We start from the raw sequence: 55623 nt of genomic DNA on the forward strand, positions 1-55623 counted from the left end.
CGTCACGCAGCGAACGCAACATGCCGTGCTGGGCACGGTCGTCGGGGATGTCCTCGGTGGCCAACCACCCGCCGTTGACATGACCGAAGAGGTCGTCCTGGGCACGCGTGGCGGAATCGACCCAACGCAGGTCCAACCCCGAGCGGACACCGTCGGCCGACGCGCTCACAGCATCGACCCATCGCACGTCCCGATACCTACGTCCCGCAAGATGACCGCCAATCGCCGCGGCCCAGCCAGGACCGGTCGAGAACCCCGACACCGGTCACGTACCCCGGACGTCGGGATCGAAGCGCGAATCACGTCGGCGTTTCCCGAGTGCGTCGAGGACGCGAGCGTCAGGGGGTGTCCCTCTCACGCCAGGATCGACGTGAGGTCGATGTCCGTGACTCGGACCGTGACCGTGGTGACGGTCAGCCCGGTAGCGGCGGCGACGGCGGCCGGGACCGCTCGCTGGACCGCGTCGGCGACCGCGGTGGCCTGGTAGCCGCCGTGCAGGACCAGCGCGATCTCCACCGCCACGGTGTCGCCGTCCACGGTGGCGTCGACGCCCGCCGTGTCCGGGTAGGCCTTGCCCGTGGCGCGCTCCCACATCTGCTGGCTCAGCTGGTGGACCAACCCCCAGATGCGAGGCTGAAGGCGCACCACACCCGCGGTCGCCCGGACGGCGGTCGCGGCCGCCGCGGCCGCCGCGACCTCCGAGTTGTCGTGCGCGGTCGCTGCTGTGAACTCGTTCGCGTCGTCGGGCCTCGGCGGGTGCGAGAGGTCGGGAGATTCGTCGCTCATGCCGATCACCTGTGCCAGAGATCGACCACGTCGATGTCGACGACACCGGCGCGGAGCCCGATGTTGGCGGACATGACCGCCATGACGCGGGTGCGGACCTCGGCGACGAGCGCCTCCATCGCACTGCCGTAGCGCAGCGACACCGACATCTCGACGCGGACCGTGCCCACCCGGTCGGTCGACACGATGCCGCAGTGCCGTGCGCGCACTCCTGGCACAGCGTCCGCCGCGAAGCGCAGCAGGCTCGCCACCGCGCGCGTCGAGATCTCCGCGTTCCCCAGTTCGGTCGGCAGTGCCACCACCTCGCCACGGCGCGCCTCGGCGCGTACGGCGGTCATGATCCGATCGAGCAGTCCGACCGGTGGTTCCTCGGGATCGGCGAGCAGTGTCCGAGTTGCGTCGTGGAGCGCCTGGATGCCCCGCAGGGCCGTGGTGCAATGCGGACAGTCCCGCGTATGTGAGCTCGGCACACCGGTGTCGAGCTCGTCGAGGAGCTCCTCGATGTCACGTGTGCACGGAAGCCGGTGACGCGCGCGGGTGTGCTCTAGTGCCATGGGGACATCAACTCCGCTAGCTGGATGCGCGCTCGGGACAGTCTGCCTCGGACCGAAGCCGGGGTGGTGTCGACGATGCGGGCGATCTCCTCATAGGACCGACCGTGGGCTTCGCGCAGCAACCACACAACTCGCTGTTGAGCGGTCAGCCGTCCCAACGCCTCGGACAACGCCGCGAGCTGAGCCATGTTCTGTGCCGAGCTCTGCGGATCCCGCCCCGCCACCGTCATCCACGCGGGTTCTCCTCGCGACTGCTCCTCGTCCAGTGCCTCGGTCGGGCGACGCTTGCGCAGCACAGTCAGACACCGGTTCGTGGCGGTGGTGTAGAGCCAACCGGAGAACGCCGCTTCCCGGTGAATCTCCGGGAGCCGCCGCCACGCGGTCAGAAAGACCTCCTGGGTGATGTCTTCCGCATCACCGCGATCGCGGGTCATCCGCAACGCCAGCTGGTAGATCCGCTTCTGGTAGCGCGTCACCAGCGCCTCGAACGCGGTCAGATCACCTTCGCGGGCGCGCACCACCAAGGTCTCGTCGTCGATCGCCGTCGCCGTCAGCACCATGGTGCTGCCCGACCCGGCGTCTGGCTGAGACACCCATCGCCTCCTAGAGGAATCGCTTTCCGCCATCGGGTCAGACGCCGGCGACGGAGAATTCGTCACGGGCCGAACAGGGCAGGACGCACGTGGGCTCCATCACTCACCGGCCGCGTGACGTTTCCCGTCCAGGTCGCGTCTGACCCGGTGAGCACCCACAACGGTGGGCTGCCGGACACACGAAAGGCGACACATCATGGGACTCGGGGACAAGATTTCCAACAAGACCGAAGAGCTCAAAGGCAAGACCAAGGAGACCACCGGAAAGGCCACCGGTAACGAGGAGCTCGAAGCCGAAGGCAAGGTCGATCAAGGCAAGTCCGGTATCAAGCAGGCCGGTGAAAACGTCAAGGACGCTGCCAAGGACCTCAAGAACACATTCAAGAAATAAGTAGCCGGCCACGTTCGAGGTGGCGTTGTCATACCGCGCGGTGCAGCATGACAACGCCACCTCTCGGGCCTCATCCGGACGCCGGGAACACGTAGCTTCCGGGCGTCGCAAGTCTTGGCCTCAAGGAGAAATGATGATCGTCCTCGGAGTTGTCCTGCTCCTGATCGGCTGGCTCACCGGAATCTCGATCCTGTACACGGTCGGAGCAATCCTGCTCGTCGTAGGCCTCGTCCTGTTGCTGCTCGGTTCGGTCGGGCGCGGTGTCGGTGGCCGTCGCTGGTACTTCTAGCTCCTGACCCGACCCACCCTGACCAGCTCTGTGTCGGGTACCTCGCGTGCCCGACACAGAGCACGTCCTCGCGTCGACGCCTAGGTGCCTGATGCGGTCGTGGCGATGCCGCCGTCGACCGGGATGACGGTGCCGGTGAGGTAGGACGCGGCCCGGCTGGCGAGGAACACGGCGATACCGGCCATGTCGTCGTCGCGGCCGAGCCGGCGCAGTGGCGCCTTCGCCGCGATCGTGTCGCCGATGGCATCGAGGGTGGAGGCCATCATCTGCGACGGGAACGGTCCTGGGGCTACCGCGTTCACGGTGACGTGTTGTGGGCCCAGTTCTCTGGCGAGCACTCTGGTGAGTTGATGGAGTGCCGCTTTGCTGCTGGCGTAGGAGTAGTTGGGCGACTGGGCGACGTGGATGGCGGCGATACTGCCGATGTTGATGATCCGCGCGGGATCGTCGGCGGTGCCCGCCGAGCGGAGTGCGGGCAGCAGCGCCTGCACCAGCCAGAACGGCGACTTGAGGTTGAGGTCGATCACCGTGTCCCAGGCCTCGTCGGGGAACGTCTCCAGCGGCTCGCGCCACATCACCCCGGCGTTGTTGACGAGGATGTCCAGGCGTTCCGAGCCGCTCGTGACCAGATCGGCGAGACGCCGGCATTCGTCGTGCCTGGACAGGTCGGCGGGGATCGCCTGCACGTCGCCGAACCCGGACAGCAGATGCTGTGCCTCCGCGCACGTGTCTGCCTTGCGTGAGCTGATGACGACGCGGGCACCCGCCCGCAGAAGGCCGCGCGCGATCATCAACCCGATTCCCCTGGTGCCGCCGGTGACAAGTGCGTACTTCCCACTCAGATCGAAAAGATCCGCGTGAGTGGTGAACTCGGTGTCCGTCATTGGTCTTCGATCCTTCTCTCCCGGAGGCATGCGGTGACTCGGTCACGCGTCCGGTGCGGCTGAATTGAGCTGATTACCGGAGGGCTCCAACAGGTTGACCGGCGTTGTGGGCGTGTGGGAGACCCTGGTGAGAGAGGTACCGACAGAACCTCCCTCCGTGTGCGGACACGGCCTACGGTGATGAGGTGGCCACGATCGATCCGCGCGCTGAGATCAAGGAATTCCTGAGTTCACGTCGCGCGCGGATCACGCCCGAGCGAGCCGGACTGCCCGCCTACGGCGGCAACCGCCGGGTCACAGGCCTGCGTCGGGAAGAGGTGGCTCTCCTGGCGGGGGTGTCGGTCGACTACTACGTGCGTATGGAACGCGGCAGCCTCACCGGCGCCTCGGACGGGGTGCTCGACGCGGTCGCCTCCGCCTTGCAGCTCGACGAGGCCGAGCGCGATCACCTGTTCCACCTCGCGCGGCAGTCCAGGACCCCCAGCGGGCCGCGCCGCCGTCGACCCTCGGTGACGGTGCGTCCGGCGCTTCAGCAGGTGCTCGATGCCATCACCGATGCACCGGCCTGGATCTGCAACGGGCGTTACGACGTGCTGGCCCTGAACCGGCTCGCTGGCGCGCTGTATTCACCGGTGCTCGCCGAGACGCGACGGCCGGCGAACACCGCACGGTTCGTGTATCTGCACTCCGAAGCGGCACGAACGTTCTTCGTCGACTATGACCAGATCGCCTGTGACGTGGCCGCGAAGCTACGCATGGAAGCCGGCCGAAATCCGCACGACAAGGGCCTGATCGCCCTGGTCGGTGAACTGTCGACGAGCAGTGAGCTGTTTCGGCGGCGGTGGGCCTCACAGGACGTTCGGCTCCACCGGTCCGGACGCAAGCGTCTGCACCATCCGGTGGTGGGCCGGCTCGACCTGGACGTCGAGTCGATGGAGCTGCCTGCCGAACCCGGCCTGCTCCTGAACGTCTACACCGCGCCTGCCGGCACGGCGACCGCGGACGGTCTCGCCCTCTTGGCGTCGTGGGCGGCCAGCCAGGACGAGCCGGCGACCGACACTCGAGATCTCAGCTGATCTGCCGAACTTTTCGGTAGGTGTCAGGTCCTCACCGTCAGCTGATCGCACTGTGAGCAGAACTCGGCAGGTCGGGTTCCGGCACACAGTCCGGGACCAGGTTGACAGCGGCCAGCTGGCGGGCGGTCTGGACAAACGCACGCACCAGTGGCGAGTTCATGTCCCGACGCCAGGCGATGGACACCGTCGATCCGGGCAACGACGGTGCCGGGATGAAGGTCAGCCCGGGCCGGTCGTAGAAACGTTTGGTCGAGGACTGGGTGAACGCCATGCCGCGCCCGGCAAGGATCGCCTCGAAACACTCGTCGACGCCACCGACCTCGGCGCCGATCCGCACCGGGTACCCGTCCCGCTGGTCGGTCGCCAGCCAGAAGTCCCGCCAGTGCTCGGGCGCCTTGCGAGCCACGAACGGCTGGTCCGCGAGCTGGTCAACGCTGACGGAGGGAAACACCGCCACCGGGGAGTCCTGGGACACCACCAGCATCCGGGTCTCGGTGAACAGGGTCGCCAGACCGAGCCAGTCCTGCATCAGCAACGGCAACCGGACAAAGGCGACGTCCACCTCGCCCTCCGCCAGACCGAGGTAGGGGTCCGCGAAGTCGTGCGCGCGCATCTCGACCTGAGCGGCCGGGAACTGTGCGCGGAAGGCGGCGAGGATCCTCGGGGTGAGCTCGGCGGCGGCGTTGGCCTGGAAACCGACGATCAGCCCACCTCGCGTACCCCGCCCGGCCTCCCGGGTGCGGATCGCGACCTGTTCCGCGTCGGCAAGCAGCCTGCGGGCCTCCCCCAGGAGCACCGAACCGGCCGCGGTGAGCTCGACGTGCCGGCTGGTGCGCAGCAGCAATGTGGTGCCGAGCGTGTGCTCGAGCTTGCGAATCTGCACGCTCAGTGACGGCTGCGCGATGTGCAGCCGGGCCGCCGCCCGGCCGAAATGCAGCTCCTCGGCCACCGCTACGAAATAGCGCATCACGCGCAGATCCAACGTTGGCGGCACGTGCGTGATGTTAGTCGTCAGCTATTCGGCCGCACCAATGCTTGCTTCCTATCGATCGGTGGCCAACGGGTATTGGACCCATTCCCCACGCGAGCGGTCAAATGTCTGGCGATCCACAACGTCACACCGCTCGAGGAGGAGCCGCTGTCATGACAGTGACCAGCCCGACACTCTCCGCCGCCGACTGGGCGCGCGCGTTCACCGACGCGACGAACAATGACCGGGAGATTCAAGCGCACGGGAAGTACTTCACCTGCTCGTACCTGCTCGACATGGCTGACCACACGTTTGTCGTGCGCCTGGTGTCCGGCCAGGTCACCGACCTCGCGGTCGACCCGGGCCCGCTGGACGTGCCGTACCAGTTCGCCATCCGGGCCAGCGCGGACACCTGGCGCAACTTCGGCACGCCAGTACCGGCACCGATGTACCACGGCATCTGGGCGGCCAGCTTCCAGCGGGACATGAAGCTCGAGGGCGACGTACTGGTGCTCATGCAGAACCTGCGCTGCCTCACTCGGCAGATCGAGCTGCTGCGCAGCGTCGGCGTCCCGGTCTGAACCGACGAACCCCGTATCCGCAACAGACGAGGAGACACATCATGGCCAGGGTTTCACCGGTCACCGGCCGGTACGTCTACGTCGAGGTGGATGGCCTCGAGTACAAGGTGTTCTACCTGGAGAACGGCACCGGGCAACCGTTGGTGTGCCAGCACACCGCCGGCTGCCACAACCACCAGTGGCGCGGGCTCCTCGAAGACGAGGACATCACCGCCAACCATCGGGTCATCGCCTACGACCTGCCCCGGCACGGCAAATCCGATCCGCCGGAGAACAGTGAGTGGTGGACCGAGGAGTACAAGCTCACCGCCGATCACTACGCCAACTTCATCGTCGCGTTGTGTGATGCACTGGAGCTGGAGGAGCCGATCTTCATGGGCTCCTCGTTCGGCGGCAACATCGCGTTGCAGCTGGCCTACCGATTCCCCGAGCGCTTCGCCGGAGTCATTCCGGTCGAGGGTGCGGACTACTCCCCCGGTTTCTACCTGGACTGGTGGCACCATCCGCACGCCAACGCCGCGCAGGTGTGCGGGAGCGGGGTATGGGACCTGATGGCCCCGCAGTCCCCCGATGCGGACCGTTGGAAGACCTGGTTCTACTACACCCAGGGGTCCGAGGCGTTCAAGGGTGACCTGCACTTCTACTCGGTCGACCACGATCTGCGCGGCAAGCTCGGCGAGATCGACGGCGAGAGCTGCCCGGTCGTCATGCTCACGGGCGAGTACGACTACCTCACCACTCCGGAGGACGGCCGGCGGACCGCGGCCGCGATCAAGAACGCCGCGTTCATCGAGATGAAGGAGATCGGTCACTTCCCGATGAGCGAGAACTACCCGGCGTTCCGAACCTACCTGCGCCAAGCCCTCGACACGCTCTCCAACGCCGGCCGGTAACGCCCGCGGTGTTCGCAATGACCTGGAACGCTCCGCTGACCTGGCGGCAGGGTCAGCGGAGCGTTCCAGGTCATCGCACGGTCCGGCACTCCGACGACCGGGAGCCTCAGGCGAGGTTCAGTAGCCGGTCGACGCCGTAGTCGAAGCGGGCGTCGAAGGTGTCCGCGACCATCAGTTCCTCGCCGACCTCGGCGAGTGCCGGATACGCCCCGGACCGGAAGAGCTCGTGCACGTGGTCGCCGGGCTTGTCGGAGGGAGTTTGCTGCTCCTGGGTGAGGCCGAGGGTGAGGTACACGAGCGACCAGCACAGCCGTGCCGCGTCGCTCTCCGGGTAGCCCGCCGCGAGCAGGGCGGCGACGATCGCGTTCGCGACGCGGAGGGTCTTGCCCGTGCCGGTGAAGGTGCCGGCGACGAGCCTGCCGCCGTCACGGTGGTGCAGCAACGCGGCCCGGTAGCGACCGGCAATGGTGCGGACCTGCTGGATCGGGTCGGCCGGCAGGTCGTCGACGTCGACGGTGCCGATGATGGTGTCCGCCATCGTCTCGATCAGCGACTGCTTCGTCTTGACGTGCCAGCTCACCGAGTTGAGGTGGGCGCCGAGGGTCCGAGCGACCCCGCGCAGGGACAGCCGCTCGAGCCCCTCGGCCTCGAGAGTGGCGAACGCGGCCTCGATCACGTCGTCCTGCGTCCACCGCATCCCGTTGCACCCCAGTCCTATCGCTCCAGAAACTTGGTCATCGTACAAGTCGTCGATGCGTGACCGGGTCAGGCCCCGAAGGCCGCCTGCGAGACCTCGTCCCAGCGCTCCCACTCCTCGATCCGCGCCGCGTACTCCTTCCTCATCAACGGCAACGGGCCCTGACCGAAGAAGATCCGCAACGGCGGCTCGTCGGCGTCGACCAGGGTCAGGATCGCCTCGCGGGTCGCGGACGGGTCGCCACGCTTCGCCGAGGGCCGGGCCATGGCGGCGCGGAACTCGTCATAGGCGTCGCCGCGCTGAGCGTGCACGGCCGAGGGACCTGCCCAGTCGGTGGCGTATCCGGCCGGCTCGACCAGGGTGACCTTGATACCGAAGGCCTTCACCTCGGCGGCGAGGCTGGCGGTGAACCCCTCCAACCCGAACTTGGACGCGTGGTACACCCCGAGCCCCGGCAGGGAGAACACCCCGGCGATGGAGGACACCTGAACGATGTGGCCGCCGCCCTGGGCACGCATCAACGGGAGTGCGGCCTGGGTGACCCACAGCGGACCGAACAGGTTGACCTCGACCTGGTCGCGGGCCTGCTGCTCGGTCACCTCCTCGACCATGCCGAACAGGCCGTAGCCTGCGTTGTTGACCACCACGTCGAGCCGGCCGAAGTGCTGCGCGGCCCGCCGCACGGCAACGGTGACGGCGACGCGGTCGGTGACGTTCGCCTGGATCGGCAGGATGGCGTCGCCGTGCACCGCCACCAGGTCGTCGAATGCACCGGCGGTACGACTGAGCGCGGCGACGCGGTCGCCTCGGCCGAGGGCGGCCTCGGTCCACTCGCGGCCGAAGCCCTTCGACGCTCCGGTGATGAGCCAGGTCTTGCTGGACATGTCTGATCTCCTCAGGTGTGTTGCGGGATGACGGCGATTCCGTCGATCTCGATGAGCCATTCCGGTCGGCCGAGGGCCTGCACGCCGAGCAACGTGCTGGCGGTGCGGGGCCAGTCGCCGTTGAACGCGCGGCGGCCGGCGGCGAAGATCGGCCCGACCAGGCCGGGGTGGTGGCCGACCACGTGGACGGTGTTCTTGAGCAGGTCGCCCGGCCCGCAGCCGGCCGCCGCCAGGGCGCGGGCCAGGTTGCGAAACGCCTGCTCGGCCTGGGTTTCGTGGTCACCGGGACCGACCAGCACTCCGTCGGCGTCGACAGCGATCTGCCCGGCGATGGCCACGATGCCCGAGGCACGGTCGATCGCTACGTGGTGATAGACGTCGCTGACCGGGGGTGACAGTCCCGGCGGGTCGAGGCGCTCGATGGTCACGGCCGCTCCCCGGACCGGGCGACCTCGAACGCCGAGTAGCCGGGCAGCGGGAACCCGTTCGACATCCGGACCTGGTCGCGCAGCAGCAGCGAGCCACCCGGCAGAAGTCCCATCGCCTGCACCGCGCGGCGGCGGAACTCGATACCGAGGGCGGTCCTCGGCGTCATCATCGCGCCGTTTCCCTGCCCGAAACCCTGGATCCGGGTGATCCACGGCCGGAGCCTGTGCTCGTAGGCCCTCAGCCCGGCGACGACATCCCCGCCGGCGCGGGCCAGTTCCCCGGCCAGCACGTAGGCGCCGACCAGGGCGATGCTGGTGCCGTGCCCGGACAGCGGCGACGCGCAGAACGCGGCGTCCCCGACCAGCCCGACCCGGCCCACCGACCAGTGCGGCAGCTGTACCTGGCTGCACGAGTCGAAGTAGAAGTCGGGTGCGTCGTCCAGCTGCGCGACCAGCCGCTCGGCGTGCCAGCCCATGCCCGCCGCGCGGGAGCGCACGACGGCCTTCAGCGCGCCGAGGTCGCGGTGGTCGAAGACGAACGGCGCGGATCGGAAGGAGAAGAACGCCATGACCGCGCTGTTGTCCCGGATCGCCCGCGCGCCGAGGGTGCGGCCCGGTTCGGAGTACACCTCGGTCCAGTCCCGCAGTCCCGGTGTGTTGTCCGCGGTCCAGAAGGACAGATAGGTGTCGAGGTGACGCAACCGCGTCTGCTCCGGCGCGAACACCAGGCTGCGCACCCCCGAGTGCAGCCCGTCAGCGCCGACGACCAGGTCGAACGACTGACCGGGCCGGTGCGCGAAGTCGACGCACACGCCGTCGGGCCGTTGCCGGATGCCGGAGATGTGGTCTCCGAACACATAGTCGGCCACATCGCGGGTCGCCTCGTGGAAGATTTCCGACAGCACCCCCCGCAGGATCTCGATCTCGGTCACCGGCCCGTCGCCGCCGAAGCCCGCCACACCCATCGAGGCCAGCCGCCGCCCGGCGGAGTCGACGAAGGACAGCCCGTCCGCCCCGGTCCGCGCCGCGCGAATCGGCTCCGTGAGCCCGGCCTCGGCGATCACCTGGCGGGCGACGCCCCGGATGTCCACGAGCTGGCCACCGGTGCGTAGCGCCGGCGCGGACTCCACGACCGTCACGTCCGCGCCGTAGCGCGCCAACCAGTACGCCAGCGCGGGACCGGCTATGCCCGCCCCGGAAACCAACACCTTTGTGCCCAGCATGCACCCCTCCTTCCGACTGACTTGGTCGGCGACCAAGTTCGACGCCCAGTTAACTTGGTCAGCGACCAAGTTTCAACCGAAGCCTCTGTGAGCGCCGTCATACTGGAAGTGCCGCACCACACTCGCGCAGACAAGAACTGAGAAGCGTGCTTATGGCACGCATCTACTGATAGAGTCGCGGCGTGGCTGGGTACGGGCTTCGACTGGCACTGGTACTGGAGCGACTGTTCCTGCGGAGCACGACACTGGGAATGCACGGCTCGGACGACCTCGACGAGCGGTCACATCAGGTGCTCGCCGGGCTGGCCCGCCTCGGCGCGCGGTCGACATCGGCACTCGGCGCCGATCTGGGCATCGACCGCTCCCGGGTCAGCCGATTGGCCTCGAGGCTCGTCGCCGCCGGGCTCGTCGCGCGTCAGGACGACGAGACCGATGGCCGCGCCGCGCTGCTCGTCCTCACCTCGGCCGGGGAAATCCTCGTCGAACAGCGTCGCCAGACGCTCGCCCGTCGCCTCGACGTGCTGACCGCACCCTGGCCCGAGGGACTCGACGCCGCGTTCGCCGACGCCGCCGGCCGCCTGGTCGCCGACCTCACACCGAGTCCCGCCACCCCACCCGAGCAACGACCCGGCGCGGACGAGCCGAGGCTCGACCCGACGGAACGCCAGGTCTTCCGCAGCGTGCTGGCGATCACCGACACCCTTCGCGGCCGGGTGGGCGCCGAGGTCCGCCCGGTCACCGGGCTCAGCGTCGCGGAGTTCCTCGTACTGAGCAGGGTGGACGAGTTCCCCGGCCACAGCTACTCCGGACTCAAGGCGCTGGCCACCAAGCTGGACTGGAGCGCGAGCCGGCTGTCCCACCAGCTCGCCCGCATGGAGTCGCGCGGGCTCGTCACCCGGGAACACGACAGCGATACCGGACACGTCCGCGTCACCGTGACCCCGGACGCGCGTGAGCTGCTGGAGAAGCACACCGCACTGCATGCCAGGGCTGTCCGACGGCACCTGCTCGCCCATCTCACCGAGGACGAGTCGGCCGTGTTCGTCCGGGTCGCCGCGCGTCTCGCCCGGTCGACCTAACCAGAAGCGTGCTAAAAGCACGCAAATCGCCCTCATTGGGCGGCAGCCAACTACTGCTCGCCAGGGTTACCTGCAAGAACGACTCTATGAGCGCGCTGTGAACCAGTTGCCACGTCAATGGCATCTGTGCATCATGGCGTCCATGACGTGTCAACCCCCGCCACGCCCCGGCCTCCCGCCATCGACATGGGAGGCCACGCGGCGGACCGTGCTCAAGGCCATGGGTACCGCCGCGGCAGCGATCGGCGTCGCCCCCATGGTCACGGCATGCTCCGACCACCGCACCCGGGCGGTGGCCACCACCGTGGACCTCACGCTCAAGATCAACGGCACCGAGCACGAGCTCACCGTCGAACCCCGCGTGACGTTGCTCGACGCACTGCGCGAGCGGCTGGGACTCACCGGCACCAAGAAGGGCTGCGATCGCGGTGAGTGCGGCGCGTGCACCGTGCTCGCGGACGACCGACGCATCAAGTCCTGCCTCACGCTGGCCGTGATGCAGGAGAACACCGCGATCACCACCGTCGAGGGCCTCGCCTCCGGCCCGGACCTGCATCCCGTCCAGGCCGCGTTCATTCGCCGCGACGCGTTCCAGTGCGGCGGGTGCACCCCAGGGCAGGTCGTCTCGGCCGTCGCCTGTATCGAGGAGAGCCACACCGGCTCGGCCGACGAGATCCGGGAGTGGATGAGCGGCAACCTGTGTCGCTGCGCGTGCTACGCCAACATCGTCGCGGCGGTCCAGGACGCCGCACAGGAGATGCGGCGGTGAAGGCCTTCGACTACGCCCGGCCGGCGACCGCCGAGGAGGCCGTCCGGCTCGTCGCGGAGCGGCCGGGCGCCTGCTTCATCGCCGGCGGCACCGACCTGCTGAACCTCATGAAGGACGGTGCCGGCACCCACGACCGCGTCGTCGACATCAACGCACTGCCGTTGGCCGACGTGGTCTCCTCGGACGGGGTGATCCGGATCGGGGCGCTGGCCAGGATGCGCGAGGTGGCCGAGCACCCCGCCGTCCGGCGTGCACTCCCGGTGGTGGCGCAGGCGCTGCTCGCCTCGGCGTCACCACAGGTCCGGAACATGGCCGCGGTCGGAGGAAACATCCTGCAACGCACCCGGTGCGGCTACTTCCGCGACGCCGGCTCGCCGTGCAACAAGCGCACACCGGGCAGCGGCTGCCCCGCGCTGGACGGCCAGAACCGCGCGCACGCCATCCTCGGCGGCAGCGACCAGTGCATCGCGGTGCACCCGTCCGACCTCGCGGTTGCCCTGCTCGCCGTCGATGCCACCATCGTGACCCAGAGTCCCACGGGTGCCCGCCGCATCCCGATGGGCGAGTTCCACCGGCTTCCCGGCAGCACACCGGAACGCGACACCGCGCTCACCCACGGGGAGCTGATCGTCGGCATCGAGGTGCCTGTCACCGCGATGGCGGCGACATCGGGCTACCTGAAGCTGCGCGACCGGACCACGTTCGAGTTCGCCGTGGTGGCCGTCGCGGCGGCGTTGGACGTACGCGGCGGCATCGTGCGCGACGCCCGGCTCACCTTCGGCGGCATCGCGACGACACCATGGCGCTCCCCCGAGGCCGAAGCGGCACTGCGCGGCCATCCCCTGTCCGACACGACGATCGCCGCCGCCGGGCGGGCCCTGGTCCGCGACGCGAGAACCCGCGAGTCGAACGCGTTCAAGGCGGACCTGGTCCAGCGGGCCCTCGACGGGCACCTGCGAGAGCTCGGAGGCATGCGATGACACACCCGGTCGGCAGGGCGATCCCCCGGGTGGACGGCGTCGCGAAGGTCACCGGCGCCGCCCGCTACGCGGCGGACCGGACGATGCCCCGCATGCTGCACGGCGCACTCGTGCTGAGCACCGTCGCGCGCGGCGTGATCACGGCGATGGACCTCTCCGCCGCGGCCGCCGCCCCGGGGGTCGTCGCCGTCTACAACCACACCAACTCGCCCCGGCTCGTACCGGGGTTCGGCGGCCCGGCACCGATGCAGGACGCCACGATCACCACCAACGGCCAGATCATCGGCTACGTCGTCGCCGAGACGCTCGAGCAGGCGCAGGACGCGGCCACCCTGGTCACGACCACCTACGGTGCCGTGCAGACGCCGAGCACGTTCATCGTGGACGCGCCCGCCGGCACCGCCCAGGTGCCCGACGACCAGGACCTCGTCGTCGGTGACCCGCAAGCCGGGCTGGCCAAGGCGGACGTCACGGTCACCGGCCGCTACACCACCCCGCCACACCACCACAACGCGATCGAGCCCCACGCGATCGTCGCGTACTGGGACGACGACCGGCTGACCGCGCACCTCAGCACGCAGGGCGTCGGCGCCAGCCAGCGCACCTTGAGCAGCGCCGTGCGGATACCGGCCGCCGACGCCCAGGTGCGCTCCGAGTACGTCGGCGGGGGCTTCGGTGGCAAGACGTCCGCGGCCGCCGGACCGTACGCGCAGTACACCGTCGCGATCTCCCGAGCGCTGCGCCGGCCGGTCAAGCTGGTGGTGCCCCGGGCGCAGCTGTACTCCATCATCGGCCAGCGGGCCGAGTACCAGGCCGACGTCACCCTCGGGGCCACCCGCGACGGCACGCTGACCTCCCTGATCCACATCGGCACCCAGCAGCAGGCCCGAGGCGCCCGCATGCTCTTCAACCCGAACCGCTCGGTCCAGCGGCTCTACCGCGTACCCAACCTGCACACCCGCGCCCAAGCGGTACCTCTCGACCTGCCGACCGCACAGTTCATGCGCGCACCCGAGCTGCCCGCGCATTTCGCGCTGGAAACCGCGCTCGACGAGCTCAGCTACGAGCTCGGCATGGACCCGGTGGACCTGCGGATCCACAACTACACCGACATCAGCCCGGACACCGGCCTGCGCTTCAGCAGCAAGTACCTGCGCGAGGCCTACGCACTCGGGCGACACGCGTTCGGCTGGGACCGCCGCAACCCACGGATCGGCGCCATGCGTGACGGCACCGACTACATCGGCTGGGGCATGGCCACGGAGATGCACGCGCACGACGGCGGTTCGGCGTCGGCGCGCGTCCGGGTCGGGACCGACGGAAACGCCGTCGCCGAGTGCGGTACCCAGGACATCGGCACCGGCACCTACACGGTCATGACACAGGTGGCGAGCGAGGCGCTGGGGATCCCTCTGCACCGGGTCGAGTTCCGGCTCGGGGACACCACCTATCCCGCCGCGCAGACCTCCGCATCCTCTGCGACGGTCCCCAGCGTCACCGGAGCCGTCGACAAAGCCGCGCGGGCCGTCCGCGACTCCGTCGTGCGGCTCGCGGTCTCCGACCCCGCCTCGCCCCTGCACGGCCTCGCCCCCGACCAGGTCGGCACCGAGCACGGCGACCTGTTCTCCCTGACCGACCGATCCCGCCAGGACAACTACCGCGACGTCGTCGCCCGGCACGGCGCCCCGGTGGAGAACACCGCGACCAGCACGAACGAGCCGGGCAACAGCTGCGGAGCCGTGTTCGTCGAGGTGCGGGTCGACCCCCGCTACGGCCGGGTCCGGGTCAGCCGCGTGGTCGGCGCCTACGACTGCGGCCGGGTGCTCAACCAACAGACGGCCCGCAGCCAGGTCATCGGCGGAATGACCTGGGGCATCGGGATCGCGTTGATGGAACACACCCTCTACGACCGGCGCACGGCACGGGTCACCAACCCGAACCTGTCCACCTACCTCATCGCGGTCAATGCCGACGTCCCCGACCTCGAGGTCCTGTTCGTCGACCGCCCCGACCCGGCGAGCACCGCGCTCGGCGCCCGAGGCTTCGGCGAATGCCCCATCACCGGGGTCCCCTCCGCCATCGGCAACGCCATCTACCACGCCACCGGACGCCGCATCCGCGACCTGCCGATCACCCAGGACAAACTGCTCTGACCACGCTCGGATTCGCGGATGAGCTGGTGTGGCTGGTTTCATGATCAGGGTCGTCAGCGAGGGACGCGGCGTGAAAGTGCCGAGAGCGCCGGAACGGGGGCTTCCCGGGAGCGCAGTGATCGAACGGCGGCGCCGAACCGGCAATCCACGCTGCTCGCCGGTGTCATCGTGGCCACGTGCGTCATCGTCGCGTTCTTCTCCGCGACTCGCCCCGGCGAATGGCTCGAATACAGTCCGTTACTCACCCTGGTCGTGGTCGCACTCACCGGCAGCTGGGCCGTTCAACAGTTCGCCGACCAGGACCCGATCGTCGCCATCTCCGGTCTCAACACCGACAACCTGCTGTTCCTCACACTCGGCTTGCTACTGCACTGGCGCCCCCGCCACTTCCTGGCCGCCGTCACCCAGGCAGTGCCCGCCATCGATGGTGTGTTGATCCAGTTCCCGTTCTACGCGGGCATTGCGGCCATCATGACCAAAGCCGTCAACCACGACGGTCACTCCCTGGCGAACTATCTCGCCTCCGCTTTCACCAGCATCAGCTCCCCGGACTGTTCCCGCTGCTCATCGGTGGTTATTCGATCATCTTGGGCTTCCTCATTCCCTCCGGCGACGGAAAATGGATCATCGAGGCACCCTATGTCATGCAATCCGCCACCGACATAGGCGTCAACCTCGGCTGGTCAGTGCAGATCTACAACGCCGCCGAGGCTCTCCCCAACCTGATCAACCCTTTCTGGATGCTGCCCCTCCCGGGCGTGCTCTCGCTCAAAGCCCGCGACATCGTCGGCTACACATTCCTCTACCTGCTGATCCTCCTACCCGTCGTCCTCGGCCTGCTCACCCTGCTCGCACCGACCATGCCCTTCCACCCGCCCACCTACCGATAGGAGACCAACGTGCGGCGAGCCAGGACAGCGGACACGACACGACCACCCATAAACTCACGCAAAGCTGGTTTCGCTTCCTCGATGGCCCGGTGTGGGGGTCGAGATTTCTGGAGAACACAGGTGACAGGCCCGTTCCGCGAACACCCGTCCGATACACCGCACTCCGCGGGCACCATTGAGTCAGACCGCTCACCTGAGCGAATAGTCTTCTTCACCGATGCGGCCGTGGCGATTGCCCTGACCTTGCTGGTGCTCCCCTTGTCCGAGCTCGTACCCGAGCTGGTCACCGAGCAGCGCCCCGCGATCGAGGCGATCACGCACAACCAGTGGAAGATTTTCAGCTTCCTGTTGAGCTTCATCGTGATCGCCAAGCTGTGGTTCGAGCATCACCGGTTGTTCGAGCAGGTCCGGGCATACAACGGCCCGCTCGTCGTGATGAATTTCTGCTGGGTTCTGACGATCGTCATCCTGCCTTTTCCGACGGAGATCGCCGGCGCCTACAGTAACGACCGATTCTCCGTGCTGTTCTATGTGGGAACGATCCTCGCCAGCACCGCATGCCAATGCGCTCTCACCATGATCGTGCGTCTGAATCCTGAAACAGCGTCCAGTTCTTCCGCCATCTCGGATCGATGGATGATCAACTCGTTGGCCAGCACTTCCGTGCTCGCGATCGCTTTCGTCGTAGCCGTCCTGTGGCCCAATCTCGGATACTATGCATTGCTACTACTGATGATTCCATCGCACTTTGCTCGATGGGTGACCAAGTGACCAGGGATCCCACACACCTGGGCCGTCGTTCAGCTGCCACTCTCGATGAGTCTTCCGGCGTGGTCGACCAGCGCTTCGACGATCTTCGGCTCCGCCACCGTCTCGACGACTTCGCCCTTGACGACGATCTGTCCCTCGCCGTTGCCGGAGGGCACACCGAGGTGTACTTCCCCTCGCCTCTCCCGGACCGTTGACCATGCAGCTCATCACCGCGATTCGCGGCAGGTGAGCGGGTCGTGATGTTCGACCGAAATCTCGAGGTCGGCGAAGCCGTGTTCCTCGGACAGCCCGCACCCCCACAATGCTGACTCGACCAGTGCGCGCGGCGTGACGCCGCCGCAGTTCGCCGGTAGCCGTGTGTCCACACCGAGCGAACGGCGGCGGCACGTCGGATCGTCGGGTCCCGCCCTCACCGGGTCGGATCGCATGATCGCCACCGCCACCGGAATCTCGGTGGGCATCGTCGCCAAGGTACGCGCGCGTTCAGGTGTCCACAGTGAGCAGCCGGCGACCAGAATCGGCACGGGCGGTCGGCACCGCCCTGTGGCGAACTCGGCGCGTCACGAGCGGGTGCGGCAGCTGGTGCAGGGAGAACCCCACGGCCTCGATCCGCGCCATCGCCCGGAAGGCGGGAGTCTCGCCGTCGACGACACACGCCGTACGGCAAGTCCTGCAGGCCCCGGTGCCGCCACGATCCGGAGAAGCCGAGCCGGCTCCGGCACCACCCGCCCACTCATCCGTTACCCGTGTCCCACCGAATACGACAAAGGCCTCGACGCCGATCATCGGCGTCGAGGCCGCCACCATTCTCGCCGATCTCAGCGGACCCTCACTTCGGCTCAGGCAGCCCGGCCGGACACTGCTGCGCCACACGAACAGATCGCTACGCGACTGGAAAGCCGTTGGAACCGACAATCCTGGAAAGACGATGAATCAGCGGTCGGGTGATCCTGAGCGGGAGACCCGGCGACTACCCGCTGAGCGTGACTCCCGCTCCGGGCCGCAGGTCGGCCGCCGGGAAGGGCGGACGTGCGTCGAAACGCAACGACAGTCTCCCCGCGGCCCGCCAGGCGCGGGCGACGAGATCGGTGTCGGCTTCGGTGACGAGGTTGCCCATGAGCCGCAGAGCCACTGTCATCAGGGCGTGCGAGCGCATACCGATCGGTCCGGCCAGCGGCAGCAGATGAGGCAGGGTGAACAGCCCGGCGATCCTGCGCGCGATGGAGAACGCCTGGCCGTAATGGGTGCGCAGGGTCGCGGGCCAGGCCACGGCGAGGTCACGCTCCTGCACGATCAGCTCGGCGACCAGACGGCCGGTCTCCAGCCCGTAGTCGATGCCTTCGCCGTTGAGCGGGTTCACACAGCCGGCGGCGTCACCGATGAGGGCCCAGTTGGCGCCCGCGACACCGGACACCGCCCCGCCCATCGGCAGCAGAGCCGACGCATGGGAACTCACCGGACCCTCGAGCTGCCAGTCGTCGCGGCGGGCGTTGGCGTAGTGCTCGATGAGCCCGCGCAGGCGGACACCGGCGGGCCGCTTCTCGGTGGCGAGCGTGCCGACCCCGATGTTGACCTCGCCGTTGTTGAGCGGGAAGACCCAGCCGTACCCCGCGAGCACCTCGTCCTCGGGACCGCGCAGCTCGAGATGGGAGCTGATCCACGGGTCGTCGCTGCGGCCGGAACGGATGTAGCCGCGCGCCGCGACACCGAACGCGGTGTCGCGGTGCCACTCACGTCCGAGCACCCGCCCGAGCGTGGAGCGGGCACCGTCGGCGACGACCAGGCGCGAGCACCGGACCGTGGTGGTCGTGCCGGCGTCCCCGTCACCCACCCGGAAGACCACACCGGTGACCCGCTCCCCGTCGCGCACGACGTCCACCGCGCGGGCGCCCTCGAACGGGACGGCGCCGGCTTCGAGCGCCACCTCGCGGATACGCGCATCGAGCTCCAACCGCGCTACGGCACCGCCGTTCCCCGGCAACGAGCCACCCGGCCAGGGCAGCAGAAGCTCCTGCCCGAAGCCGGCCGCGCGAAGACCCTGGTTCGTGCCCTGCTTGCGCACCCAGTCGGCGAGCCCGAGCCGGTCGAGCTCGGCGATCGCACGGGGAGTGAGACCGTCACCGCAGGCCTTGTCGCGGGGGAACGTCGCCGCGTCGGCCATCAGTACGTCGAGCCCGGCCCGGGCGGCCCAGGCCGCCGCCGCTGAACCAGCCGGCCCGGCACCGACCACGAGGACATCGGTCGACTCAGGAATGGTCGACTCGGCACTGCGGGCGGGGACCAACTCGGACGTCATGCCACCAGTGTCGCGAGTGCACCGAGCGGTGAGCCGTCGGGCTGGTGTGATCGCAGCCTCACCGGCTGGTCCGTTCGGGTTTCCGGTTTTGTCGGTGGTCGAATGTATGTTCTAGTCATGAGGTTATCGGTGCAGGTCACGGAGCTGGCGGAGTGTCCGCCCGGTCCCGGGCTTGCTGCCGCGCTGGCGTCGATCCAGCCCGCCGAAGTGTGCGGCGAGCAGCTGGTTGTGGTGTTGCGGGCGGAGTACCGGCAACGCTGCCATCAGGAAGCTCGTCATCTGGCGCTGCTGGTGGAGACCGCGCGTGCCCAGCCGGGCTGGGTGAGGTCGGCGCAGGTCAATGAATGGGCGGCCAGCGAGATCGCCGCCGCGTTGAGGTTGACCTCCTCGAGCGCTGTTCGTGAGTTGAACTTCGCTCTGGTGGTGGTGTGCGATCTGCCGTGGGTCCATGCGGCGATGTACGACGGTGCCGTGGACCGGGCCAAAGCGTGGGTGTTCGCCGATGTCCTCGCCGGTCTGACCGAACCTCAGCGTGCCGCGATCTGCGCGCAGACCGTCGAGCCCGCCGCGGACTGGACCACCGGGCAGCTGCGCGCCCGGTTACAGCGGCTGGCGATCGAGATCGACCCCGACTGGGCCGCCCGCCGGCATCAGCAGGCGTTACGGGACCGGCGGGTCGTGGCCTACCTGGCCGAGGACGGCACCGTCACCCTCACCGGCAGCGGCCTACCGACCTGTGAGGCCGCCGCGGCCGATCGCAGGCTGTCTCGTCTGGCTGACCGTATCCGCCGGGCCGGGCACCCCTCACCGAAAGCCCGGCTCAAGGCCGACCTCTACCTGGGTTTGCTCGACGGATCGTTGCAGCCCTACACCGACCAGCAGATCTTCGAACTGTTCCTCGCGGGCTCGACCGCCGCCGGGGAAGGCACGCGGACCGGGATCGAGCTACGGGTAGGCCTGACCATGCTCCTGGGCCTGGACGAACGACCCGGCGAGACCCCCGGCCTCGGCCCGGTACTCGCCGCTGACGCGAGGACACAGGTGGCTCGCCAGCAACGTGGCGGGGAGTGGCGTTTCGCGGTCACGGACACCGAAGGCCGCCTGATCTACGGCGGGTTGACCCGCCGCCGCCCCACCAGCCCCGGCGGCACCAGCCGGGGCGGAATCATCGAGCTACACATCTCGGCCGATCGTCTGGCCACCCTTGCCGCCGACCCGGCCACCTGCGGTCAGTGGGCAGGGGTGATCGCCGACATCGCCGCCCAGTTCGGGCCCCGCACACAGTCCCTGGCGCGGCTCAACCGCCAGCGTGATCGGCGCTACGCGCCCACCGGACTCAACCGTCACCTGCAGTTACGCGACCGGTACTGCGTCGGGGTGGGATGCCGACGAGCCGCGGCCGACTGCGACATCGACCACACTCACGACCACGCCGCCGGCGGCGACACCACCGACAGCAACACCGGCCCGGTGTGCTCGCAGCACCACGGCTACAAGACGCGAGGCTGGTGGAAGCTCAGGCAACCCCGACCAGGACAGTTCATCTGGACCAGCCCACTACGCCAGACCTACCGCACCCAAGGCGAGCCCATCGACCCACCCACCATCGCACCCCGCCCACGAACCGATCCCGACTCGCCACCACCACCCCGACCTCCACCGGACGACCCTGAACGCTGACACCGCCGGGACCGTCAGCCCGGCAGGTGTCTCGACCGCGCAACCAGCGGAAACCGGGATCTCCCTCCCATCCCGTTCTCCTCGCGCGATCTTCGGTGAGGAACGCGATCTCCATGGAGCTGTGGCCAACATCCCCCGGACGGGTCGCGTGAGATCGCCGCCCCGGGGTAGCCCGTGCACGGGAACTTGTCCAACAGACATGCGTCCAGCAGACATGCGTGCAACAGACATGCGTGCAACAGACATGCGTGCAACAGGCAGGGAGAGACGTGGTGGAGGCCCCAGGTGCGCTGCACGGCATTCGAGTGATCGACATGGCGGCGGTGGTGATGGGCCCGTACGCCGCACAGATCCTCGGCGACCTGGGTGCCGACGTGGTCAAGGTCGAGCCGCCCACCGGCGACATGACACGCCACTCCCAGCCACAACGGCATCAGGGTATGGGCGCGCTGGCGCTCAACGTGAACCGCAACAAGCGCAGCGTCGCGTTGGACCTCAAGTCCGAGGATGGTCGGGACGCGTTCCTGAAGCTGGTGGACGGCGCCGACGTCCTGATCACCAACACCCGTCCCGGCGGGCTGCGACGGCTGGGCCTCGACTACGAGTCGCTGTCCGCCCGCAATCCCCGTCTCGTCTACTGCAGCGCGCAAGGGTTCCGTGGCGACTCCGACCGCGCCGATCGGGCCGCCTACGACGAGATCGTGCAGTCCGGGTCAGGGCTGGCGGACCTGATGCGCCGGGCCACCGGGCAGCCCACCTACGTTCCCACGATCCTGGCGGACAAGGTGTGCGCGCTGACGATCGTGTACTCCGTGCTCGCCGCGGTGATCCACCAGCGTGCCACCGGCACCGGGCAGCACGTCGAGGTTCCGATGACCGACACGATGCTGGCGTTCAACTTGGTCGAGCACCTGGCCGGTCAGACCTTCGAGCCGCCGAGAGGGCCGATCGGCTTCCCCCGTTCGTTGGCCGCGGGCCACCGCGCCGTGCGCACCGCGGACGGCTGGGCGTGCATCCTGCCGTACAACCCGCGCAACATCCGCGACTTCTTCACCGCCGTCGGCAAACCTGAACTGGCGCGGGACGAGCGCTTCGCCGACCCCGCGCAGCTTTCACGGCACCACCGCGACCTCTACGACCTCATCGAGCAGCTCTCCCCCACCCGCACCACCGAGGAGTGGGGCACGATCTGCGCCGAGCACAGCATCCCGTTCGCGCCCGTACTCGACCTCGACCACGTCGCGGAGGACCCCTACTTCACCGAGAGCGGTCTGCTGTCGATTGCCGAGCACCCGACCGAAGGGTCCTACCGGGTCGTTGCCAACCCGCTGCGCTTCTCCGCCACACCACCGACCGTTCGCAGCCACACCCCGACGCTGGGCCAGCACACGGCCGAGCTGTTGCGCGAGCTCGGATACGACGACGACACCATCACCAGGATGACGCTCAGCGGTGCTGCCGGCGTCCCCCGGACCGAGGAGAGCCGATGACAACCGCCCCGTCCCCCGCAGACATCTTCCCGTCCGACGACGACCAGCGGTTACCGACACTGACCGGGGACTTCCTCGGCTTCGAGACGCTCCTGTCGCCGACCGAGCAGGGCATCGTCGCGCGTGTCCGGGACTTCCTGCGCGACGAGGTGGCGCCCATCGCCAACGAGTACTGGGCCCGTGCGGAGTTCCCGTTCCCGCTCATCGACGGGTTTCGCAAGCTCGACATCGCGGGTCTGATGTACGACGGGCTCGCCGAGCACCGGGGCAGCAGGCTGCTCAACGGGTTCGTGTCGATGGAGCTGTGCCGGGCCGACCCGTCGGTCAACACGTTCTGGGGCGTGCACGCCGGCTTGGCGATGGGCAGCATCGACCGGTGCGGCAGCGCCGAGCAGCGGGAACGGTGGCTGCCGCCGATGGCACGTTTGGACAAGATCGGGGCGTTCGCGCTCACCGAGCCGCACGGCGGCTCCGACGTGTCCGGCGGTCTGGAGACCACAGCTCGCCGCGACGGCGATCACTGGGTACTCAACGGCGAGAAGAAATGGATCGGCAACGGCACCTTCGCCGACCTGATCGTCGTCTGGGCCCGGGACGAGGACGACCACCACGTCAAGGGCTTCGTGGTGGAGAAGGACACACCCGGGTTCGTCCCGACCAAGATCGAGGGCAAGATCGCGCTGCGTTCGGTGCAGAACGCCGACATCGTCCTCACCGACTGCGTGGTCGGCGACGACAACCGGCTGGCGAACGCACGCTCGTTCCGCGACACGAGCGACGTCCTGCGGCTCACTCGCGGCGGCGTGGCGTGGGGTTCGGTCGGCTGCATGATGGGCGCCTACGAGCACGCTCTCGCATATGCCACGCAGCGTGAACAGTTCGGCAGGCCGATCGCAAAGTTTCAGCTCGTGCAGGATCACCTGGCCACCATGCTGGGCAACATCACGTCGTCACTCGCGCTCGTCGTGCGACTGTCCCAGCTGCAGGACCAGGGCATCAACGCCGACGAGCATTCCGCGCTCGCCAAGTCGGTCGTCACCAGCCGGATGCGTGAGACCGTCGCACTCGCCAGGGAGGTGCTGGGCGGCAACGGCATCCTGCTCGAGCACAACGTCGCCCGGTACTTCGCCGACGCCGAGGCGCTCTACTCCTACGAAGGAACCCGGGAGATCAACCAGCTCATCGTCGGCCGGGCGATCACCGGTATGAGCGCGTTCGTCTGAGCCGGCGCCCCGCCCGTCGAGGTACACGCCCGTCGAGGTACACGCCCGTCGAGGTACAGAAGTGAAGTTTGTGGGTAGTCCTACCGGCATGACGAGAAGCGGTACGACCGCGGCGCGAGTTCGGTTCGGGACGATGCTGCTCGCGGTGGTACTGGCGCTCATGACCGCTGGCTGCGGAAGCATCGACGGCCGGCCCGCGCCGGGGCCCGCCCAGGTACGGGTGACCGTCCAGCCGGAGCCGAGTTCCCCACCGGTGAGCCCCGGTTCCCCCGTCGGCGTGTCCGTGACCGGAGGGCAGCTGCGGGACGTCGCGCTGACCTCGGCGGACGGGAAACGCGTGCCGGGTGAGCTCTCCCCCGATCGTCTGCGCTGGACGCCCTCCGCCGCGCTGGCCTTCGGCACCACCTACACCTGGAGCGGAACTGCCGTCGACAGCGAGGACCGGACCGCGCCGGTCACCGGGAAGCTGAGCACTCTGCATCCTCGCGAACTGCTGCACCCGAAGCTCAACATCGCGGCCGGGAGCACGGTCGGGGTGGCCGGTCCGGTCCTGCTGCAGTTCGACGGGCACGTCGCCGACCGGGCCGCCGCCGAACGGGCCCTGACAGTGGCCACCTCGGTGCCCACCGAGGGCAGCTGGGGTTGGCTGCAGGACGACAACGGCGGGTCCCGGGCCTTCTGGCGTCCCCGGCAGTACTGGGCGCCCGGCACCACGGTGACCGTGACCGGCAAGCTCTACGGCGTCGACCTCGGCAACGGGTCGTTCGCCGACGCCGACACCGACACCCGTTTCACGATCGGGCGCTCTCAGGTCACCAAGGCCGACATCCGGAGCCACCAGCTGGTGGTGGTCCGCGACGGTGCTGAGGTCGCTCGCTACGACGCCAGCTACGGCAAGGAGTCCGACCCGGACCGCAACACCCACTCCGGCATCCACGTGATCACCGAGAAGTTCACCGACAAGCGGATGACGAACCAGCAGTACCACTACGACGTCATGGAGAAGTGGGCTGTGCGGATGAGCAACAACGGCGAGTTCATCCACGCGAATCCCGAGACCACCGGGGTGCAGGGCTCCGCCAACGTCAGCCACGGGTGCGTCAACCTGTCCACCGAGGACGCGAAGGCCTACTACGACTCGGCGCTCTACGGCGACCCGGTGGAGGTCACCGGCTCGTCGATACCGTTGTCCTCCCGCGACGGTGACATCTGGATCTGGACCGTCGACTGGCCCACCTGGCAGTCGTTGTCGGCGCTGGGGGCGCGCTAGGGACCTGTCCGGTGACGCTGCGACTGGTCCCTGCGGAACCGCGCGGGCGTGGTGCCGATCTCGGCGCGGAACGCGCGGGAGAATGCCGACTCGGAGTGATAGCCGACTCGGCCGGCGATGTCGGCGACGGTCGCGTCGCTCGAGCCGAGCAGTTCCGTGGCTGCCATCAACCGCGCCTTGGCCAGGAACCCGCCCACGGTCATCCCGGTCTCTCTGCTGAACCGCCGCTGGAAGGTGGCGCGTGACATCGCGGCCGCACGGCTGAGAACCTCGATCGTCCAGTCGGCCCCGGGGTCGTTCAGTATCGCCTCGACAGCTTCGGCGACGGATCGGTCGGCGGCCGCGGTCCACACGATGTTCGATGTGGCCCGCCCCGCGGACGTCCGCAGCACCATGGCCAGCAGCACCGTGCACAGCGACGCGAGGATCGCCGCCGTTCCCGCTCCTTCGCGCTGCGCCTCGAGCCGCATCAGGGCGCTGAGCATCCGCAGCACCTCGTCGCTCTCGGGCGACGCTCCGAATGAGACGTGCACCGGGTCCGGGAGACTCCGGAAGAGCACCGCGCCGGCGCCGCTGTCGAACCGGTAGCGGCCACAGAACAGGTCGATGACCGGGGCCGTGTCGTCGCCGTCGCTCCGGGTCGTGACGAACACCTCGCCGGCCGTCTCCGCCGTTCCCCTGCCAGGGCCCGGACCGGGTGTGATCACCCGGTGTGGTGCCCCACTCGGGATCACCACGACGTCCCCGGCTTCCAGGTACAGCACGGTGCTTCCGACCTGCAGCCGGCATTCGCCCTCCAGCAGTACGTGGAAGGCCGCCTCGAACTCCCCGTACGCGCTGACCTCCATCCGGGTGGCACCGCCGAGTAGGCAGCGTTTGTCCAGCTGGGCACTGAGCCGCGCCATGCGCAGTAGCCGACTGACCGAATCCATCATGCGACTCTCAGGCTGAAAAGTGAGACTGACAGGCCTGGTTGCATCAACCAGGATCGCACAGACTCGCAGTATGGAAGACACCACAGCTCTCACCGCGGACGTCCTGGTCGTCGGATTCGGGAAGGGGGGCAAGACCGCGGCGCACGTGCTGACCGACGCCGGTCAGCGTGTGGTGCTGGTCGAACGGTCCGCGAACATGTACGGCGGCACCTGCCCGAACGTCGGCTGTGTCCCGACCAAGATGCTCGTCCACTTCGCGGGTACCCGTCGTGCGGCCGACGACGCACAGGGATTCTTCGCCCGGTCGACCGCCGAGGTCCGCGCCCTCACCGCCGCCTTCAGGGCGGGCAACTTCGACTCACTCGATGGCAAGGACACGGCGACCGTCATCACCGGCACGGCCGTCTTCCTGGACCCGCGCACGATCGCCGTGGGCGAAGGAGAGGACCGCATCACCGTCACCGCACCCACAATCCTGATCAACACCGGCTCCGAGCCGGTCGTGCCCGCCATCCCCGGTCTCGCGGCCAGCCCTCATCTGGTGACCAGCACCGACCTCATCACGACGAGCAACCTGCCCGAACGCCTCGTCGTCCTCGGTGGCGGCTACCTCGGTCTGGAGTTCGCCGACATCTACCGGCGTTTCGGCACGCACGTCACCATCCTCGAGGCCACCGACCGGCTCCTGCCCCGGGAGGACGACGACATCGCCGCGAGCGTCACCGAGATCCTCACCGGCGACGGGGTCCACATCATCACCGGCGCACACGTCACCGAGGTCCGGGACGACGGCGCCGTCTCCACGATCGTCTACGAGCAGGACGGGCGGACCAGCACCGTCGAAGCCAGCGCGCTGCTGCCCGCGACGGGTCGTCGTGCGGTGACCGCCGGGCTCAGGCTCGACGCCGCCGGTGTCAGGACCGCCGCCAACGGCGCGATCGAGGTCGACGAACACCTGCGCACCAGCCAGCCTCACATCTACGCCCTCGGCGACGTCAACGGCGGGGAGCAGTTCACCTACATCTCCCTCGACGATGCCAGGATCGTGCTGGACCAGCTCATCGGCGAGGGCACGCGCGCCACGACCGACCGCCGGGCCGTCCCCCACACCCTGTTCATCACTCCCCCGCTCGCCACGGTCGGGCTCACCGAACGCCAGGCCCGCGCCGAAGGGCTGGCCATCACGGTGTCGCGGGAGAAGGTCGCCGACATCGTCGCCATGCCCCGCGCCTACACCGTCGAGGAGACCCGCGGCGTGATGAAGTTCATCGTGGACGCCGACACCGACCTCGTCCTCGGCGCGGCGCTGCTGAGCATCGACGCTCAGGAGGTCATCAACACGGTCGCACTCGCGATGCGCCACGACATAACCGCCACCGAACTCCGCGACTCCATCTATACCCATCCCAGCACCACAGAGGCCTTCAACGAGGTCTTCGACAAAGTCGTGGCGTGACCGGACAGGACCGCCCCGTACCCGGCAACGGGTACGGGGCGGTCGTGCCGGCAGGGTCAGGTCAGGTAGTGCTTGAGGTCGGCGGCGGCGTGGCGGAAGGAGGCCTGGACGCCGGGCACGTGCTGGATCGGGTTGAGCAGCATCCAGTCGTGGATGAGTCCGATGTACTCGACCGTGGTGACCTCGACGCCCGCTTCGGCCAGCTTGCGGCCGTAGGCGTTGCCCTCGTCGCGCAGCGGGTCGTTCTCGGCGGTCATGATGACGGCCGGCGGCGCACCCCGCAGCTGCTCGAGGGTCGCCTTGAGCGGTGCGGCGTAGATGTCGTTGCGGGTCTGCTCGGTGGGGGTGTAGGTGTCCCAGCCGAACTTCATGAAGTCCCTGGCCAGGAAGCGTCCCTCGGCGAAGTCGGAGTAGGACTGGGTGTCGGTACTCGAGTCCAGGGCGGGGAACAGCAGCAGCTGCACCTTGATCTCGGGAACGTCCGGACCGGCGTTGTCCTTGGCATACAGCGACAGGGCCGCGCTCAGGTCACCGCCCACGCTGTTGCCGGCCACGGCCAGGTGAGCGGCGTCGAGCCCGTTCGCCGTGCCCTCGCGGGCGATCCATTTCAGTGCGGCGAAGGACTGCCGCAGCTGGGTGGGGTAGAGCGCGTCGGGGATCGGTGTGTACTCGACGAAGACGCAGGCGAACCCGGTGGCCACGACGAGGTCGCGGGTCAGCCCCTGGTGGTTGTTGAAGTCACCGGCGATCCACACACCGCCGTGCAGGAAGAGGATGACCGGCAGGGTGCCGCTCGTGTGCTCGGGACGTTGGATGTAGACGGTGACCGATACGCCGTCGACCTCGATGTCCTTCTGCTCGACGGTGACTCCGCCGAGGTCGCGCGGCGTGGTGGCCTGCAGGCCGGCCAGCGTCGCGCGCACCTGCTCGCCGGGCAGTAGCCAGAACGGGGCGGGGTCGGAGTTGAGCTCGGCCAGGAAGGGACGGATGTTCGCGTCGATGCGAGGGTCGGTCGCCGCGTCAGGGATCTGCGTGGTCATCGTGGTGCCTTTCGGATCGGCCCCGGAATGGTCGTTCCGAGGCGACTGCGGAGATGAGAACATTCGCTCTCTGTTCCGTTTCGGGATGACTCGAGCGTCGCGGTTTCCCCCTGCTCAGCCCATCGAGCGCACACCAGGATCCGCGCGGCGCCGCTGTGGGGTTGGCCCTACACCGTCCTCTGGTGGCCCATAGGCTGCTGCCATGCGCGTTCTGGTAGCCGAGGATCAGGCGTTGATCCGCGAGGGCATCGTGCGGCTGCTCGAACAGGCGGACATGACGGTCGAGGCCGTCGGCGACGCGGTCGCGTTGCGCCTGCGTTCCGAGCGGTGTAGCCGAGTACGCGCAACGCGGCCGGGTTCGTGTAGAGCACGGCGCCGTCCGGCCCGACGACCCACACGGGCTGCGGGGTGCTGTCCAAGATCACCGATATCAGGTCGTTCACCTCGACCATGACGTCCCGCGCGCCATCGGGACCCATCGCCGGCCTCACTGCGCGCCACCGGGCATACGCGCGGAACCGTTCGGCACCGCTGCCCGGATCCTGGGGCTGGCCACATGGTCTCCGACGCCGCCGGCGGCCACAGTCGTCGTATGCCACCACGTGTCGCGGTGATCGATGACGATGAGGGGTTCCGCCGTGTCGCCGTGCTCCTGCTGACCACCCGCGGCTACCAGGTCGTCGGTGAGGCGGCCGACGAGAGGTCCGGGGCGCGGTTGGTCGAGCGGACGCGGCCCGATGCCGTGCTCGTCGACCGCCACCTCCCCGACGAGGACGGCGCGAGCCTGTGCCGTCGGCTGGCGCCGCTGCCACGGCCGCCACGTGTGCTGATGACGTCCTCGGACAGCGAACCCGGCAGCGACGCCCTCTACCCGCTCGTGCCCAAGGAATGCCTCGCCGACATCGATCTCGGTGTCTATTTGGGGACCGTCCACGGGACTCACAATGGACTCGATACGTGGTTCGTGCCCCCGTGCCGCACGCGGTGAACAGCACCGTGCACGCGGTGAACACTTCAGGCGCCGCGGTCCGCGTCGTAGCCTTCCGTGATGGGTCGTGGTGTGCGGGTGGCCATCGTCGCCGGCGGGCTCGTCCTCGTCGGCTGTGGGCTGCTCGGGCTGGGGCGGGTCTACGACTTCACCGGCCGTTGCCTCGGCGGGATGACGGCCACCAGCGGCATGTTCGACCCGGTCGACGTCGACGCCGTCGCCCCCGATCCCCTGCACCTGGTCGCGCGGGTCGACGAGCGGGTCGCGCCCCGCCCCGGGGACCAGGTCACCGCGGTGACCCGGTCCGTACCCCCGCCCGGGATCACCGCCATCGTCACCGCGTCCGGGCCCCCGGCCGGCGGCGTGGTGCCGGTGACGATCAGCGTGTGGCCGCGCGACGACCTGGCGAGGACCTTCGTTCCGGGGACCTCGGCACGGGTGACGCTGCGGACGAACGCGATCGGCAAGGGAGAGACGATCCCGCTCGACTCGCTACGCCCCCTCCCGGCCGAGGTGCCCGGGCCGGCCACCGTGTGGCTGCCCGGACCGGGCCCCGGCGGCACCCCGCTCGGTGGCAGGGCACACCCGGTACCGGTGACCGTCACGCACGTCGTCCAGGGGCGCGCGACGATCACCGACACGCCCCCGGAGATGACCCACACGGTCGGCACGACGGTGCCGGTCGTCGTGCCGGACCGGCACTGCCGAGCAGCTGGGATCTGGCCGCCGGTCCTGTGGGACACCCACGAATGGAGCCCTCGGCCCGACGACGTGGCGCAGACCACCGGGGCAGGCCCGATCGCACCACCGCTGTCCGCCGTCCCGGTGCCCCCGGCCCCGCCCGTGGAGGGCGCCGACAAGCTGCACCAGAGCTGGAACCGCCCGGTCCGGGAGATCGACGTGGACAACCCGCTCGACCCGGACGGTGGAATCACCGCCCGCGCCGGCCGACCGGACCGGCTCGAGGTCACGCTCGCCCTGCGCTGGCGCGGCGCTCGCCCCGTCCTCGCCGAGGACTGGGTCGGGCCGTACTACTCCCGGTTCTGGGAGGGCGGCGACACGCGGCACTCTGCCGTGGGCTGCGCGCCCCCGGCCGGGTCCGCGCACCCCTGTGCGGCGAACTACACGATCGCGCTGCCGGTCACGACCATCCTGCGCGCCCGCACCACGACGGCGCCGATCGACGTGCACGGCCCGCTGCGGACGACGGAGGTCTCCACCCGGACCGGCCGCATCACTCTGGACGGCGTCGGCGGGTCGGTCACCGCGACCAGTGCGACCGGAGACGTCCTGGGAACCGGGATCGACGGCGGGACCATCACCGTCAGTTCCGACGGACGGATCGAGCTGCGCCTGGCGGCGCCACCGCAGGTCCTGACGGTCACCGGCGGACCCGGCCCGGTGACGGTGGAGGTTCCCCGCGGCGCGGCTTACGACGTCGAGACCGACGCCTACCCGACGGGCGGGCGCGACCTGACCGTCCCGTCGGACCCGGGCGCCGACCACCACGTCACCGTCCGCTCCGGCGGCGACATCACGGTGCGCTACCCACCCTGACGGCGTAGGCCGGCCGCCTTCCGATACGAGTTCGGCGTCGTGCCGAGCGCTTCGTGAAATGCGCGGCCGAAGGCCGACGGGGATCGGTAACCCACGTCCTTCGCGATCCGGGTGACGGAGTGCTCCGTGCTGGCCAGCAGATCGGCGGCGATCATCATGCGAACCGCCGTCAGAAGCGACGCCGGGGTCGTTCCCGTCCGAGCCGCGAACCGGCGCACGAACGTCGCACGTGACATTCGCGCCGCGGCGGCCAGCCGGTCGATGGTCCAGGCTTCTCCTGGCCGGTCGACGATGCCGGCGATCGCGCGGCCCAGCAGGTCATCGCCCATGGCCGTCCACAGCGCGGGGGTGTCCAGCCGCCGTTCGGGACGGCTGCGCAGCGCCATCGTGAGCAACGCGTCGAACAAGGCGGCCACGATGGCGCCCGTGCCCGGACCGTCGAAGCGGGTTTCGTCACGCAGGATGTCCGCGAGGGCCAGCGCGCCCGCGTCCAACGGCACCTGCACCAGCGGTGGCATCAGGGTGAACAGCAGTGAGCCCGTTCCCGGGTGCCGGAAGTGGTAGTGGCCGCAGAACAGGTCGAGATCGGGTTTCCCGCCGATCGTCCGCCGCGTGGTGAACGCCGTGCCCGGTTCGTCGGCGACCGGACACCACGGTCCGGCCTTCGCGGTCACCTGGTGCGCGTCGCCGTGCGGGAGCAGCGCCATGTCGCCGGGCCCCATCTCGGTCGACGTGGCACCGGCGGTCAGCGTGCAGTGTCCTTCGAGCACGAGGTGGAACGGAACTCTGCCCGGACCGGCAGCGCCGTTCTCCAGGGTGAACCGACCGGCTATCAGGCAGCGCACGTCGACCTCACCCTCGAGGCGTGCCATTCGGACCAGGCGGCTCAGGCCGTCCATGCGCCGACTTCGACCATGCCTGGTGTCTCCATGGGGTAGTCACCTTCCGATCACCCGCCTCAGCGACCCGCTGATCCGATTTCGACGATAAGCGAGCCGATCATGCATCGCCAGGTGCACGGCGGTGGTCGAGGCTTGCCATCTAAGTCCTGAGCGAACGGAGACCACACCCATGCCGATGATCACCACCGACGACGGCGTCGACATCTTCTACAAGGACTGGGGATCGGGCCAGCCGATCGTGTTCAGCCACGGCTGGCCGCTGTCCTCGGACGACTGGGACACCCAGATGCTGTTCTTCCTGCGGCACGGCTACCGAGTCATCGCCCATGACCGCCGAGGCCACGGTCGATCGACCCAGGTCGGTGACGGTCACGACATGGACCACTACGCGGACGACCTCGCCGCTGTGACCGCGCACCTCGACCTGCACGACGCCATCCACGTCGGGCACTCCACCGGCGGTGGCGAGGTCGTGCACTACCTCGCCCGGCACGGTGAGTCCCGCGTCGCCAAGGCGGCGATCCTCAGCGCGATCCCTCCGCTGATGGTGCAGACGCAGGGCAACCCGGACGGTCTCCCGAAGAGCGTGTTCGACGACCTTCAGGCGCAGCTCGCGGCGAACCGCTCGGCGTTCTACCTCTCCCTCGCCTCCGGCCCGTTCTACGGCTTCAACCGGCCCGGCGCCGAACGCTCCGAGGCGATCATCCGCAACTGGTGGCGCCAGGGCATGGAGGGCGGAGCGAAGGCCCACTACGACGGCATCGTCGCCTTCTCCCAGACCGACTTCACCGACGACCTCACGAAGATCACCGTCCCCGTCCTGGTCATGCACGGCGACGACGACCAGATCGTGCCCTACGCCGACTCCGCCCCACTGTCGGCGAAGCTGTTGGAGAACGGGACGCTGAAGACCTACCCGGGCTTCCCGCACGGGATGCCGACGACGCAGGCCGACACGATCAACACCGATCTCCTGGAGTTCTTCCGGTCCTGACCGGGCCACATCCGGTTCCGGCGCCGGCGCTGCCCGGCCGCTCGTGGCCGGGCGGCGCGGCCCGGGACCGGTCGTAGGCTGGGCGGGTGGAACTTCGGCAGTTGCGCTACTTCGTCGCCGTCGCGCGGGAGCTGCACTTCGGTCGCGCCGCGGAGCGGCTCCACATCTCCGGGCCGGCCCTGTCACAGCAGATCATCGCGCTCGAACGCGAGCTGGGCGTACCGCTGTTCATCCGTGATCGTCGGACCGTCGAGCTCACCGCGGCGGGAAGGTCGCTGCAGGAGGACGCCCGGCAGCTGCTCGCGCTCGCCGGGAGCGCCATGCAGCGAGCACGCAGTCAGGGAGGCGAGTCGAGTCCGCTGCGCATCGGCTACGTCAGCTGGTTGCCGGAGAACCTCGACGCCGTGCTGACCCCGGCAGCGTCGCTGCACGTCGACGACTGGGTACTGCCCTCACACACTCAGGCGGACCGGGTGAGCGACGGCAGCCTCGACCTCGCTCTGGCCTGGGTCACGGCCGAGGGCGTCACCGACCGTGCTCTCTCCGCCCATCTACTACGAGCAGAGCCTCTGCACGCCGTCCACCCCGGGGTGAGCTCGTTCGAGCCCCTGCGGGCAGCCGAGGTGACCGTGCTCGTGGACGACGACGAGTCCGCATGGTCGTCATGGAACCTGTTCGCCGAGCAGTTCGTCGCGGCGACCGGCGCTCGCCGCGTGACGGTCAGCGACGGCGGGATCGCCGGTCAGGCGTTCTACCGGCACGTACGCCGGATCGGTTCCCCTGTGCTCGCCTCACCCAAACGTCACGCGGGGTCGGCGCCACCGGGCCTCGGTAGGCGCCCCATCGCCGCACCCACTCCGCTGTGGACCTGGTCGCTCCTGCATCGCGCCGACGACGACCGGCCGGACGTGCACCGCGTCGTCGAGGCGTTGCGCGCCTTCGGCGTGAGCCGCCGGTGGCCGCGCGCCCCCAGCGGCGACTGGTGGGTTCCCGAGGTCGACCCGCACCGCGAGACGATCTCAGCCGCCTAGCCCGCGCTTCGGGCGGCGACCAGCGGCGGGCGACTTCGCAGAGTCTCGTGTCGCGTCGCAGACACTGCAGCATCTGCGACGCAACACGAAGCTCTGCGAGGCGTGACCACCGAGACTAGACATGGATTAGGACCAATACAAAACGCAACCGCCACCAGATCAAGGGAGCGCCAAGATCCCCCGAGGCGCTTGAACAGCAGCTTAACAGCCAGTGATCGAGACAGCGGTCAATCACTATCGGTTGACACTCATCTTGATAGTCATGTATCAAGACGAAGCCCCTCATGGGTCACGCAGCGCGGCAGCCCGCCCGGTCAGCGCTCCCCTGTCCCGCGCGACGGCGAAGCGCCGCGCTCCTCGACACGAAAGAGACCCGCATGACTCGGACACCGAGCACCCATTCCGACTTCGTGATCGTCGGCGGCGGTTCCGCCGGCAACGTCCTGGCGAACAGGCTCAGCGCCGACGGCAGCTCGGTGGTGCTGATCGAGGCCGGACACGCCTACCGGCCGAACCTCTACCCCCCCGACCTCGCCGACGCCGACATCGTGACCGGACCCGACGGGCACAACTGGGGCTACTTCTCCGACACCGGCCAACTGGGCCGACGAATCCCCGCCCCCAGAGGAAAAACACTCGGCGGCTCATCAGCGGTCAACGCGGCCGTCGCCATCCGCTCCCGCCCCGCCGACTTCGCCAAATGGACAGCCGCGGGACTACGGGACTGGACCTGGCAGGACGTACTACCTTCCTTCCGCGCCATCGAGAACACCATCGACGGCAGCGACGAACTCCGCGGCCGCCACGGTCCCCTCCCCATCCGAGTCCGCAGGCCCGAAGAGCTCACACCCTCACAACGAGCATTCATCGACGGCGCCACCGAACTCGGCTACCCCCGCATCGACGACTTCAACGGCGTCGAACAAAACGGCGTCGGCCCCTACCCGCTGAACATCATCGCCGGCCGCCGGATCAACACCGGCATCGCATTCCTCGACGACGCCGTACGCGCCAGACCCGGCCTGCACATCGTTCCCGACACCGAGATCGACCGAGTACTCATCGACAACCACAAAGCAGTGGGCGTCCTCGCCGCCGACGGCACCGAACACCGCGCCACAACCACCGTCCTGTCAGCCGGCACCTACGGCAGCCCGGCCATCCTCATGCGATCCGGCATCGGCCCCGCCGACCACCTCCAACAACTCGACATCCCCGTGATCGCCGACCTACCGGTCGGAGACGGCCTGCAGGAACACCCCTTCTACTACAACATCTACGCCCTCACCCCCGACGCCAACTCCATGCACCCCGCCTCAGGCGCCATCCTCTGGGCGCCATCCTCGAGCGCACACCCCGGCGACCTCGACCTGCACGTCTCCGCGACCCACCTCTACGACCCCACCGCCAGCCCCACCGGCGGCGCCATCGTCCTGGCCGTCTCGGTCACCCAACCCGAATCCCGAGGACGCCTACGCCTCGATCCCCACAACCCGCTCGGCGCACCCGTCATCGAGCTGAACCTGCTCGCCACGGCACGCGACACACAACGCATGCTCGAAGGCGTCCGCATCTCCCGACGCATCGGAACCACCGCCGCGTTCGCCCCGCTGGTCGACCGCGAACTCACCCCCGGACCCCACATCACCGACACCGAGCTGGAACAGGCCATCCTCGAACAACTCGACGTCTACGCCCACCCCACCTCCACCGTCGCGATGGGACCCGTCGTCGACAACCACGGCCACGTCCACGGCATCGACAACCTGCTCGTCGCCGACGCCTCGATCATGCCGATGGCCCCCAGCGCTCCCCCGAACATCACCACCATGATGCTCGCCGACCGCATCGCCACCTGGCTGTCATGATCACCACCGCCTGAGGGCTGATTTCGGCCGAGGAACAGCCCTCAGGCGGTGATGATCTCGATGCGGGTCGGCGTTCAGTGACCGGCGACCATGCCGTCGTCCACGTGCACGACCCGCAACCACATGTAGGGGCTCACGGCACCAGGTCGAGGAACTGCCAGTGTGCTCCTGGCTGTGCACCGCTGAGCCATTTCCCGCAGTTCTGCAGCACCACCGGGCCCGAGGTGATGTGCTGGGTCCCGGTCGCCAGGTCCCTCAGGAACCGGTCGATCGGGCCGCGCCGGATCGCGGTCGTCGCGGCCCAGCGGTGCACCGTCTGCCCCACCTCGTGCGCGGTCCAGGTCGCGTGGTTGAGCGCCAGGCGGATCAACGTCTCCTGCTCGGTGCTCAGCGCCTCACCGCCGTTCAGGGTCTCCTCGTTGTCCTGCCACACCTGCAGCGCCCACGCCCTGGCCGCACGCAGCCCGGCCTCGGCGGTCGCATACGCCGCGTGGAACTGCGCGGTGTCGACGGCGGAGCCGAAGGTGCCGGACCGGGTGGCGGCATACCGCCTCAGTTCGTCGAGCACGCGCCGTCCGACACCCAGCGCCCAGCCGGTGTGCACGATCGCGGACATGTTCACCACACCGACCCGGTAGATCGCACCACCGTTCACCGGGCTCATCGTGGTGGCGACATAGGTGTGCGACTCCGGGACGAACACGTCGGTGCAGTGATAGTCGATGCTGCTCGTCGCACGCAGCCCGAGCACGTCCCAGTTATCGACCAGCCGCACCCGCGACTTGGGCATCGCCAGCACCCGTGGCTCACCGGTGCCCTCGACCAGGATCGCGCTGTGGATGTGCGTGGCCAGAGCCATCCCGGAGGCGAACTGCCAGCTGCCGCTCACCAGGTAGCCACCGTCCACCGGGACCGCGCGGCCCGGCCGGGTGCCCTGACCGGACAGCAGAGCGTGCTCGCCACTCTCGACATCGGGGAAGAGCTCGGCCACCGCGACCGGATCGAGATAGGCCGCGGTGGTTCCGGTCATCATCTGCAACGCCATCATCGTCCAGCCGGCCGAGGCGTCGTGATAGCTGAGCCGCTCCACCGTCCGGATCAGCTGCCGTGGCGAGAACTCGTAACCGCCCAGCGTCTCCGGCAGACCCGCGCGCACCACCCCGGCCGCCAGCAACGCCCGCGCGGTGTCGTCGGTGAGCCTGCCCAGCTCCTCCGCCGCGTCCGCGTCCGCCTCGATCGACTCACCGAGTGCGTCGATCCGTTCGAGGACCGAGGGGAACTTCTCGCTGGTGTGGAGCGGTGCGGCGGCTGTCATGTACTTCTCACTCCTCGTCCGCGACGTCGTCCACGAGCATAGATTGCGATCATGCGGACGGTGGTAATCGATTCCCGAGGTGACTTCCGGCTGGAGCGGCGCCCGAGCCCCGTCGCGGGGCCGGGTTCCGTCGTGGTGGCCGTGCGAGCGGCCGGACTCAACGCCGCCGACCTGCAGCAGGCGCGCGGCGACTATCCGGCGCCGGCGGGGTGGCCGGCTGACGTGCCCGGACTGGAGGTCGCGGGTGAGGTCGAGCAGGTCGGAGCCGGCGTCACGGGTTTCGTGCCAGGAGACCGGGTGATGGCGCTGGTGGGCGGGGGCGGGCACGCCGAACGGATCGCCGTACCCGCCGATCTGCTGCTCCCTGTGCCGGACGGCCTGCCGTGGGAGCAGGCCGCGGGCTTCCCGGAGGCGTTCAGTACCGCCTGGGACGCCCTGGTCTTGCGGATGTTCGACCTCATGCTCGCGCGCGCCCGCCTGATCGGCACCACGATCCGAGGGCGCGCCCACGCGGAGAAGGCGCTCCTCGCCGCCACCGTCCGGACCTCCGTCGTGCCCCTGCTGGCACAGGGGCGGCTGCGGGTGCCCGTCGACTCGGCCTTCACGCTCGACCGGTTCGCGGACGCCTACGCGCGCCTCGCCGGACCGGGCAAGTTCGGCAAGGTCGTCATGACACCCTGGCCCTCGGCGCCAGGCCCTTGACGGTCGACGCTCCCGCGTACCGGGCCTGTGTCCCGAGCTGGGCCTCGATCCGCAGCAGCCGGTTGTACTTGGCCGTACGGTCGGAGCGCGACAGCGAGCCGGTCTTGATCTGGCCGCAGTTGAGCGCGACGGCGAGGTCGGCGATGGTGGTGTCCTCGGTCTCCCCGGAGCGGTGTGAGATGACGACGGAGTAGCCGGCCCGCTGGGCCGTGCGCACGGTGTCGAGGGTCTCGGTGAGCGTCCCGATCTGGTTGATCTTGACCAGGACCGAGTTGGCGATCCCTCGGCGGATTCCGTCGGCGAGCAGGGCGGGATTGGTGCAGAACACGTCGTCACCGACGAGCTGGCAGCGGTCCCCGATCGACTCGGTGAGCCGCGCCCAGCCCTCGTGGTCGTCCTGCGCCATGGGGTCCTCCAGCGAGATGATCGGGTAGCCGTCCACCAGCCTGCGCAGGTAGTCGGCGTGTTCGTCGGGCGAGCGCGTCGTCGACTCCCCGGGGCAGACGTAGGAGCCGCCGGTGTAGAACTCCGAGGCGGCCGGATCGAGCAGTACCGCCACCTCGGCGCCCGCTCGGTACCCGGCTCTCTCGACGGCCGAGGTGATGTGGTCGAGTGCCTCCTCCGCGGAGCGGAACGCCGGGGCGAACCCGCCTTCGTCCCCGACGTTCGTGTTCTGGCCCTCGGCGGACAGGTCCGCCTTGAGCGTGTGGAACACCTCCGAACCGATGCGCACCGCGTCGCTGAAGGTCTCGGCTCCGACCGGGCCGATCATGAACTCCTGGAAGTCGAGCGGGTTGTCGGCGTGTGCCCCGCCGTTGATGATGTTGATCATCGGCAGCGGCAGCACCCTTGCCGAGGCGCCCCCGACATACCGGTACAGCGGCGTCCGGTGGGCCGCCGCGGCGGCCTTCGCCACGGCGACCGAGACCCCGAGCGTTGCGTTCGCGCCCAGCCGGGCCTTGTTCGCGGTGCCGTCGAGATCGATCATCGTCTGGTCGATCGCAACCTGGTCCTCCGCGTCCATTCCGATCACGGCGCCCGCGATCTCCCCGTTGACGTGGGCGACGGCGTTGAGCACTCCCCTGCCGTGGAAGCGCGACGAGTCGTGGTCACGCAACTCGACCGCCTCCCGGGTCCCGGTCGAGGCGCCCGAGGGCACGCTGACCCTTCCGGCCGAGCCGTCCTCGAGCCCGACCTCCACCTCGACCGTGGGATTGCCTCTGCTGTCGAGGACCTGGTACCCGTTCACCCGCTGAATCCGTGTCACTGATCTCTCCCGATTCCCTCACACCACGTCGTGGCATGTGGTGATCAGCGTGTCCGTCGGGCGAACCCGTGCGGTAGAGCGCGTTCGGCCGGCTCCCCATAGGGTTGCCCTATGGCTTTGTCCTCGCGGGTTGCCGATCTGGGGCCGTTCGAGCTGCTGGCGACGATCGCCGCGACCGGCAGCATCGGGGCCTGCGCCCGCCATCACGGGGTGTCCCAGCCCTCGGTCAGTGCCCGCATCCGCGGCTTGGAACAGCGGCTCGGCCTCCGGCTGCTGGACCGCCACCCGCGCGGCGCCACGGTGACCGACACCGGTGCGCTGGTGCTCGACTGGGCGCGTCCCCTGCTCGACGCGGCCGCCGGGTTCGACCGGGCGCTGACGTCGTTGACCGGGCCCGCGCCCGCCCATCTGACACTCGCGGCCAGCAGCACGATCGCCGAGTTCTTCCTGCCCCTGTGGTTCCAGGCGCTGAGGCACCGGCTCCCGGACGTCAACGTGAGCCTGCTGTGCCACAACAGCGCCGACACCGTCGAGCTGATCCGGCGCGGCGGAGCGGAGCTGGGATTCGCCGAGGCCGGCCACATCCCCGACGAGCTCGACCACCACCCGGTCGTGCGGGACCGGCTCGTGGTGGTCGTCGCTCCCTCCCATCCGTGGGCGACACGCGACGCCGTCACCGCGCGAGATCTCGCGACCGCGCCGCTGATCCTGCGGGAGAGCGGCTCGGCCACCCGCTCGGTCCTGCACGATCGCCTCGCGGCGCTGCCCACGCCGTTGACCGCGATCCCGGCGATGGAGCTGACCTCGGCCACGGCCATCAAGAGCGCGGCCGCCGGCGGCCTCGGCCCCGCGGTACTCAGCGTGCTGACCGTGCGCGGAGAGCTCGCCGACGGCTCGCTGATCGAAGTGCCCGTCCCGAGCCTGACCCTGGAACGCGACCTGCACGTCTGCTGGCGCAGGCACCACCGCTTCAGCCCGCCGGCCCGGCACCTCCTGGAGATCGCCGTCGCGGAGGAGCCACCGCGGTCGGGTCGCGGATCCGCGTGATCAGCGAGCGGGTTCCCTCGGTTCCTCTCGGCTCGCCCCGGCGTCCCGGTGGGACACCGCACGCAGGATCAGCACAACGCAGACGAAGGATCCGATCAGCGCGATCGTCCAGCTGAGGTCGCTCACCCCCGGACTCCCTGTCACTCGCCGACGGCCAGCGCGGCGAAAGCCGTGTCGCCGGTGGTCCGGTGCTCACCGGTGACCGCGTAGGCGACGTGCCGCGCCACCGACACGGCGTGGTCGGCGAACCGCTCGTGGAAGCGGCTCAGGAGACTCACGTCCACGGCCATGGTCGCCGCCCGGTCCCAGCTCGCGTGACCGAGCACCGCGAACAGGGTCCGGTGCAGCTCGTCGATCTCGTCATCGGCTCGGCACAGCGCCGGGATGAGACTCAGGTCCTTGGTGCGCACCACCTCGCGCACGGTGACGGCCGCGTCGACCGCGACCCGGCCCATCTCCACGAACCGAGGTCTCAACGGCATCGGCACGGCCGGGTCGGGATGTCGGCGGCGCGCTGCCTCGGCGACGTGCACCGCGAGGTCACCCATGCGTTCGAGGCTGTCCGCGATGTGGATCCCGGCCAGCACGGCGCGCAGATCGGTCGCCACCGGAGCTTGCAGCGCGAGCAGCCGGTGAGCCGCGTCCACGTGGCTCGTCCTGGCGCGATCTATCCGGGCATCGCCCGTGATGACCTCCTCGGCCAGCTGGAGGTCGAGGTTCAGCGTCGCACGGCTGGCCAGGCGCATGGCCTCCGCGACCAGCTGGCACATGCGGTCGAGCTGAAGGTCGAGCAGACCGAGCTGCTCGTGGTAACGGTCACGCATGTCAGGAATGTAGGCATCCGCGCTCGGCTACGGGACGGGTGCGCGAAGACCCATACGGAACCCGAACGGTGCGGCGCGAGATCGCCGGGCATGGTTCGATCACACCGGCGCCGGCGGTGGCCGTCGAACGGTGGGATCGGCCCGGTACCGGGGAGAGAGTCGATGCGCACGAACACGGACGTCGGTGGTGCACGGGACACGACGCGACTGGCGGTCGTCGTCGGAGCGTTGGGCGTCGTGTTCGGCGACATCGGCACGAGCCCGATCTACACGGTCCAGACCGTCTTCAGCCCGAACGACCCGCACCCGGTCGCGGTGAGCCCGGCCAGCGTCTTCGGGGTCATCTCGTTGATCTTCTGGTCGGTGACGATCGTCGTCACGCTGACCTACGTGACGTTCGTGATGCGCGCCGACAACGACGGTGAGGGCGGCATCATGGCCCTGATCACGTTGATCCGCCAGCGCGGTGCCGGCGGGAGCCGCCGCGCGACCGTGACACTCGCCGCGCTGGGCATCTTCGGGGCGTCGCTGTTCTTCGGCGACAGCATGATCACGCCGGCGATCTCCGTGCTCTCCGCCGTCGAGGGGCTGAAGGTCGTCGCGCCCTCGCTGGAGGCACTGATCGTGCCCATCACGGCAGTGATCATCGTGGTGCTGTTCCTGTTCCAGCGAGCCGGAACCGCCGCGGTGGGGCGCCTGTTCGGACCGGTGATGATCGCCTGGTTCCTGACGATCAGCGCCTGCGGGATCGGGGGCATCGCCAGACATCCGGAGATCCTCGAGGCGCTCTCCCCGGTCTACGCGCTGGAGTTCATGATCGGACACTTCTCGATCGCGTTCTTCACCCTGGCGGCGGTCGTGCTGGCGGTCACCGGCGCCGAAGCGCTGTACGCCGACATGGGGCACTTCGGGCGACGGTCGATCACCCGGGCGTGGCTCATCCTGGTCTTTCCCGCGTGCATCCTGAGCTACCTGGGTCAAGGTGCGCTGATCCTGCAGGACCCGGCGAACGTCAGCGGGCCGTTCTTCCTGCTCGCGCCGTCGTGGGCCCGGCTGCCGCTGGTCCTGCTGGCGACCGCGGCGACCGTCATCGCATCCCAGGCGGTCATCACCGGCGCGTACTCGGTGGCATCGCAGGCCGCTCAGCTGGGATACCTGCCGAGGTTGCGGATCGTCCACACCTCGGAGGAGGAGGTCGGCCAGATCTACGTTCCGTGGACCAACTGGCTGCTGATGGTCTCGGTGCTCACGTTGGTGTTCGCGTTCGAGACCTCGGCGGCGCTGGCGTTCGCGTTCGGTATGGCGGTCACCGGGACCATCACGATCACCACGTTGCTGTTCTTCCACGTCGTCCGGGAGCGAGGAGCACCCTTGTGGCTGGTGATCCTCGGCGCCGCTCCGTTGCTTCTCGTCGACCTGCTGTTCCTCGCCGCCAACCTGACCAAGCTGGTCCACGGCGCGTGGCTGCCGTTGCTGATCGGGTTCACCGCGTTCACCGTGATGACGACCTGGCAGCGAGGACGGGGAATCGTGACCCGGCGGCGCGAGGACGAAGAAGGATCGCTGCGGGCGTTCATCGACGAACTGCACAGCCTCGATCCCCCGCTGCACCGCATTCCCGGCACGGCCGTGTTCCTCAACCGGGGCAAGGAGACCGCGCCGCTGGCCATGCGAGCCAACGTCGAGCACAACCGGGTGCTGCACGAGCACGTCGTGATCGTCTCGATCGAGACCCGACCGGTCCCTCGGGTGCCCAGGTCCGACCGTCTGGTGATCGATGCGCTGGGCTACACCGATGACGGGATCACCTACGTCAGCGCCCGATTCGGCTACATGGACCCGCCGAACGTGCCCGATGTCCTTCGTCAGCTCGAGGGCGCCGACATCGAATGCCCGATCGAGGTGGACACCGCCTCCTACTTCCTGTCCACGATCGAGCTGCGCGCCGGTGACACCCCGACGATGGCGCGCTGGCGCAAGCACCTGTTCCTCGCCACCGCCGGGATCAGCGCCGACGCCGCCGAGTACTTCGGCCTGCCCCGCAACCGGACGGTGATCATGGGATCGCACGTCGAGGTGTAGCCCGGATGACGTCGCGGATGCAGACCGTGAACGTCAAGAACGCGTAGGGAGAGCACCGCACACCGGTCCGCCACGCGCATCCTGTCCTCGTCCGGGCGATGCACGCCGGTCAGGAGGATGCGCGATGGTGATCACCAGGACGGGCCGTGCGGCGGCGTCGCCTTCGGGCGCGGACCGGCACCGGCTCGGTGTGGTGACCGGGGTGGCGGCGCTGGGGCTGGATGCGCTGGCGTCCTGCGCCTACGGGCCGGAGGCGATCGTGCTCGCGCTGGCGGTCGCGGGGGCCGCCGGTATCGGGCTGACGGTGCCGGTGACGCTGATGATCGTGGCCCTGCTCGCGGTGCTGGTCGTGTGCTACCGCCAGGTCATCACGGCCTACCCCGACGGCGGCGGTTCGTACTCGGTCGCGCACGCGAACCTGGGACGCAGGGCGGGTCTGGTCGCTGCCGCATCGCTGGTCGTCGACTACGTCCTCAACGTGGCCGTCTCGGTCGCGGCCGGAACCGCGGCGCTGACCTCGGCGTTCCCGGCTCTGCTTCCGTGGACGCCGGAGCTGTGCCTGGCCGCGTTGCTGGTGGTGGCCACGGTCAACCTACGCGGCGTGCTGGCCGGTGGGCGGGCATTCGCGCTGCCGGCCGCGGTGTTCGTCGCCGCTCTGCTCGTTCTCATCGCGGTAGGTCTGATCCGGGGCCGTCCGCTGCATCCTCTGCCTCCGCCGACCACGTCCGGGATGGCTGCCTCGGTCGGGGTACTGCTCGTCCTTGCCGCGTTCGCCAACGGGTGCGCGGCGCTGACCGGAGTGGAGGCGATCGCCAACGCCACGCCGTCGTTCCGGGCCGACCGTGCCCGGACGGCCAGAGCCGCCGAGCTGAGCCTCGGTGTCCTGCTGGGCACGTTGCTGATCGGGCTGGCGGTGCTGATCGAGCGCTTCGACGTGCGCCCGGTCGAGGGCCGCACGGTGCTGTCCCTCCTCGCCGAGGGCTCGATCGGCACCGGCGTGGGTTTCCTGGTGGTCCAGTTCGCCACCGTCGTGCTGCTCATGCTGGCCGCGAACACCTCGTACGGCGGGCTTCCGGTCCTGATGGCTCGGCTGGCACGCGACGGTGCGCTGCCGCACGTGTTCGGGCTGCGGGCCGACCGCCAGGTCTACCGGTGCGGCATCGCGGTGCTCTCGGTGCTCGCCGGGGGCCTGCTCGTGTTCTCCGGTGGACAGGTGACGGTGCTGGTGCCGCTGTTCGCCATCGGGGTGTTCATCGGTTTCGCGTTGTGCCAGGCCGGGATGGTGCGCCACTGGCTACGCGAGCGCGGACCGCGCTGGCGGGCCCGGCTTGCGATCAACGGCGCCGGTGCGGTGCTCGCCGGGTCGGCGGCCGTCGTCGTCGCCGTCGAGAAGTTCACCGACGGCGCGTGGCTGATCGTGCTGGTGGTTCCGCTGCTGGTCCTGCTGTTCTCCTCGGTGCAGCGGGCCTACCGCCGGATCGGCGACGCGCTCGGGGTGGGCGCACAGCCGTTGAGACCTCGGCCGGCATCGTCGGTGGTGGTCGTACCGGTCGTGTCGATCACCCGGCTGGCCGCACGCACGCTGTGTGCCGCGATGTCCATGGGCGACCGGGTGGTCGCGGTGCACGTGGCGTTCGGGACCGAGCCGGAGGACCTGGCGGCCGCCAGGGACCTGCAGGTCAGATGGTCGCGGTGGCGGCCGGACGTACCGATGGTGCAGCTCGGGTCCGCCCACCGGGTGATCGGGCCGCCGATCGCTCGCTATGTCCGCTCGTTGGACGCGGAGCACGTGCTGGTGCTGATCGGGGAGGTCCGGCCGGAGCGCTGGTGGGAACAGGCGCTGTTCAACCGTCGCGGCGGGGTGGTCGCCCGCTACGTCGGCAGGCACACGCGAGCGGTCGTGTGCCGCCTGCGGTTCCCCCTCGACCGGGCCGAACCGCCGACGGCACCGCCCGGCGGCGAAGCACGGGGACCGGGGCAGGCCCGGGTGCGGTCTCGCGCCTTCACCCGCTAGTCACGTCACGACGGGGCTTCAGCGGCACCGACGGTGCGCGTGCACGCACGCACCTCCGACCGGGACATCACGGTCCGCCGAGGGAGCCGGTGAGCGCGGCCAGTGCACGGGGGACGGCCGCGCGGTCGGGCGGGGGTCCGGACCAGCGGGCACCGACGTGGCCGTCCGGTCTGACCAGCAGCGCTCCGTGTGCACCGAGCCCACAGAGGTCGAGGTGCTCGGCGGGAAGAGCCTCGACGGTCAGCGGACAGGACACCGCGGTGTGTGGTGCCCAGCCATCGGGGTCCGCGGTGAGCAGCGCGAACCGTTCACGGGTCACGTCGAGCGTCGAGCGATTCCGGCCCAGCCAGAGATGCGGCACGCGATACCCCGGCTCCGCGGTGGGGACGTACCCGGTACCCGGCTCCCGACGAATGTCGTCGCCGCCGAGCACCGCGGCGGAGCGGTAGCCGACACCGAGGACCAGGCCGAGCTGAGCGAAGTACTCCTCCGACCACGGCAGCTCGGCCTCGGTCGCATCCGCCCGCTCCTGACGCCGGCTCTGCACCTCGACCATCAGCCGGGTGTTGGCCACGGCACGGCGCAACGTCTGCTGGGCCACGGGCTCCCGCTCCGCCTCGTAGGTGTCGAGCAGACCCGGTCCGGCCCATCCGTGCAGGACTCCGGCGAGCTTCCAGCACAGGTTGTGCACGTCGCCGATTCCGGTGTTCATGCCCAGGCCGCCGACGATGGGCACAGCGTGGACGGCATCGCCGGCCAGGAGGATTCGGCCGTGGTGGAAGCGTTCGGCGACGAATGCGTTCATCACCCAGTGCTGAACCCGCAGCACCTCGGGCCTCGTGTCGGCGGCCGACCCCAGGGCGTTCGAGACGATGCCTGCCCAGTCGGCACCGGCCACGTCCTCGGGGGTGGGCCCGAACCAGGCCCAGCCGCCTTCGGGGTAGAGCGGCAGGAACGACCCGTGGGCGGTGAAGTAGACCCCGGCGGGCTGTTCGGCGCACCACTGGTCGAGGTCCGCGTCGAACACGACGGTGGTGACGTCCAGCAGAGCTCCCGGGCCGACGGTGCCGATTCCCAACTGCCGCCGGACCGTGGAGTTCGCGCCGTCGGCGGCGAGCACGTAGTGGGCGCTGAGCCGGATCTCCTCGCCGCTCCGGTGGTCGATGAGGCGGGCCACGACGGCATCGGCTTGCTCCGACAGGTCGACGAGCTCGGCCCCGAACCACACCGGGGTCTCCGCCGCCGCCAGCAAGGTGGGCTCCAGCCGGTCCTGCGAGGTCACGACGCCGATCACCGGGCTCTCGGCGATCGGCTCGTGGATTCCGACCATCGCCGCCGTGGCGAAGTCGTCGGCGTGCAGGGTGTCCCGGAAGCGGACGCGGCCGTACCGCGCGCCGAACGCGCGCTCCGCCACCTCTTCGGCGATCCCGAGCTGACGGAAGATCTCCATCGAGCGGACGTTGACCAACCGGGACCGAGGGAACGGTGACAGTTCGCGACGCTTCTCCACCAGCACCGTGCGCACACCCCAGCGCTCCAACAGCGCCCGGGCGGCAAGGCCGACCGGCCCACCACCCACGATCAGCACGTCCGTCTCCGGCTCGGCCACCTGTCTCTCCCCTATCCGGTGCCCACCGCGCGAACGCCCGCCAGCGCGATCAGCATCGAGATCGTGGCGTCGAGGTCCTCGCCGGACCGGGCATCGTCGGGATCGCACACGTGCTGGATGATCAGGCCGTCGATGCCGGCCACCACGATCCGCCCCAGCTGGGCGAAGGAAACGGCGCAGGTCTCGCCCGCGTTGTCCGCGGCCTGCTCGCACCACTCGGCGACGATGCCCGCGTACCGCTCGTACTGCCAGCGCGCCAGGTGCTCCTGCCCGGGGGTGCGCAGGGCGTAGGTCGTCAGCTCGTACTGCATGATCTGCAGGTTCCGCCGGTCGGCGACGAGCTGGGACCAGAAGCTGCTCAGCCCCTGCCGGATCGCGTGCTCCAGACCTTTCTCCAGCTCGGCCGTCCCCTTCAGCACGTCGGCGATCTCGTCGACCACGTCCTCGATCACGGCGCGCAGCAGCAGCTCCTTCGACGGGAAGACGTACTGCATCGTGCCCAGCGGAACGCCGGCCTCGGCGGCGACCGCGCGCAGTGACGTGCCGGCAACCCCATCGCGGGTCAGCGCACCCCGGGCGGCGGCCACCAGCTGCTGCCGGCGCACCGCCGCTTCGACGTAGGGCATCACAACCCCTTCCCGGTCGATTGACCGAATTCTGGCACGGGGCTTGCTCACGATCTTCTCCAGAACCTATCGTTGCGCCACATTTCAAGTCGGTCGACTGACTGAATCTGAGGAGCGAGAGATGACCGATGTCGATGTTGTCGTGGTGGGCGCGGGGCTGGCCGGCCTGAGCGCGGCTCGCACGCTGGTCGCGGCGGGCAGGACGGTGACCGTACTGGAGGCCCGGGACCGCGTCGGCGGCCGCAACCTCGGGGGTTTCCTGAGCAACGGGGTGCCGGTGGAGATGGGCGGGCAGTGGGTCGGCCCGACGCAGGACGCGGTGCTCGCGCTGATCGACGAGCTGGGACTGGAGACGTTCCCCAGCTTCGACGACGGCGAGGCACTGACCGTGTTCGACGGAACCCTCGTCCGGTACGCCGACGAGACCTTCGGGCTGCCCGAGGAGTCGGCGAAGGAGATCACGCGGCTCTGGGAGCAGCTCGAGGTCATGGCCTCGGCGGTCGCGCTCGATGCACCGTGGACGACGGAGAGCGCCGAGGAGCTGGACAGACAGACGTTGGACGCCTGGCTCACCGCGAACTCGCGGGACGACCTCGCACTGCGGTTCTTCCGGGTGCTGGTACCCGCGCTGTTCTCCGCCGAGTCACCCGAGCTGTCCCTGCTGCACTTCCTCTTCTACGTCAGGTCCGGCACCAGCTTGGAGTCGCTCGTCGCCACCACCGGCGGCGCCCAGGAAGCGCGTGTGGTCGGCGGCACGCACCGAATCTCCGAGCGGATGGCAGCCGAGCTGGGCGACGCGGTCCGGCTGGGGGCGGTCGTCCGCACGATCCGCCACGACGACACCGGCGTGGTCGTCGAGTTCGACGGCGGCCGCGTCACGGCGGAGCAGGTGATCGTCGCGGTCCCGCAGACCCTGGCCGGACGCCTGCGCTACGTCCCGGCACTGCCCGCGCTGCGTGACGGGCTCACCCAGCAGATCCCGGCGGGCTCGGTGATCAAGTTCCAGGTCGGCTACGACACGCCGTTCTGGCGGGAGGACGGTCTCAACGGCTTCGTGCTCAGCCTCGACGACGAGTTCAGCCCGATCCTGGACAACTCGCCACCCGACGCCTCCTGCGGTGTGCTGGTCGGGTTCCTGGAGGGCGCCGCGGCGCGCACCGCCACGCTGATGAGCGTCGAGGAACGCCGTGAGCTCGTTGTGGCCGCGCTGGTCAGGTACTTCGGCCCGAAGGCCGCGCAGCCGTTCGACATCGTGGAGCAGGACTGGACGACCGAGGAGTTCACCCGGGGCTGCTACGGCGGCAGACTCGGCGCAGGTGTCTGGACCCAGTACGGCACGGCACTGTCCGCGCCGATCGGTCGCATCCACTGGGCAGGCGCGGAGACATCCACGATCTGGAACGGCTACATGGACGGAGCAGTCCGCTCAGGCGCCCGAGCAGCACAGGAAGCCCTCGCCCCGTGAGCGCTCGGAACACTCAGGACAACTCTTCCGTCGTGAGTGGCGAGGGACGAAAGTCAGGCAAGCGCCTGAGTACCGACGACGCCGAGGAGCGCGAGGCGTTCGGCATCCGGTGTACCCGGCTCAGCCGTGTACACGAGAATGCGCAGGTCACTGCCGGCGACGCTGAGCAGGTCGCAGTTCAGCGTCAGCTCCCCCACCATCGGATGGTCGACCGTCTTGACCGCCACCTGGTGCCCGCCCATCACCTCGGAGTCCCACAGCCGCGCGAACCGGTCGCTGTTCGCGCGCAGCTCGCCGATCAGGCGCGCCAACCGCCGGTCGGCCGGATAACGGCTCGCGGTCGCGCGCAGTTCGGCGACCTGCTCGGCCTCGAGCGAACGTCGATCGCCCGGTGTGTAGCGGGCGCGGCTGCCCGAGCCGAGAAAGGTGCGCCAGATCGCATTGCGCTCGTTGCCGTGGAACTCGCCCATGAGCGCCGTGTACAGCGGGTTGGCCAGCAGCAGCGTCCATGACGCGTCGGCGACCGCGACCGGTGTCCCGGTCAGCCGGTCCAGCATCCGGTGGATGCCGGGACTGATGTAGGCCGGCACGGTGCCGCGCCCGGGTGGTACGAGCCCGGCGACGGTGAACAGGTGCGCACGCTCCGTCTCGGACACGCGCAGCGCCCTGCCGAGCGCTTCGACGACCTGTTCGCTCGGGTTGGTCGCCCTGCCCTGTTCCAGGCGGGTGACGTAGTCGACCGAGATCCCGGCGAGCAGGGCCAGCTCCTCGCGGCGCAGCCCGGCGGCGCGCCGACGACCACCCGAGGGGAGGCCGGCGGCCTCGGGCGAGACCCGGTCACGCCACAGGCGCACGGTCCGTCCGAACTCCCGAGTCGCCATGTCACCACTGTGCACGGCCGGACCGGGGATTTCCTGGTACTGCCGGTCCCAGGAAATCCGGTCTCCTGGCTGATCCGGCCGCACGGCAGCACGGTGGTGACATGACGACCACATTGATCACCGGGGCCAACAAGGGGCTCGGCTTCGAGACCGCCCGCCGGCTCGTCGCGCAGGGCCACACCGTCTATCTCGCCAGCCGTGATGCAGGTCGCGGCCGGCGCGCCGCGGAACGGCTCGGCGCACGCGCCATCGGGCTCGACGTCACCGACGAGGCCTCGGTCCAGGCCGCCGCGACGACGGTCGCGGCCGAGGGCGGGCTCGATGTACTGGTCAACAACGCCGGTGTCGCCGAGGAGTGGACCGACGAGAACGGCGTGATCGGTGCCGGGGAGCTGACCGGGGACGTCATGCTCCGGACGTTCGACACGAACGTCTTCGGGGTCGTCCGTGTGCTGCACGCGTTCCTGCCGTTGTTGCGGCGCTCGGCGGCACCGGTCGTGGTCAACGTGAGCAGCGGGCTGGCGTCGCTGACCCGGGTCAGCACGCCGGGCTCACCCGCCCACGCCTATCCCGGCGTGGCGTACCCGGCCTCGAAGACCGCGATCAACATGATCACCGTGCAGTACGCGAAGGCGTTCCCCGGGATGCGCATCAACGCGGTCGAGCCCGGCTACACGAAGACCGATCTCAACCGGCACAGCGGTGTCCAGAGCGTCGAGCAGGGCGCCGGGATCATCGTGCGGATGGCGCTGGTGGGCCCCACCGGGCCGACCGGGACGTACACCGACGAAACGGGCACCCTCCCCTGGTAGGTCGGCGCGGTGCGGGACGATGGGGGCCCGCCGACGTCACCGTGGAGCCGCCGTGATCTACCCGCTCGAGCAGTACACCCCTGAGGTCGCCCGGTACTCTGCGGCGCTCCTCCACGAGGTCGACGGCGAGGGCGACATCCGGAACCTGAAGGGTTTCGAGGCCTCGGCGCTCGGCATGGGCGCGACGAGCAACACCGAGCCGGTCGTGATGAGCTGGGCCGAGGTGCTGGCCTGCACGCACGCCGAGGACGACGTCCCGATCGGCCGGTTCATCGAACGTATCCCGGACGAGGAGTGGCGGGAGCCGACCCGGCGGCACGCCAGCGCGCTGATCAACACCGCACGGATGGCGATCGGCTCGAACGAGGGGTTCGAGAAGCTCACCGAGCAGATGTACCGGGCCGTCGACATGCTCGGGAACGACATCTGGTGGCTCATCATGACCATGGCTCAGACCACGGGCCCGGTCGCGACCACCCTGGGTGGGATCGACGCGATGGCCGTCGTTGCCGGCGCCGTCCGCGCCCACGGCCCCCGCCAGCTGCCCTCCGACCGCGCCCTGGGCCCGGCGATCGCCGGTCTCTCCGCGATCAGATCAGGCCACTCACCAGAGGCGACGGCGTACCTGGACCTGTGCGAACCTCACGACCTCCTGGCCGTCCTGCTCCCCCTGGCCCACTCGCTCCTGGACTCGTCGAGTCCCGGGACCGAGCCCCCGCCCGCCGAGGACCTCCCCTCGGACCAGCCCAACCTGATCAACAACCTGGCCCAGGCCCTGGCCCCGATCCTCCCCACGTGAGCGGCAAGGCCACCCACCCCACGTGAGTGGCAAGGACGTCTACCCCGAAGGGGCGCCGCAGGCGTAGGCGCTCGGAGCACTCACGACAGCTTTTCCGTCGTGAGTGATCCGGGCGCCTATAGGCGCCCTTGCCACTCACGAGTCGACGGCGAAGCCGAGATGCCTTGAACCCAGCCACAGCGAACCCAGCCACAGCGAACCCAGCCACCCCGAACCCAGCCACCCCGAACCCAGCCACCCCGAACCCAGCCACAAGCGTCAAGAGACGACGAGCGGCCGCAACGTCCGGTGAGCCACGGACAGCCCGGTATGAACCTTCTCCTCGCTCCCGCCCCACACCGGATCCTCGTGCTCCACCGAGAGAACCCCGTCGAACCCGCCCTCGTACAACGTGTCGACGACCCGTCGCCAGTCGACGTCCCCGAGCCCGGGCACCCGGTACCGCCACCACCCGACGTCCCACGGGTCCTCCCGGCCGACCGCCTTGCCCGGCCATCCGTACCGGCTGCGCCTCTCGGGGAACAGCTGGATGTCCTTGGCCTGCGCGTGCGGGATGCGATCCACGTACGGTCGCAGCGCCTCGACCGGGTCGATGCCCATCCAGACCAGGTGTGACGGGTCGTAGTTGAGGTAGAGCCCGAGGGAGAACATCCATTCCCACAGTTCCGGCGAGTAGGCGAGGTTGCCGGGGTACCCGTCGGGGTGCCAGCCCTCCATCACACAGTTCTCGATGATCAGCTTGACGCCCGCCTCGCCCGCGCGGTCGACGAGCGGCGCGAACACGGTCTCGGCCTCCCGGAGGTTCTCCGCGACGGACTGGCCGGGATGCCGTCCCACGAACGTCCCGACGGTCGGGCAGCCCACGAGCGCGGCGGCGTCGATGCACGCGGCGAGGTGGGCGTTGACGGCGGCGCGCTCGTCCGGGTCGGGGTGCAGGTTGTTGTCGTAGAACGCCAGCGAGGACAACGTCAGCCCCCGGCTGTCGAACACCGCGCGGGTCGCGTCCGGGTCGACGTGTGTGACGTCCAGGTGAGTGGCGGTGAAGGGGCGGTCACCCAGGTCGGGCCACGCCGCGACCTCGAGGGCTTCGTAGCCGTGCTCGACGGCCCAGTCCGCGATCTCGACCAGCGTCCGGCCGGGTAGGCATGCGGTCAGGAATCCGAGCTTCATGCGGGTACCTCCACCCAGAGACCACTTCAGATCGCTGCACGCACGCTAATGTTCATAGCAAACAGAAGTCAATCTGTCCCGGGAGTCACGGATGACCACGTACACGGGCGACCAGCTCGACGGGCTGGTCGCGGTGCTGCACGTGATCCGAGCGGGCGAGGCGCGCACGAGACCGGAACTGACCAGGGCGACCGGTCTCGGCCGCACCGTCGTGACCCAGCGACTGGGCCAGCTGCTCGCGGCGGGCCTCGTCGAGGAGGGCGCGCTGGGTCGTTCCACCGGAGGCCGGGCGCCGCGCGAGCTCCGGTTCCGGGCCGAGGCCGGTTCGGTGCTGGCCGCCGAGCTCGGCGCCACCGCCATCACCGCCGGCCTCACCGACCTGAACGGCGAGCTGCTGGCCGAGAGGACCGAGGCGTGGGACGTCTCCCTCGGCGCCGAGGCGACCCTGGGCCGGCTCGAGGCACTGTTCGACGAGCTCGTCGACGACACCCTGCCGGTCTGGGGAGTCGGCGTCGGGCTGCCCGGCCCGGTGGAGTTCCGCACCGGGCGGCCCGTGTCCCCGCCGATCATGCCGGGCTGGGACGGCTACCCGGTCCGTGACCGGCTCACCGCCCGCTACCGGGCGCCGGCGTGGGTCGACAACGAGGTCAACCTGATGGCGCTGGGTGAGCTGCGGGCGGGCGCCGGTCGCAGCGAGCGTGACCTGATCTACCTCAAGATGGGGTCCGGGATCGGTGCGGGACTCGTCTCCGGCGGCCGGCTGCATCGAGGCGCGCAGGGTTGCGCCGGGGACCTCGGGCACGTCGCGGTGCTCACCGGGGAAGCACCGGTGACCTGCCGCTGCGGCAACCTGAACTGTCTGGAGGCCCTCGCCGGCGGGATCGCGCTCGCCCGTGACGGCACCGAGGCGGCACGCGCGAACCGGTCGCCGTTCCTGGCCGGGCGGCTCACGAGCGGCCGCCCGTTGACCGCCCGGGACGTCGCCGACGCCGCCGAGCACGGCGACCCCGTCGCCGTCGAGCTGCTGACCCGCGCGGGACGACTAGTGGGCGACACGCTGGCCACCCTGGTCAGCATGTTCAACCCGGCGCACGTGGTCGTCGGCGGTGGTGTCGCCGAGTCCGGTGACCAGCTGCTCGCGGCGCTGCGCGAGTCGGTCTACCGACGGTCGCTGCCGCTGGCGACCAGGGAACTGCGGATCACCCGGTCCTCGCTGAGCCATCGCGCGGGGCTCGTCGGCGCCGCCCACATGGTCACCGACGAGCTGTTCTCCCGCGCCCGGCTCGGCGGCTGGATCACCGAGGGAACACCCGCGACCGCCTAGGCGACGGTCGCGTTCAGGGTCACCGGGATGTTGTCCCGGGTGGCCTTGGAGTAAGGACAGATGGTGTGGGCCGCCGCGACCAGTTCGTCGGCGGTCCGCTGGTCGACGTCGCTGATGTCCACGTTGAGCGCGGCACTCAGGCTGAAGTCGTCGCCCCGGTGGTGCAGGGTCACCTCGGCGGTGATGGCCAGCTCACGCACGCGCACCGTGCGTTCCGAGGCGGCCCGCCGGACCGCGCCGAGGAAGCAGGCCGCCCAGCCAGCCGCGAGGAGCTGTTCGGGGTTGGTCGCTCCCCCTGCGCCACCCAGCTCCTTCGGGACGGCGAGGCCCGCGTCGAGCACGCCGTCATCGGACGCCACTCGCCCGCCGTTGCGACCTTCGCCGGTGGCTCTCACTGTCGCGGTGTACTGGCTGTCAGCCATGGTCGTGCCTTTCTCCTGGGGGGATCACGAACGTGACGGTCCTGCTGTCCATGATCTTGTGGGTGGGGTCGGCCAGCCCGATCCAGACCGAGTGCGGCCCCGGTGGCAGGGACTGGATGATGAGCGGCTCACCGCTGGCGTCGGCCCAGTGCCACGGCGCGTCGTCCACGGTGACGTGGATGTGTCCGATCCTCGGCGTGACGTCGAGCGCGTTCGGGCCGTAGACCGGAACGATCCGCAGGTTCTCCGCGCGGTATCGGATGACGACCAGCCCCTGGGCCAGCTGCGCGGGAAGCGGCTGGTCGACGACGAGCGACGGAGGCGGTTGCGACTCCAGCGGGACCACCGGCGCGGGCGACCAGCTCGACGCCACCGGGGTCGGCGCCGGCTCGCTCGTCGAACAGGCGGAGAGGACCAGGGCGAGGGCGGCGAGCCCCACCGCGGATCGGCGCATCACAGCCGGCCGGCGTCGAGGACGGCCCTGGCGAAGTCACCAGGTGCTTCCTGCGGGACGTTGTGCCCGATGCCGGCGAACGTACGGTGCTCGTAGCGACCGGTGAACCGCGAGCGGTAGGCCTTGCCGTCGGCCGTGGCTCCGTCGAAGTCGCTGCCGATCGTGATGGTCGGCACGGTGATGACGGGTGTCGCGGCGAGCTTCTGTTCGAGCGGGTCGTACCTCGGCTCGCCCTGGGCGAGGCTCTGCCGCCAGCGGTAGTTGTGGATGACGATGCTGACGTGGTCCGGGTTGTCGAACGACGCGGCGCTGCGGTCGTAGGTGACGTCGTCGAAGTGCCAGGTCGGCGAGGCGATCTTCCAGATGAGCTTGTTGAAGTCGTGCCGGTTGCGGGTGTAGCCGAGAACGCCGCGCTCGGTGGCGAAGTAGTACTGGTACCACCAGCCACGTTCGGCCTCGGGGGTCAGCGGCTGCCGGTTGGCGACGAGATCGGTGATCAGGTAGCCGCTGACCGAGACCAGCGCACTGCAGCGTTGCGGCCAGAGCGCCGCCATCACCGCCGCCGTCCGGCCGCCCCAGTCGTAGCCGCCGAGGATCGCCTTGTCGATCTTCAAGGCATCCATCAGCGCGATGACGTCGAGCGCGATCGCCGCCTGCTGGCCGTTGCGGACCGTGTCGTCGGACAGGAACCGGGTGGGGCCGAAACCGCGCAGGTACGGCACGATCACCCGATGGCCGGCCGAGGCCAGGATCGGGGCGACGTCGAGGTAGCTGCACGGGTCGTACGGCCAGCCGTGCAGCAGGATCACCGGTGGTCCACCCGGCGGGCCGGCCTCGGCGTATCCGACGTTCAGCAGACCGGCGTCGATCTGCTTCACGGACTCGAAGCTCGTGTGCCCGCCGGTGACCGCCGCGGGTGCGGCGGGCTTCGTGGAACAGCCGGCGAGCGAGGACAGCGCCACCGTCGCGGCACAGGCCTGCCCGAATGTTCTTCTGCTGATCATCGAGAAGAACGTAGGCAGCGGCGGACGCCCGCCGCGCCCGTCACCTGACGCTGTCGGTGTACGTCACCCGGAGCGCAGTGCCGCCGCGATGTCGCCCCGCGCGCTGATGCCGAGCTTCGGGAAGATCCGGTGCAGGTGGGTGCTGACCGTGCGGTGCGACAGGTACAGCCGCTGGCCGATCTCGC

57 protein-coding genes and 1 pseudogene (2 of these 58 cut by a window edge) are annotated in these 55623 nt (G+C 69.5%); 29 read left to right on the forward strand and 29 right to left on the reverse strand.

The window, feature by feature from the left end; all coding sequences use genetic code 11:
• The 4 genes from G406_RS0102540 to G406_RS0102555 all read right to left on the reverse strand — a co-directional run.
• On the reverse strand, nt 1-169 hold the beginning of the coding sequence (locus G406_RS0102540) for a M13 family metallopeptidase (RefSeq protein WP_028932579.1). The gene continues 1829 nt to the left of window position 1, outside the view; the window shows 169 of its 1998 coding nt (coding positions 1-169); it begins with the start codon at nt 167-169; the stop codon falls past the left edge of the window.
• 185 nt (nt 170-354) lie between these two features.
• Nucleotides 355-786 (reverse strand): Asp23/Gls24 family envelope stress response protein, encoded by a 432-nt coding sequence (locus G406_RS44205; protein ID WP_156934638.1) that lies wholly within the window; start codon nt 784-786, stop codon nt 355-357.
• Between the two features lie 5 nt (nt 787-791).
• Nucleotides 792-1340 (reverse strand): Asp23/Gls24 family envelope stress response protein, encoded by a 549-nt coding sequence (locus G406_RS0102550; protein ID WP_028932580.1) that lies wholly within the window; start codon nt 1338-1340, stop codon nt 792-794.
• Nucleotides 1331-1900, reverse strand: a complete 570-nt coding sequence (locus tag G406_RS0102555; protein WP_037074686.1) for an RNA polymerase sigma factor — start codon at nt 1898-1900, stop codon at nt 1331-1333. The genes G406_RS0102550 and G406_RS0102555 overlap by 10 nt, the downstream gene beginning before the upstream one ends.
• A 229-nt stretch (nt 1901-2129) precedes the next feature.
• Between G406_RS0102555 and G406_RS0102560 the strand changes: the two genes are divergently transcribed.
• Complete coding sequence (locus G406_RS0102560) at nt 2130-2324, forward strand: CsbD family protein (RefSeq protein WP_028932582.1); 195 nt, start codon at nt 2130-2132, stop codon at nt 2322-2324.
• Between the two features lie 133 nt (nt 2325-2457).
• Nucleotides 2458-2613 (forward strand): DUF6131 family protein, encoded by a 156-nt coding sequence (locus tag G406_RS57715; RefSeq protein WP_169736569.1) that lies wholly within the window; start codon nt 2458-2460, stop codon nt 2611-2613.
• 80 nt (nt 2614-2693) lie between these two features.
• Here the strand turns inward: G406_RS57715 and G406_RS0102570 are convergent, their stop codons facing one another.
• Nucleotides 2694-3497, reverse strand: a complete 804-nt coding sequence (locus G406_RS0102570; RefSeq protein ID WP_028932583.1) for an SDR family oxidoreductase — start codon at nt 3495-3497, stop codon at nt 2694-2696.
• 185 nt (nt 3498-3682) lie between these two features.
• Between G406_RS0102570 and G406_RS0102575 the strand changes: the two genes are divergently transcribed.
• A complete protein-coding gene (locus G406_RS0102575) occupies nt 3683-4573 on the forward strand; it encodes a helix-turn-helix transcriptional regulator (protein WP_028932584.1) in 891 nt (296 codons plus the stop codon).
• A 37-nt stretch (nt 4574-4610) separates the two neighbouring features.
• On the opposite strand, the gene G406_RS44210 is transcribed toward G406_RS0102575, so the two are convergent.
• Nucleotides 4611-5567 (reverse strand): LysR family transcriptional regulator, encoded by a 957-nt coding sequence (locus G406_RS44210; protein WP_245606983.1) that lies wholly within the window; start codon nt 5565-5567, stop codon nt 4611-4613.
• A gap of 149 nt (nt 5568-5716) precedes the next feature.
• Here G406_RS44210 and G406_RS0102585 point away from each other — a divergent pair, with 149 nt between their 5' ends.
• Together G406_RS0102585 and G406_RS0102590 are read left to right on the forward strand one after the other, a co-directional pair.
• Nucleotides 5717-6124 (forward strand): hypothetical protein, encoded by a 408-nt coding sequence (locus G406_RS0102585; protein WP_028932585.1) that lies wholly within the window; start codon nt 5717-5719, stop codon nt 6122-6124.
• A 41-nt stretch (nt 6125-6165) separates the two neighbouring features.
• Entirely contained in the window at nt 6166-7017 is an 852-nt protein-coding gene (locus G406_RS0102590) for an alpha/beta fold hydrolase (RefSeq protein ID WP_028932586.1), read from the forward strand.
• Nucleotides 7018-7123: 106 nt separating this feature from the next.
• On the opposite strand, the gene G406_RS0102595 is transcribed toward G406_RS0102590, so the two are convergent.
• The 4 genes from G406_RS0102595 to G406_RS0102610 form a co-directional block, all read right to left on the reverse strand.
• On the reverse strand, nt 7124-7714 hold the full coding sequence (locus G406_RS0102595) for a TetR/AcrR family transcriptional regulator C-terminal domain-containing protein (RefSeq protein ID WP_028932587.1): 591 nt from the start codon (nt 7712-7714) through the stop codon (nt 7124-7126).
• Nucleotides 7715-7782: 68 nt separating this feature from the next.
• Nucleotides 7783-8598 carry an SDR family NAD(P)-dependent oxidoreductase gene (locus G406_RS0102600; RefSeq protein ID WP_028932588.1) on the reverse strand — a complete coding sequence of 272 codons (816 nt, stop codon included), beginning with the start codon at nt 8596-8598 and terminating at the stop codon, nt 7783-7785.
• Nucleotides 8599-8609: 11 nt separating this feature from the next.
• Nucleotides 8610-9026: a RidA family protein gene (locus tag G406_RS0102605; RefSeq protein WP_028932589.1), complete on the reverse strand. Its 417-nt coding sequence runs from the start codon at nt 9024-9026 to the stop codon at nt 8610-8612.
• Nucleotides 9023-10249, reverse strand: a complete 1227-nt coding sequence (locus tag G406_RS0102610) for an FAD-dependent monooxygenase (protein WP_028932590.1) — start codon at nt 10247-10249, stop codon at nt 9023-9025. Before G406_RS0102610 ends, G406_RS0102605 begins: the two co-directional genes overlap by 4 nt.
• Nucleotides 10250-10431: 182 nt before the next feature.
• On the opposite strand from G406_RS0102610, the gene G406_RS55400 reads away from it, so the two are divergent.
• The 6 genes and pseudogenes from G406_RS55400 (at nt 10432) to G406_RS0102650 (ending at nt 16891) form a co-directional block, all read left to right on the forward strand.
• Nucleotides 10432-11328 (forward strand): MarR family winged helix-turn-helix transcriptional regulator, encoded by an 897-nt coding sequence (locus G406_RS55400; protein ID WP_051341359.1) that lies wholly within the window; start codon nt 10432-10434, stop codon nt 11326-11328.
• A gap of 142 nt (nt 11329-11470) precedes the next feature.
• Nucleotides 11471-12097, forward strand: coding sequence for a 2Fe-2S iron-sulfur cluster-binding protein (locus tag G406_RS0102625; RefSeq protein WP_084215746.1), 627 nt, complete (start codon nt 11471-11473; stop codon nt 12095-12097).
• A complete protein-coding gene (locus G406_RS0102630) occupies nt 12094-13077 on the forward strand; it encodes an FAD binding domain-containing protein (protein WP_028932592.1) in 984 nt (327 codons plus the stop codon). The genes G406_RS0102625 and G406_RS0102630 overlap by 4 nt, the downstream gene beginning before the upstream one ends.
• The gene (locus G406_RS0102635; RefSeq protein WP_028932593.1) at nt 13074-15230 is read left to right on the forward strand and encodes a xanthine dehydrogenase family protein molybdopterin-binding subunit; all 2157 of its coding nucleotides are present in this window, start codon (nt 13074-13076) and stop codon (nt 15228-15230) included. The genes G406_RS0102630 and G406_RS0102635 overlap by 4 nt, the downstream gene beginning before the upstream one ends.
• Nucleotides 15231-15248: 18 nt before the next feature.
• Nucleotides 15249-16120 (forward strand): annotated as a pseudogene (locus G406_RS55405) (TIGR00366 family protein).
• Nucleotides 16121-16240: 120 nt separating this feature from the next.
• Nucleotides 16241-16891, forward strand: a complete 651-nt coding sequence (locus G406_RS0102650; RefSeq protein WP_245606984.1) for a TMEM175 family protein — start codon at nt 16241-16243, stop codon at nt 16889-16891.
• Between the two features lie 29 nt (nt 16892-16920).
• On the opposite strand, the gene G406_RS59620 is transcribed toward G406_RS0102650, so the two are convergent.
• The 3 genes from G406_RS59620 to G406_RS0102665 form a co-directional block, all read right to left on the reverse strand.
• Nucleotides 16921-17046, reverse strand: a complete 126-nt coding sequence (locus tag G406_RS59620) for a hypothetical protein (RefSeq protein WP_425414557.1) — start codon at nt 17044-17046, stop codon at nt 16921-16923.
• Between the two features lie 51 nt (nt 17047-17097).
• Nucleotides 17098-17352 (reverse strand): hypothetical protein, encoded by a 255-nt coding sequence (locus tag G406_RS59625; protein WP_037074688.1) that lies wholly within the window; start codon nt 17350-17352, stop codon nt 17098-17100.
• A 509-nt stretch (nt 17353-17861) separates the two neighbouring features.
• On the reverse strand, nt 17862-19187 hold the full coding sequence (locus tag G406_RS0102665; protein WP_051341361.1) for a geranylgeranyl reductase family protein: 1326 nt from the start codon (nt 19185-19187) through the stop codon (nt 17862-17864).
• Between the two features lie 117 nt (nt 19188-19304).
• On the opposite strand from G406_RS0102665, the gene G406_RS0102670 reads away from it, so the two are divergent.
• The 4 genes from G406_RS0102670 (at nt 19305) to G406_RS0102685 (ending at nt 24850) form a co-directional block, all read left to right on the forward strand.
• On the forward strand, nt 19305-20867 hold the full coding sequence (locus G406_RS0102670; protein ID WP_169736570.1) for an HNH endonuclease signature motif containing protein: 1563 nt from the start codon (nt 19305-19307) through the stop codon (nt 20865-20867).
• A 269-nt stretch (nt 20868-21136) separates the two neighbouring features.
• Nucleotides 21137-22357 carry a CaiB/BaiF CoA transferase family protein gene (locus tag G406_RS44240; RefSeq protein WP_281172375.1) on the forward strand — a complete coding sequence of 407 codons (1221 nt, stop codon included), beginning with the start codon at nt 21137-21139 and terminating at the stop codon, nt 22355-22357.
• Nucleotides 22358-22416: 59 nt separating this feature from the next.
• Nucleotides 22417-23580, forward strand: coding sequence for an acyl-CoA dehydrogenase family protein (locus G406_RS0102680; protein WP_028932600.1), 1164 nt, complete (start codon nt 22417-22419; stop codon nt 23578-23580).
• An 88-nt stretch (nt 23581-23668) separates the two neighbouring features.
• Nucleotides 23669-24850 (forward strand): L,D-transpeptidase, encoded by a 1182-nt coding sequence (locus G406_RS0102685; protein ID WP_028932601.1) that lies wholly within the window; start codon nt 23669-23671, stop codon nt 24848-24850.
• On the opposite strand, the gene G406_RS0102690 is transcribed toward G406_RS0102685, so the two are convergent.
• A complete protein-coding gene (locus G406_RS0102690) occupies nt 24847-25782 on the reverse strand; it encodes an AraC family transcriptional regulator (protein WP_028932602.1) in 936 nt (311 codons plus the stop codon). The two genes, G406_RS0102685 and G406_RS0102690, sit on opposite strands and share 4 nt — an antisense overlap.
• Nucleotides 25783-25855: 73 nt before the next feature.
• On the opposite strand from G406_RS0102690, the gene G406_RS0102695 reads away from it, so the two are divergent.
• The gene (locus tag G406_RS0102695; RefSeq protein WP_028932603.1) at nt 25856-27241 is read left to right on the forward strand and encodes an FAD-dependent oxidoreductase; all 1386 of its coding nucleotides are present in this window, start codon (nt 25856-25858) and stop codon (nt 27239-27241) included.
• A 56-nt stretch (nt 27242-27297) separates the two neighbouring features.
• Here G406_RS0102695 and G406_RS0102700 read toward each other — a convergent pair whose 3' ends face one another.
• Together G406_RS0102700 and G406_RS59630 are read right to left on the reverse strand one after the other, a co-directional pair.
• Complete coding sequence (locus tag G406_RS0102700; protein ID WP_028932604.1) at nt 27298-28281, reverse strand: alpha/beta hydrolase; 984 nt, start codon at nt 28279-28281, stop codon at nt 27298-27300.
• 167 nt (nt 28282-28448) lie between these two features.
• The gene (locus G406_RS59630; protein WP_156934639.1) at nt 28449-28760 is read right to left on the reverse strand and encodes a PAS domain-containing protein; all 312 of its coding nucleotides are present in this window, start codon (nt 28758-28760) and stop codon (nt 28449-28451) included.
• Between the two features lie 113 nt (nt 28761-28873).
• Here G406_RS59630 and G406_RS53570 point away from each other — a divergent pair, with 113 nt between their 5' ends.
• Both G406_RS53570 and G406_RS0102710 read left to right on the forward strand, forming a co-directional pair.
• Nucleotides 28874-29269 (forward strand): response regulator, encoded by a 396-nt coding sequence (locus G406_RS53570; protein ID WP_169736572.1) that lies wholly within the window; start codon nt 28874-28876, stop codon nt 29267-29269.
• Nucleotides 29270-29329: 60 nt separating this feature from the next.
• The gene (locus G406_RS0102710; protein WP_156934640.1) at nt 29330-30826 is read left to right on the forward strand and encodes a hypothetical protein; all 1497 of its coding nucleotides are present in this window, start codon (nt 29330-29332) and stop codon (nt 30824-30826) included.
• On the opposite strand, the gene G406_RS0102715 is transcribed toward G406_RS0102710, so the two are convergent.
• The gene (locus tag G406_RS0102715) at nt 30814-31725 is read right to left on the reverse strand and encodes a cupin domain-containing protein (protein ID WP_028932606.1); all 912 of its coding nucleotides are present in this window, start codon (nt 31723-31725) and stop codon (nt 30814-30816) included. The two genes, G406_RS0102710 and G406_RS0102715, sit on opposite strands and share 13 nt — an antisense overlap.
• A gap of 172 nt (nt 31726-31897) precedes the next feature.
• Here G406_RS0102715 and G406_RS0102720 point away from each other — a divergent pair, with 172 nt between their 5' ends.
• The 3 genes from G406_RS0102720 to G406_RS0102730 all read left to right on the forward strand — a co-directional run bounded on the left by G406_RS0102720 (nt 31898) and on the right by G406_RS0102730 (nt 35621).
• Entirely contained in the window at nt 31898-32722 is an 825-nt protein-coding gene (locus G406_RS0102720) for an alpha/beta fold hydrolase (protein ID WP_028932607.1), read from the forward strand.
• An 86-nt stretch (nt 32723-32808) separates the two neighbouring features.
• On the forward strand, nt 32809-33753 hold the full coding sequence (locus G406_RS0102725; protein WP_028932608.1) for a LysR family transcriptional regulator: 945 nt from the start codon (nt 32809-32811) through the stop codon (nt 33751-33753).
• 377 nt (nt 33754-34130) lie between these two features.
• Nucleotides 34131-35621 carry a GMC family oxidoreductase gene (locus tag G406_RS0102730; protein ID WP_028932609.1) on the forward strand — a complete coding sequence of 497 codons (1491 nt, stop codon included), beginning with the start codon at nt 34131-34133 and terminating at the stop codon, nt 35619-35621.
• 133 nt (nt 35622-35754) lie between these two features.
• Here the strand turns inward: G406_RS0102730 and G406_RS0102735 are convergent, their stop codons facing one another.
• Nucleotides 35755-36936, reverse strand: coding sequence for an acyl-CoA dehydrogenase family protein (locus G406_RS0102735; RefSeq protein WP_028932610.1), 1182 nt, complete (start codon nt 36934-36936; stop codon nt 35755-35757).
• Between the two features lie 51 nt (nt 36937-36987).
• On the opposite strand from G406_RS0102735, the gene G406_RS0102740 reads away from it, so the two are divergent.
• On the forward strand, nt 36988-37638 hold the full coding sequence (locus G406_RS0102740; RefSeq protein WP_028932611.1) for an alcohol dehydrogenase catalytic domain-containing protein: 651 nt from the start codon (nt 36988-36990) through the stop codon (nt 37636-37638).
• On the opposite strand, the gene eno is transcribed toward G406_RS0102740, so the two are convergent.
• The gene (gene eno, locus G406_RS0102745) at nt 37604-38905 is read right to left on the reverse strand and encodes a phosphopyruvate hydratase (protein WP_028932612.1); all 1302 of its coding nucleotides are present in this window, start codon (nt 38903-38905) and stop codon (nt 37604-37606) included. The genes G406_RS0102740 and eno overlap by 35 nt on opposite strands.
• Nucleotides 38906-39016: 111 nt before the next feature.
• Here eno and G406_RS44250 point away from each other — a divergent pair, with 111 nt between their 5' ends.
• Nucleotides 39017-39952 (forward strand): LysR family transcriptional regulator, encoded by a 936-nt coding sequence (locus tag G406_RS44250; protein ID WP_051341365.1) that lies wholly within the window; start codon nt 39017-39019, stop codon nt 39950-39952.
• Here G406_RS44250 and G406_RS59275 read toward each other — a convergent pair whose 3' ends face one another.
• Nucleotides 39953-40078, reverse strand: a complete 126-nt coding sequence (locus G406_RS59275; protein ID WP_281172376.1) for a hypothetical protein — start codon at nt 40076-40078, stop codon at nt 39953-39955.
• 14 nt (nt 40079-40092) lie between these two features.
• On the reverse strand, nt 40093-40776 hold the full coding sequence (phoU, locus tag G406_RS0102760) for a phosphate signaling complex protein PhoU (RefSeq protein ID WP_028932613.1): 684 nt from the start codon (nt 40774-40776) through the stop codon (nt 40093-40095).
• A 162-nt stretch (nt 40777-40938) separates the two neighbouring features.
• On the opposite strand from phoU, the gene G406_RS0102765 reads away from it, so the two are divergent.
• Both G406_RS0102765 and G406_RS44255 read left to right on the forward strand, forming a co-directional pair.
• Nucleotides 40939-42858 (forward strand): potassium transporter Kup, encoded by a 1920-nt coding sequence (locus G406_RS0102765; RefSeq protein WP_037074690.1) that lies wholly within the window; start codon nt 40939-40941, stop codon nt 42856-42858.
• Nucleotides 42859-42982: 124 nt separating this feature from the next.
• Nucleotides 42983-44872, forward strand: a complete 1890-nt coding sequence (locus tag G406_RS44255; protein WP_064742821.1) for an APC family permease — start codon at nt 42983-42985, stop codon at nt 44870-44872.
• A gap of 67 nt (nt 44873-44939) precedes the next feature.
• Here the strand turns inward: G406_RS44255 and G406_RS0102775 are convergent, their stop codons facing one another.
• Both G406_RS0102775 and G406_RS0102780 read right to left on the reverse strand, forming a co-directional pair.
• The gene (locus G406_RS0102775; RefSeq protein WP_028932615.1) at nt 44940-46481 is read right to left on the reverse strand and encodes an FAD-dependent monooxygenase; all 1542 of its coding nucleotides are present in this window, start codon (nt 46479-46481) and stop codon (nt 44940-44942) included.
• Nucleotides 46482-46492: 11 nt separating this feature from the next.
• The gene (locus G406_RS0102780) at nt 46493-47107 is read right to left on the reverse strand and encodes a TetR/AcrR family transcriptional regulator (RefSeq protein WP_028932616.1); all 615 of its coding nucleotides are present in this window, start codon (nt 47105-47107) and stop codon (nt 46493-46495) included.
• Nucleotides 47108-47228: 121 nt separating this feature from the next.
• Between G406_RS0102780 and G406_RS0102785 the strand changes: the two genes are divergently transcribed.
• Nucleotides 47229-48572 carry a flavin monoamine oxidase family protein gene (locus tag G406_RS0102785; RefSeq protein ID WP_028932617.1) on the forward strand — a complete coding sequence of 448 codons (1344 nt, stop codon included), beginning with the start codon at nt 47229-47231 and terminating at the stop codon, nt 48570-48572.
• A gap of 53 nt (nt 48573-48625) precedes the next feature.
• Here G406_RS0102785 and G406_RS0102790 read toward each other — a convergent pair whose 3' ends face one another.
• Nucleotides 48626-49453 carry a helix-turn-helix transcriptional regulator gene (locus G406_RS0102790; protein WP_028932618.1) on the reverse strand — a complete coding sequence of 276 codons (828 nt, stop codon included), beginning with the start codon at nt 49451-49453 and terminating at the stop codon, nt 48626-48628.
• Nucleotides 49454-49554: 101 nt separating this feature from the next.
• Between G406_RS0102790 and G406_RS0102795 the strand changes: the two genes are divergently transcribed.
• Entirely contained in the window at nt 49555-50265 is a 711-nt protein-coding gene (locus tag G406_RS0102795; protein WP_028932619.1) for an SDR family NAD(P)-dependent oxidoreductase, read from the forward strand.
• A 52-nt stretch (nt 50266-50317) separates the two neighbouring features.
• Entirely contained in the window at nt 50318-51064 is a 747-nt protein-coding gene (locus tag G406_RS0102800; protein WP_028932620.1) for a hypothetical protein, read from the forward strand.
• A 258-nt stretch (nt 51065-51322) separates the two neighbouring features.
• On the opposite strand, the gene G406_RS0102810 is transcribed toward G406_RS0102800, so the two are convergent.
• Nucleotides 51323-52234 carry a sugar phosphate isomerase/epimerase family protein gene (locus G406_RS0102810; RefSeq protein ID WP_028932621.1) on the reverse strand — a complete coding sequence of 304 codons (912 nt, stop codon included), beginning with the start codon at nt 52232-52234 and terminating at the stop codon, nt 51323-51325.
• 91 nt (nt 52235-52325) lie between these two features.
• Between G406_RS0102810 and G406_RS0102815 the strand changes: the two genes are divergently transcribed.
• The gene (locus G406_RS0102815; protein ID WP_028932622.1) at nt 52326-53558 is read left to right on the forward strand and encodes an ROK family transcriptional regulator; all 1233 of its coding nucleotides are present in this window, start codon (nt 52326-52328) and stop codon (nt 53556-53558) included.
• Here the strand turns inward: G406_RS0102815 and G406_RS0102820 are convergent.
• From G406_RS0102820 to G406_RS0102835, 4 genes are all read right to left on the reverse strand, one after another.
• Nucleotides 53555-53980 (reverse strand): organic hydroperoxide resistance protein, encoded by a 426-nt coding sequence (locus G406_RS0102820; protein WP_028932623.1) that lies wholly within the window; start codon nt 53978-53980, stop codon nt 53555-53557. The two genes, G406_RS0102815 and G406_RS0102820, sit on opposite strands and share 4 nt — an antisense overlap.
• Entirely contained in the window at nt 53973-54434 is a 462-nt protein-coding gene (locus G406_RS0102825) for a DUF6130 family protein (RefSeq protein WP_245606985.1), read from the reverse strand. Before G406_RS0102825 ends, G406_RS0102820 begins: the two co-directional genes overlap by 8 nt.
• The gene (locus G406_RS0102830) at nt 54434-55438 is read right to left on the reverse strand and encodes an alpha/beta fold hydrolase (protein ID WP_028932625.1); all 1005 of its coding nucleotides are present in this window, start codon (nt 55436-55438) and stop codon (nt 54434-54436) included. Before G406_RS0102830 ends, G406_RS0102825 begins: the two co-directional genes overlap by 1 nt.
• A 63-nt stretch (nt 55439-55501) precedes the next feature.
• Nucleotides 55502-55623 carry the end of an AAA family ATPase gene (locus G406_RS0102835; RefSeq protein WP_028932626.1) on the reverse strand. 2590 nt of this gene lie beyond the right edge of the window, so 122 of the gene's 2712 nt are visible here — the last part of the coding sequence; its start codon lies off the right edge, out of view; its stop codon occupies nt 55502-55504.

This window comes from Actinospineispora spinosispora DSM 44797, from assembly GCF_000429025.1.
Taxonomy (GTDB): domain Bacteria; phylum Actinomycetota; class Actinomycetes; order Mycobacteriales; family Pseudonocardiaceae; genus Pseudonocardia; species Pseudonocardia spinosispora.

What these genes read in the sequence shown, in the direction of transcription:
- G406_RS44205 (WP_156934638.1), bottom strand. Translation starts at nt 786, where the DNA reads ATGAGCGACGAATCTCCCGACCTCTCGCACCCGCCGAGGCCCGACGAC.
- G406_RS0102690 (WP_028932602.1), bottom strand. Translation starts at nt 25,782, where the DNA reads ATGGATTCGGTCAGTCGGCTACTGCGCATGGCGCGGCTCAGTGCCCAG.
- G406_RS0102625 (WP_084215746.1), top strand. Translation starts at nt 11,471, where the DNA reads ATGACGTGTCAACCCCCGCCACGCCCCGGCCTCCCGCCATCGACATGG.
- G406_RS59630 (WP_156934639.1), bottom strand. Translation starts at nt 28,760, where the DNA reads ATGGGTCCCGATGGCGCGCGGGACGTCATGGTCGAGGTGAACGACCTG.
- G406_RS0102555 (WP_037074686.1), bottom strand. Translation starts at nt 1,900, where the DNA reads ATGGTGCTGACGGCGACGGCGATCGACGACGAGACCTTGGTGGTGCGC.
- G406_RS0102670 (WP_169736570.1), top strand. Translation starts at nt 19,305, where the DNA reads ATGAGGTTATCGGTGCAGGTCACGGAGCTGGCGGAGTGTCCGCCCGGT.
- G406_RS44255 (WP_064742821.1), top strand. Translation starts at nt 42,983, where the DNA reads ATGGTGATCACCAGGACGGGCCGTGCGGCGGCGTCGCCTTCGGGCGCG.
- G406_RS0102610 (WP_028932590.1), bottom strand. Translation starts at nt 10,249, where the DNA reads ATGCTGGGCACAAAGGTGTTGGTTTCCGGGGCGGGCATAGCCGGTCCC.
- G406_RS0102790 (WP_028932618.1), bottom strand. Translation starts at nt 49,453, where the DNA reads ATGGCGACTCGGGAGTTCGGACGGACCGTGCGCCTGTGGCGTGACCGG.
- G406_RS0102700 (WP_028932604.1), bottom strand. Translation starts at nt 28,281, where the DNA reads ATGACCACGCAGATCCCTGACGCGGCGACCGACCCTCGCATCGACGCG.
- G406_RS57715 (WP_169736569.1), top strand. Translation starts at nt 2,458, where the DNA reads ATGATCGTCCTCGGAGTTGTCCTGCTCCTGATCGGCTGGCTCACCGGA.
- G406_RS53570 (WP_169736572.1), top strand. Translation starts at nt 28,874, where the DNA reads ATGCCACCACGTGTCGCGGTGATCGATGACGATGAGGGGTTCCGCCGT.
- G406_RS0102570 (WP_028932583.1), bottom strand. Translation starts at nt 3,497, where the DNA reads ATGACGGACACCGAGTTCACCACTCACGCGGATCTTTTCGATCTGAGT.
- G406_RS0102710 (WP_156934640.1), top strand. Translation starts at nt 29,330, where the DNA reads ATGGGTCGTGGTGTGCGGGTGGCCATCGTCGCCGGCGGGCTCGTCCTC.
- G406_RS0102785 (WP_028932617.1), top strand. Translation starts at nt 47,229, where the DNA reads ATGACCGATGTCGATGTTGTCGTGGTGGGCGCGGGGCTGGCCGGCCTG.
- G406_RS0102825 (WP_245606985.1), bottom strand. Translation starts at nt 54,434, where the DNA reads ATGCGCCGATCCGCGGTGGGGCTCGCCGCCCTCGCCCTGGTCCTCTCC.
- G406_RS0102740 (WP_028932611.1), top strand. Translation starts at nt 36,988, where the DNA reads ATGCGGACGGTGGTAATCGATTCCCGAGGTGACTTCCGGCTGGAGCGG.
- G406_RS44250 (WP_051341365.1), top strand. Translation starts at nt 39,017, where the DNA reads ATGGCTTTGTCCTCGCGGGTTGCCGATCTGGGGCCGTTCGAGCTGCTG.
- G406_RS0102600 (WP_028932588.1), bottom strand. Translation starts at nt 8,598, where the DNA reads ATGTCCAGCAAGACCTGGCTCATCACCGGAGCGTCGAAGGGCTTCGGC.
- G406_RS0102730 (WP_028932609.1), top strand. Translation starts at nt 34,131, where the DNA reads ATGACTCGGACACCGAGCACCCATTCCGACTTCGTGATCGTCGGCGGC.
- G406_RS0102830 (WP_028932625.1), bottom strand. Translation starts at nt 55,438, where the DNA reads ATGATCAGCAGAAGAACATTCGGGCAGGCCTGTGCCGCGACGGTGGCG.
- G406_RS0102820 (WP_028932623.1), bottom strand. Translation starts at nt 53,980, where the DNA reads ATGGCTGACAGCCAGTACACCGCGACAGTGAGAGCCACCGGCGAAGGT.
- G406_RS0102550 (WP_028932580.1), bottom strand. Translation starts at nt 1,340, where the DNA reads ATGGCACTAGAGCACACCCGCGCGCGTCACCGGCTTCCGTGCACACGT.
- G406_RS0102815 (WP_028932622.1), top strand. Translation starts at nt 52,326, where the DNA reads ATGACCACGTACACGGGCGACCAGCTCGACGGGCTGGTCGCGGTGCTG.
- G406_RS0102765 (WP_037074690.1), top strand. Translation starts at nt 40,939, where the DNA reads ATGCGCACGAACACGGACGTCGGTGGTGCACGGGACACGACGCGACTG.
- G406_RS0102735 (WP_028932610.1), bottom strand. Translation starts at nt 36,936, where the DNA reads ATGACAGCCGCCGCACCGCTCCACACCAGCGAGAAGTTCCCCTCGGTC.
- G406_RS0102720 (WP_028932607.1), top strand. Translation starts at nt 31,898, where the DNA reads ATGCCGATGATCACCACCGACGACGGCGTCGACATCTTCTACAAGGAC.
- G406_RS0102595 (WP_028932587.1), bottom strand. Translation starts at nt 7,714, where the DNA reads ATGCGGTGGACGCAGGACGACGTGATCGAGGCCGCGTTCGCCACTCTC.
- G406_RS0102795 (WP_028932619.1), top strand. Translation starts at nt 49,555, where the DNA reads ATGACGACCACATTGATCACCGGGGCCAACAAGGGGCTCGGCTTCGAG.
- G406_RS0102585 (WP_028932585.1), top strand. Translation starts at nt 5,717, where the DNA reads ATGACAGTGACCAGCCCGACACTCTCCGCCGCCGACTGGGCGCGCGCG.
- G406_RS0102635 (WP_028932593.1), top strand. Translation starts at nt 13,074, where the DNA reads ATGACACACCCGGTCGGCAGGGCGATCCCCCGGGTGGACGGCGTCGCG.
- G406_RS0102665 (WP_051341361.1), bottom strand. Translation starts at nt 19,187, where the DNA reads ATGACGTCCGAGTTGGTCCCCGCCCGCAGTGCCGAGTCGACCATTCCT.
- G406_RS0102695 (WP_028932603.1), top strand. Translation starts at nt 25,856, where the DNA reads ATGGAAGACACCACAGCTCTCACCGCGGACGTCCTGGTCGTCGGATTC.
- G406_RS0102685 (WP_028932601.1), top strand. Translation starts at nt 23,669, where the DNA reads ATGACGAGAAGCGGTACGACCGCGGCGCGAGTTCGGTTCGGGACGATG.
- G406_RS0102780 (WP_028932616.1), bottom strand. Translation starts at nt 47,107, where the DNA reads ATGCCCTACGTCGAAGCGGCGGTGCGCCGGCAGCAGCTGGTGGCCGCC.
- G406_RS0102810 (WP_028932621.1), bottom strand. Translation starts at nt 52,234, where the DNA reads ATGAAGCTCGGATTCCTGACCGCATGCCTACCCGGCCGGACGCTGGTC.
- G406_RS0102560 (WP_028932582.1), top strand. Translation starts at nt 2,130, where the DNA reads ATGGGACTCGGGGACAAGATTTCCAACAAGACCGAAGAGCTCAAAGGC.
- phoU (WP_028932613.1), bottom strand. Translation starts at nt 40,776, where the DNA reads ATGCGTGACCGTTACCACGAGCAGCTCGGTCTGCTCGACCTTCAGCTC.
- G406_RS0102590 (WP_028932586.1), top strand. Translation starts at nt 6,166, where the DNA reads ATGGCCAGGGTTTCACCGGTCACCGGCCGGTACGTCTACGTCGAGGTG.
- G406_RS59625 (WP_037074688.1), bottom strand. Translation starts at nt 17,352, where the DNA reads ATGCCCACCGAGATTCCGGTGGCGGTGGCGATCATGCGATCCGACCCG.
- G406_RS0102715 (WP_028932606.1), bottom strand. Translation starts at nt 31,725, where the DNA reads ATGGACGGCCTGAGCCGCCTGGTCCGAATGGCACGCCTCGAGGGTGAG.